The organism is Pontibacter sp. FD36, from assembly GCF_015686655.1.
In the GTDB taxonomy this organism is placed as follows: domain Bacteria; phylum Bacteroidota; class Bacteroidia; order Cytophagales; family Hymenobacteraceae; genus Pontibacter.
On sequence record NZ_JADPMP010000004.1, the window covers coordinates 1 to 57,671 of the forward strand.

Here is a 57,671-nt window from a genome sequence, read left to right on the forward strand (position 1 = left end):
ATCGCCCTGTCAAGCACCTGGACCAACCCGCGTGAGTGGACCAAGAACGCAAGCCAGCAGTCTGCCAAGATCACCCTGGAGGCCGGCAAGCGCTACTACATCGAGGCGATCATGCTGCAGGGCGGCGGCGGCGACAACCTGGCCGTGGGCTGGCAGTTGCCGGACGGCTCTATGGAGCGCCCGATCGCTGGTAACAGACTGTCACCAATCGAGACTCTGACAGCTTCTGCTTCATCATCACTTTCTGCAGAGACAACTGATACGAACATCAGCTTTGAGAAAGTAAGCGCTTATCCTAACCCATTCAACGACGTGGTTACACTCGACCTGGGCAAAGAGGAGATCAAGCTGCAGGAAGTAGTAATCCTGGATCAGGCTGGCACAGTAGTATACAAAGAAGCTAACCTGAAGGTAGAGAACAACAAGCTGGTGATGAACCTGGCTGCCAGCGGTCTCAGAGCAGGTCTGTACTTCCTGAAGTATACTGACAACGCCGGTAAGAGCGCTACAATCAAGCTTATCAAAGAGTAAGCCTGGCTTAAAATAAAAATGGATCTTTCCGAACTCTTATAGAGGGGTAGAAACATAGATCCCAAAGTTGGCCGGTGTGCCTACTGGAAAAAAGAAAACTCCCGCCTTAGTCGATGTATTGACTAAGGCGGGAGTTTTTCTTTATTCGCACCATGCTTAAAGCACAGGGTATTTCATGCAATACTAGTTTTTGCGAACAAACTTCCAGGTATACAAACCAAGTCTGGATGTTGTTTTTTCTGATTCCGGCGCCTCCTCTGGAAAGCCAGCCCATGGCTTTTCTTCTACCCAAGTCATTTCCGTATCTGAAATAGATGTTACCTTATACTGTCCTTTATCATTGCCCCGCTGTAATTCGATGATGGTGGTATCGGCTGGGTCTGGGAAACTGTAATTCATTACTTCTGGAGTGCCCCCTGGTACAGTAACAGTCAGGCGTTTTCCGTCAAAACTGAAGTTTGTCTGGTATTGAACTGAGTCAGTGAACATGACTTCATCATCAATTGAATAGTACACTCTTTTGATCATCGTGTTTGTCCAGTCGCCACGCATCTGCGCATCAATTTCCGAAACTGCTGGTTCGACCGTTCCATTGTCGTCGTCGTCACTACATGAAGTGAAGACAAGAGCAAATAATATTGGTAATAGAAATAACTTTTTCATAAAAAATTAAAATTTAGATAAGTAAAGGCATTTTAAACTTGATGATAATTCATTGGTAAAACGGAGCACATGTAATGTTTTTTCACCCATAGTACGAACCGCGCTTTGCAGGGTTTATTAAAAATTTCATAAATACAATATTATATTCATAAGTGATTGTTATTCATTACGATATGGAAAATTTAAAAGTTTTAACCGGAATTTTTATCCATTTTTAGAACGACAGTTTCTAACCCTGAACAGCATTAAAGACCCATACCTGCATGCTCTCCCACTACCAGGTTGATAATAAGGTCCGTTCCCATAATGCAGGTTATACTGCTCCTGCTATGGTTTAGACTGAACTAGCGGGCCACCACTAGCTTGCGATTAAGGGTTTTGTTACTGCCAGCCACCGTCAGGTTGTATATACCTGGCTTTAAAGACATACCGACTGGCAGTGTCAGGCGTAGCTCACCAAACTCATCGGTTCGGACCTGCTGGCTGAGCACTTGCTTGCCGGAGGCATCCGTTATCATAAAGGTCACATCTTCGCTTTCTTTCAGGTTGGCGATCTCAATGGTCACCTCGTCCCCCACTGCGGCAGGGTTAGGGTATACCTTAAAGGACGATGCAGCTGGTGAGCGGTCTTGTAACAGGATGGTGTTGGAGTAGGAAAAGGTACCATCCAGCCGAACCAGCCGAAGCCTGTAATACCCCTGCTCTTTAAGCGGCATGTCGTCAGTAAAGGTATAGTCTATAGCAGCAGTAGTAGTGCCGGAAGCCTTCACCTGACCGATGGCTGTAAAATTCTCACCGTCTTCAGATCGTTCTACCTCAAAGAAATCTGTCCCAAGCTCATAAAGTGTTCTCCATTCCAGGTTTACAATTTTCTGATTAAGGTTTTCTCCATCTGTATAGCGCCCTTCAAAGCTCAGGAACTCAGTCAGGTTGTTGTATACATCAGTGAAACGCTCCCTGATTTCCTCCGGCGAAAGTGCTCTGCCGAAAAGCTTCACCTCATCCAGCTCGCCTTCATAGTGATAACTGTTGAGCATACTGGCGTTAAAGTAGCCAATGTTAACAGGCGAGCGGCTACTAAATCCATGATCGTGTGCAAAGTTGCTGGTGGCTATTTGCTCACCATCCACATACAGTCTGATAGCTCCTGAATTACCCTCCCGCACCACTACAAGCTGATGCCAGGATCCGTCGTTAAGTTTCGGGCCACTGTTCCCCACATAAGCACCTTTAAACTCGATATCGGGCAAGTAAAAGCCGGCTCGTCGGTCTTTGTCGAGTCCCAGCCACCACTGCGACGGAGAGTCTGTGGCATGGCGCCCCATCAGCACCTGGTTCTGGGCTTCGCTGCTTCCGTCCTTGGTTTCGGTGCGAAGCCACAGTTCGATCGTAAAAGTTTCGTTTGCCTTCCAGTCAAAGTTCGGACTACCGATTACATCAAGCCCAGTGTCACGTCCATTAAACCGCTGCCCTCCGCCTACTACGCCTTTTACCGGGGCAGGACGGCTTCTTGCCTGTGCTATGGCATCGATAGGTGTATACACATCCCGGTAGTTAGATCCTGAAGATTCATTCAGCATCCAGTGGTGCAGCATCCCAATCACCTCTTCCGTGGCAGCCTTCACCTCAATTTGAAAGCGTTGCGGGGCGCTCTCTCCCTGGCTGTTATTCGCTTTTACCTCTACTGCAAAGTTTCCGGCTGTTTGTGGCACCCAGGTAATCAAGCCCGTGCCCGCATTGATCGTCATTCCAGCTGGGCCTGAGATCAGAATATAGCGAGGGTCAGGTTTGCCCGATGCATTTACATCATACCTGTATTGCTGGTTAACCGTGCCGTAGGTAATTGGGGTTGACACGATCTCGGGTCTGGTCACTTCGGGGCCACAGTAACTGCCCGAACCCTGATTGTAGCGGTCACGCATCTCCTGCTCCGACAAATTGCGGTTGTAAACCAGCAATTCATCCATTACACCATCAAAATAGTACTTGCTGTCAATATCGATGTATCCGATTGTGGTTGGGCTGGAAGACTCCATACTTCCCCTATAAGTCTTTTTTTCACTAACCCTGTCATCAACTCTGAACCCATCTACATACAGCTTGCTGATTTCATTGGGTCCATCCCGAACGACTGCCACATGATGCCACTTGCCATCAAATAAGTTTACAGCTTTGAGATAATCTCTTATGGTATGTGGCTCACCATAATTATCCTGCATATCAAATACGGCATATCCTTCAGGGCTGACACCCAACCACCAGGCTGTTAACCCATCGCCTGATTTACGGCCGATAATAACCTGATTGGATGATTTACTGTTTACCTGCACCCATACCTCTATGGTAAAACTGGTGTGGGGTCCCCATTGGAAGTTTTGGATAGGGGTGAACTGCAGGCCAGTGCCTGAACCGTTAAATCGTTGACCACCGGCAAAGCGGCTGCTGGCAGGTTCCGGGCAAACAGCACAGTTTGCGCTTGCATTCGTCACGTAATCAGAATAGCTGCCAGCCACTTTCTCGTCCAGTCCAAAGTGATGCACCAGGCCGGGAGGACAGGAAGTCTGGGCCAGCGCCATATCCTGAACTGCAAAGCTTAGCAGCAGGCTAAGTGCAGCGACGGAGGCCATGGTGCGCCTACAAGCTAACTGAAAGGAAGATAGGTATAGAAAGATGTACCTTGAGGTGGATGCTATCATATAAGCTCACTAAGTATTTTGTCACGGCGTTTGATTAATCTTCGCCAGTTTATATCGGGTTGTTTAGCGGTATCAATTAGAGCTGAACAGCTGTCGTTCTAAGCAAAATGCTAGTTTACAACATTGCATGTCCTGTACGAGGAGTATAGAGTTACTGTTGTATTAGAGTACAATAATATTACGCCGTAACCGCCCAGATGTTCGGCTTTGTGGTATACTAAAATTGTCCATAAAGTGGCTTACCCGAAAAGAAGGCTGAAGAGGGGATTATGAAGCTTTATCTGTAGCTAAGGCAGGCCTGGTAACACAACATACCTGCGGCGGGCTCGTGCAGCAAGATGGCTGTTAAATGAGTAGATACAATTTTTTTGTTGTATGAACAGCCATTTCGGATCAGATGCGTATAGAAAGCTGCACAATAAATCCGGTGCATTTATACCGTCATAAAAATATATACTGAAATCCTAAACCTTTTGGTCTGACTCCTAATATAATAAAGGAAACAGGTTCTGTTTTTATACCCTGCCGCAGGATACGGCCTGACTAACAGCTACCAGAAGACATGGGATCACACGCTTCTCTTTATCCATAACAGCGTCTATATATGTTATTTAACTCTACTGAATTTTTCATATTCTTCCCGGTAGTAGTTACGCTCTACTTTCTAACGCCCCCAAATCGCAGATGGCTGATCCTGCTGCTGGCCAGTTACTATTTCTATGCTTCCTGGAAGCCGGCCTACACCCTGATCCTGATCTTCTCAACTTTGGTGGACTACGGCTGCGGACGCGCCATGGGCCGGTATAGCGACGAGGAAAAACACAAACGCAAACCCTACCTCTGGATCTCGCTGCTCTCTAACCTGAGCATACTCGGCTTATTCAAGTATTACAATTTTTTTAATGAAAGCGCACGCGATGCGGCCTCGGCCCTGAACATGGACTATGCTATGCCGGCTTTTGAGCTGCTGCTGCCCATGGGTATCTCCTTCTATACCTTCCAGACCATGAGCTACTCCATTGATGTGTACCATGGGCGCATCAAACCGGAGCGGCACCTGGGCGTATTTGCACTGTTTGTGACGTTCTTCCCGCAGCTGGTGGCAGGCCCTATTGAGCGGGCGGGTAACCTGCTCGGACAACTCAAGGCCAATCATGCGTTCAGCTACGAGCGCATAGTGGGTGGCCTACGACGCATGGGCTGGGGCTTCTTCAAGAAAATCATGATCGCGGATAACCTGGCCCTGATGGTAAACCAGGTATACAACAACCCGACTGACTACGAGGGCATTACCCTGATCATCGCCACCATCTTTTTCGCCTTTCAGATCTACTGCGATTTCTCCGGCTACTCCGACATAGCCATTGGGGCGGCACAGGTCATGGGCTTCCGTTTGATGGAAAACTTCCGCAGACCCTATTACTCCAAGAGTATTTCAGAGTTTTGGAGCCGCTGGCACATCTCCCTCTCCTCCTGGTTCCGTGACTACCTGTACATTCCGTTGGGGGGCAACCGGGTGGTGAAGTGGCGCTGGTATTACAATCTGTTCATCACTTTTTTGGTGAGTGGCCTGTGGCATGGCGCCAACTGGACCTTTGTGATGTGGGGCGCTTTGCACGGCTTTTACCTGGTGTTTGCTATCGTGACGGCGAAGCAACGTGACGCCCTAGCCGATAGCATGGGCTTGCGAAGCCGCCCACTACTTTACAAATGGGTGCAGGTGTTAAGCGTATTCGCGCTGGTGCTCTTTTCCTGGGTATTCTTCCGGGCCAACTCTATTGGGGAGGCTTTCTACATACTACAAAGCAGTGTAGCAGGTATAGGCAACATCCGACAATTGATCGCAGGTATAGACCTGCAGCACATCCTGTTTATGGACCAGGGTTTCAAGATATTTGCGGTGTCTGTTATTTCGATCATGATCATGGAAACGGTGCACCTGATCCAGCGCCATGGCAGCGTATCGCAGCTGATTGGTCGCCGACCCACCGTGGTGCGCTGGGCGTTTTACTATGTGGCCATCATCGCAGTGCTGCTCTTCGGGCAGTTCGGACATCAGGAATTCATTTATTTTCAGTTCTAACCAGCACAAGAGATGAAAAATAAAGAGGTGAAAAGGCTTTTAAAGAAACTGACGCTGCTTGTGCTGCCTTTCGTGCTATGGCCTTTTGTAGAAGCAGTCGTGCTTCCCATGAACTTCTTTACGTTCAGGATTTGGGAGACCATCTCTGTGAACAGTGTACGCCTGATGTCAGGACCATTTTACCCGAACATGCACATGCGTATGGAGGAAGAGGGCGAACTGGCACCCCGCACCGCTTATGCTGAAAAGAAACAGGTGGAATGGTACACGGACCCTTATGGCTACCGCAACCGTGATACCAAAGCAGAGGTCTTGCTGATCGGAGACTCCAACATCACAGGCGCCAAGCTCTCACAGGAAGAAATCCTGGCTGAAGTACTGGAAAAGCAATTGGGCAAAGAAGTGTATTCCTTCGCTCCTGCTACTGTTAACCGCTTTCTGGGCACCAAACGCTTTGAAGAAAATCCCCCGGAGATTGTGGTAGTCTCGAGTATTGAGCGCCGCATACCGGAGTTACCTGCCGTGGGCGCCACAGGCATTGGCAACAAGCTGCGCGACCGCACGGGCGCCGTCATCAATTCATCTAAAGTATTGACTTGGATGGCGGTAACAGCGGACCGCATCTCAAAGCTGGCGCTCTACCATCGCACACTGGCTAACATCGAGCGGACATTCGGTAAAAAAGAGTACATCAATTATCAGAATGAGTTCTTTATGGAAGGCGAGTATGCCAACCGAACCTTCACAGATGACGAAATAAACCGCATAGCCGACGTACTGGAAGGTTACAAACATGCGCTGGCAGAAAGAGGCATCCCATTTGTGTTCATGCCCATTCCAAACAAGGAGAACATTTACCACCAAATGCTACCTTCAGCCCGAAAGCCGGACTTTCTGCCTCGCCTGCTGGCTGAGCTCAGGAGTAGAGACGTACAGGTGGTAGATACACAAAGCACCTTCGAACATTTGTACAAAAATAAAAATAAGAAGCTGTATCCTGCAGATGACGGGCACTGGAACAACACAGCGGTGGCCGCTGCCGCCGACTTGCTGGCGCGACATTTGCAGCAAACCGATGACAGCACGGAAAATAACACTCGACACCTGGTAAAACAATTAGATTGATGGTGTAACACAGCCAAATTAAAATAACAAACGTATAGCAATTATTACCTACCGTATATATATGAAACCAAAGGTATTTTACGATAAATCTACCAATCGTCTGAAGAAGATACTTGGCCGTATCATTCCCCATAACACCCGTTTCAGACCTAATGGCGTATGCCAGATCAATACAGAAAGTGAAATCACGTGCACCGATTCTGAAGTGAAGGTGCATCGTATATACCCTAACCTGACCACCCCGCTTGAGATATCCGAGGATCTCTATGAGGCTTGTTCTGATTACTGGAAGCCTAAGCGCAGTGTCACCACTGATTACGTAGTGGTGGAGGTACCCGACGGTCGCATTTACACAGACAATGAGAGCAGTGTGGCGATTGTTTCACAGCAGAACCGCATTATCGAGAATGTGTCGCTCAGCCTGGTAGAAGGCAAGGCAAAGGGTGCAGAGACGAACAACATCTTTACTCAAAGCTATTTTCAGGCACCTACCCGTTTCAAAGGTACTGTGTTCAGTATGCTGACCGGTGGTGCCGGCCTCAACAATATCGGGCACTGGTTTCTGGACGTGCTGCCACGCTTGCACCTGCTCCGCGAGAGCGGCCTCTACGACGAAGTGGACTGGTTTCTGGTGCCTAACACACGCTACAGCTACCAGACCGAAACGCTGGAACTGCTGGGCATACCTGCTGAGAAGATCATCACAGGTATAGAGTATCACCACCTTACCGCCGACCGCATCATCGCTTCCACGGCACCGCGAGGCAATCACACCCTGGTACCACGCTGGCTGGGTCAGTATATCCGGGACTCTTTCCTTCCATTGGTACAAGATGAAGTATTGCCTGCTTCGGAGCGGGTACCATACCTGTACATCAGCCGAAGTGACTCAGCCATACGCAATGTGTTGAACGAAAAAGAGCTGCTGGAAGCCCTAGAAGCGTACAAGTTCAAATCAATCGTCTCAAGCAAGTATAGCATCCTGGAAAAGATCAGAATGTTCTCACAGGCCAAAGTGGTGATATCAGCTACAGGCGCCGGTCTGATCAGCATGTTCTTCTGCAAGCCGGGCACCAAAATCATTGAGATTTTCCATGAAGGCTTTGTGATAGAGCCATTCTACGACATAGCCACTAAGATCGACCTGGACTATGACTACATCATATGCAAAGGAGACAGAAAGGTACACGATGCCGCAGAAGGACAGCGCCAGCACCTCCGTGTAGACACCGATCAGGTGGTGGAGATACTGAAGAAAATGCGAAAAAGCTCTGAAAAGAAAAGTAATGTGCAGACCGTGTAATTCTGCCTGCTATGAAAGATTTGCCTCTGCGACCTGGGTTGCAGGGGCATTTTTCTTTTTAGCCCGGATGACGTCTTCGTAAATGGAAATGAGCAGGCGGTAGTTGACTTCGGGAGTGTACTTCACCTCATAGCTCTGGCGGGCGGCAGTGCCCAGTTGGCGGATCAGACGTGGGTACTGCTGCAGATGATGTACGCGTTCGGCTAGCTCCTCCGCCTTTTCAGGGCTATAGTGCAGACCGTTCACACCATCTTCAACGAGTTGCGCAGCCCCACCCATTTTGGCGGCAATAACCGGTGTTCCCGTCGAAAAAGCTTCTATGATGGTCATCCCAAAGGTCTCCAGCCACTCCGAAGAAAAGATCAGCCCACGTGCACTTTTTAGTAGCTCCAGCACCTGCTCCCGGTTTTGGAAACCCAGGTACTCTATACCTTGGTTTGTAGCAGCATATCGTTCCACACGCTCCCGGAGCGGACCGTCGCCCACGATTTTGAGCGGAAAGTTTTGTAGTGTGTGGGCCTTCAGCAGCGTTTCTATACCTTTTTCAGGCGTCAGGCGACCGACATACAGGAAAAAGTCCTCCCGCTCGGGGTAGCCTCTGCCCAAGTCCTGGGTGAAGTTGGGTTTCACAGCCAGTTGCTTTGGCTTAAGTTTGAGAGAGGAGTTTCGGAACAGCTCAGCGGCGGCGGGCGTCAGGGCGATGAATTTATCCACCTTCTGCTGCCAGGTGCCGAGCAGTTTATGCATACCCGTGGTAAGCACCACCGATGCCGTTTGCACAGCCGAATCGCGGTATACCTTCTGGCGGATGGCACCCAGCGGGAAAGTCTTTCGCAGATTCTCCATCTGCACCTTCCCATTATAGTAAAGCAGGGCGCTCGGGCAAACCAAGCGGTAATTGTGCAGCGTCATTACGATCGGCACCTGCATGCGCTGCGCCACATAAAATACGGCTGGCGACAGCAGCGGAAAGAAATTGTGCACATGGATCACATCCGGCTGAAATGCCTTTATCCGCTCTTCTACCAGCTTCGCGCTACCCGAATTATACACAATGCCCAAAGCAGCTTTTAGCTTCTCAGGCAGACTGTTAACCTCTTTGTTTGAAAAGGTCAGCTTCTCCACCTGATGTCCGTGCTGCTCCAACAGAGCCGCTTCGGCATGAAAGACGGTGTCTTCCCCACCTGCCTGTTTGTAGTAATTATGTATGATCAGAATGCGCATTGTGCAAGTAAGTTGTCAGGCATACGAAATCCCGCCCGGGCCATACCTGACCGAGGCGGGATTTTGCCTTTTAGTTTATTCTATGTCGCCACAGCGCCAGATTAGGCCATTGCGGTTTTATTCGGTTCCTGCTCCTTTGTCTCAGCGAGAGCGGAGGCAAAGTATTTCCGCTGTTCCTCCCGCAGTTTGTCGATCGTCCTACCCTCCGGTAAAATTACGTCATCATAGGTCAGCACCTGGTCTTTCGGGATGTCTCGCTTCAGCACGCAGCCTTCGGCTACACCTATTGGCAGCAGGTTCTCGCGCTCGGTCACGTCAGCGTTTTCGCACAGACCATAGGTCATGTAATGGCCGATGCCGTCAATGGTCTCACCGGCTTTCAGATCCTTTTTGGCGGCTGTTACTACTTCTACGTAAGGATGGTCCAGTGGCGTGAGAGCGGCATCGTTAAAAAGTACGGCTCTGGCGATGGTGAGTGGCACTTCGAGGTGGCACAGGTGGTACGGGGTATAGAAACAGTACAGCGGCCCCTCTCCCATCTTGTAGTAGTTAAGGTAATGCTGTTGCCGTGGATTATCCTGCGTAGCCAGCACAAATACGCCGCCAGCCGGCTCGGCTATACCTACCACATAGTCCACAATACCCGGCCCGTTGGTGAGTTCCTCCAGCGGAAACAAATTCACCGACTCCCGGATGTTAGCCCCCTGCGGCGCATAAGGGCCCAGCATACCTCGTTTAGCTACACGCATACCTGTTCCGTTGGCCACAATGGCCTGTTCGAACGATATCTTGGTGCCATCGGCAAAAGAAGTCACCATGGCGGGGTTCTGGCCCCAGCGCTTGGCAAAGCCCTCTTGTGTAGTGGGGTTACGGTAAGGGTCATGCAGACCTTTGATATTACCGCAGAGCACCGGTTTCATACCGATGGACTTCACGTAGCGGTACAGGTTCATGATCACACCGGGCTGGTCGCCGTCAACATTAGTGAATACGACGCCCGCCTTGTCAGCGTATACCTTCAGGATCGGGCCAACCGTGCCGTCGACCTCCGCATCCATCATAATGGTATGCTTGCCGTTTTGGATCGCCTCCAGCGCCACCTGCGCCCCGAATTCCACGGCACCGGTTACCTCCAGAATAGCATCTATACCTTCTGCACGGCATAACAGCATCGGGTCATTGGTAATGCTATACCTGCCATTGCGGATGTTTTCCTGCAGGGCTTCCAATGACGTTACTTCTTCCACGTCGCCTATACCTGCCTCGTTGTAGGTCTCGCGGGCACGCTCAATGGTTCGGTTTGAGATCGCCACCAGTTCCATTCCCGGCACGTGGTGCTTGATTTGCACGGCCACACCTTTGGCCATAAATCCGGCTCCCACCATCCCTACACGGACAGGTCGGCCTTCGGCTTCTCGTTTGGCTAATGCGGTATCTATAATGATCATAATTCTTCTTTTGAAATGCGCTTTTGCAAAACGACTTTATTCAGTTTCAGACAAGCTATAGGTATAATTCCGAAATCTAATGTCCACTACCATTTTCCTGTCGTCAAATTCACTTACAAAGCAGACTGCTCCGGTATGGCTTCCAGCAGAGGATGGTTCTGGTCCTTTTCTGAGATGATCTGAGGCTCCATCGGCCACTGAATGTTGAAAGCCGGGTCGTTCCAGCGATGGCCACGCTCTGCGCCGGCCGCATAAAAGGCCGTCACCTGGTACATCACGTCGGAGTTGTCTTCCAGTGTCAGGTAGCCGTGTGCGAAGCGTTCCGGTACGTAGAGCATGCGGTAATTGTCCGCAGTTAGTTCCACCCCTATCCATTGCTTATACGTCTCAGAGTCGGGACGCAGATCTACTATCACGTCGTAGATAGCACCGCGGGTGCAACGCACGAGCTTGGTCTCAGCGTGCGGGGCCAGTTGCATATGCATGCCGCGCAGCGTGCCCTTCTTGTAGTTGTAGCTCACATTGGCCTGCACCAGGTTGGTGTTCAGCCCGTACTGCTCAAACTCCTGCTGGCAGTAAGCCCGGCCAAAGAAGCCACGCTCGTCTTCCAGCTTCTTGATGTCGATGATGTAAGCGCCTTTTAGTTTGGTTTCTGTAAAGATCATGTGTTTGATGTATTGGAAAACACCTGCAAGGGTTGCCTCGCAGGTGCTTGTCGTTCAGATTAAGATGGCAGGTATGCAGGCTGTTCTTCACCCAGGTATTCCGCGATCTGCCCTATCGTGAATTCCTTGATGTCTGTTATACCTTCATGATACGTCTTATACCAGCCGATGGTGCGCTCAATGGCCTGCGCCGAGTTGTACTTTGGCGTCCAGCCCAGTTCTACCAAAGCCTTACTGATGTCGAGCTTGAGCAAACCGGCTTCGTGCGGCTGGTTCTTGAGCTCCGGTTTGTCGTAGCTGCCCGAGCCCCATACCTGCAGGGCTTTCTGCACCAGGTCCTCCACCGGACTATTGTCACCGGCCTGCGGACCAAAGTTCCAGGCACCTCCAAAGGGTTTGGGGTCTTGCGCAATTTTAGCACCCAGCAACAGGTAACCACCCAGTGGCTCCAGCACATGCTGCCACGGACGTACCGCATTGGGGTTACGCACTGTTACTGGCTCCCCTACCCGCAGCGCACGCACAATGTCAGGTATAATACGGTCCTTGGCCCAGTCGCCGCCACCGATCACATTACCGGCGCGGGTGCTGGCGATTGCTTTCTGATGCTGGTCAAAAGCCTCCGGATGGAAGAACGAGCGGGTATAGGACGAGATCACCAGCTCCGCACAGGCTTTGCTGGCACTGTAGGGATCGTAGCCGCCCAGTTGGTCCGTTTCACGGTAAGGATAAACCCATTCCTTGTTCTCGTATACCTTATCTGTCGTGATCAGCACCACCGAGCAAGGCTTCTCCAATCTGCGTACCGCATCTAGCACATGGGCTGTACCCACGGCATTCACGGCGAAGGTCTCGGAAGGAAACTCGTAGGACAGGCGCACCAGCGGCTGCGCTGCCAGATGGAAGATAAAGTCAGGCTGGAAACGCATCACTGCTTCATCTACGGCTTCTTTGTCCCTTATATCTGAGATCACTGACTCGCATAAGCTGTCTCCATCGATGAGGTGGTACAGGTCTTCTTCGGTTTCAGGTGCAAGGGCATAACCCATCACCTCAGCCCCCAGCGAGTGCAGCATTTGCAACATCCAGGAACCCTTGAAGCCGGTATGGCCAGTCAGAAATACTTTTTTGTTTTGATAGGTCTGCTGCAGAAATTCTCTCTTCATCAGCTTATGTTTCGCTAAAAGGTCAGGTATAGGATATGTTATACGCAGTTGCCAAACAATGTGCTATACCCTTCGCCCTTTAGGCATTTACAGGTTGGTTTTGAATCACTTTGTACCAGGGAGCTTTGCCTTGCTGGATCAGCTCTTCCAGATAGTTCTTGTCTCGAAGCGTATCCATTGGCTGCCAGAAGCCTGTGTGTTTGAAAGCAGCCATCTCCCCTTCGCGGGCCAGTCGTTCCATTGGTTCGCGCTCCCAAGTGGTGTGGTCGCCATCGATGTAGTCAATCACGGATGGTTCCAGCACAAAGAAGCCACCATTGATCCAGGGCTGTTCGCCGCCTTCCGGTTTTTCCTGGAAATGACGCACATGGGTATCATCGCCGGAAAGCGTGAAAACGCCAAAACGGCCTGGCTGCTGCACGGCAGTAAGCGTGGCCTTGGTGCCCTGCTGTTTATGAAACTCAATCGCAGCGCTAATGTCAATATCGCTCACACCGTCGCCATAGGTCAGGCAGAACGTTTCGTCACCGATGTAGTCGCGCACACGTTTCAATCGTCCGCCTGTCAGCGTACCTTCGCCAGTGTCTACCAGTGTCACTTTCCACGACTCTGTGTTGTTCTGGTGCACCTTCATGCTGTTGGTGCTCATGTCGAAGGTCACGTCTGAGTTATGCAAAAAGTAGTTGGCGAAATACTCTTTGATCATGTGGCCTTTGTAACCACAGCAAATCACAAAATCATTGATTCCATGGGCTGAGTATATTTTCATGATATGCCAGAGGATGGGTTTCCCGCCGATCTCCACCATCGGTTTCGGCCTGATACCACTCTCCTCACTGATGCGGGTTCCATATCCGCCTGCCAGTATTACAGCTTTCATTAATTATAAGGGTTTGGGGTGAACTTCAGTTTTAAATCTGTCTTCTATACGACAATTACTATATTTTGATTATGATATTGCGGAATTTATAATCGCAGGCAGCTATGTTCTTAAGTATCAGAACTTCGCGTGTTATAACATACCTCCACCTGCAATTACTAGTCCTTATACCTGCATTTGGCTGATAAGTTGAGCTTAAGTCAGTAGCTTTTCAGACACGCTTGCAAAAAGCTCTAAGTGAACTGATGAAAAAAATGCGCTGAGGTGGTGCTTTACCTACGCAGCGCATTTTTGGTCTTGCTAACCCACCGTTACGGCAGTAGCTTTATTATGTTTATCCCTGGGCCAGAGCATGTCTTTTAGCGTCAGGTATACGAAAGTGCTGTTGGTAACCAAGTAGCGTTTCCAAAGCCGTTTTGGTTCCTGGTACAGCCTATACGTCCACTCCAGCGACAGGTCTCGCGCCCATTTCGGTAGGCGCTTTTCCAGTCCCGCGTATGTCATGTAAGCTTGTCCAACGCCTAGCATACAGGCCTTTACACGGCCCTTGTGCTCGGCCATCCAACGCTCCTGCTTCGGACAACCCAGTGCTACAAACACCAGGTCAGCGCCTGAGTCATTGATCATGTCCACAATCGACTGATCTTCCTCTTTTGTAAGTTGACGGAAGGGCGGTGAATAATGGCCTGCTATCTTGACATCCGGGTGCTTTGATTTTGCAGTAGCCACCACAGCTTCCAGTACATCGTCAGTGGAGCCGTAGAAGAAGACCGACTTGCCCCTGGCAGCGGCTTCCTTAATCAGGCGCGGCATCAGGTCCATGCCTGGCACGCGGTCCTGCTTGTGGCCGTACTTCAGCTTCATCAGTTTTGAAAGTGGCCCGCCGTCAGGTGAGGCAACGTCTGCCTCGTTTAGTATTTTATTGAAGTTCGGGTCCTGGTACGCTTCCACGAGCATGTGCACATTGGCAAAGCATACGTAAGACGATGTCCTGTTTTCAGTCATCCAGAAGACCTGCTCCACAAACTCGTCGAAACGACCCGTGGTGATATAGGAGTTCAGGAGGCGGCGCTTTTGCTGTAAGGGTGCAGCTGTTTTGCGCAGGGTGCTTGTCTCAGTCATTTCGTTAGTATGCATTTTTCTCGCCTTTCACCATATTCCACACAGTCAGGAAGATGATTTTCATGTCCATCATGAAGCTCCAGTTTTCCATATACTTCACATCGTACTCCACACGTTTCTCCATCAGGTGCACTTCCTTGGTTTCGCCTCTGTAACCACTCACCTGAGCATAGCCTGTAATGCCTGGTGTTACGAAGTGGCGCATTTTGTACTTGTTGATCACTTTAGAGTAGTGGTCCAACTGCGACACCAAGTTCGGACGTGGTCCTACTACCGACATGTCGCCAAGCAGCACGTTGAAAAACTGTGGCAGTTCGTCCAGGTTGGTCTTGCGCAGGAAAGCTCCTACTCGGGTTACACGTGGGTCATCCTTGGTGGCCTGCAGCTCTGTATTGTTGTTCACACGCATGGTTCTGAACTTGTAGCACACAAACAGGCGGTTCTTTTTACCTGGACGCAGCTGCTTAAAGAAGATCGGACCAGGAGAGCTGATCTTGATAGCCAATGCGATGATCGGCATCACGATCGGGAACAGGAACAGGATCACACCCAGGGAGAAGGCGATATCAAAAGCACGCTTGATCACACGGTTAGTTACCTGCTCCAGCGGCTCTTTGCGCACACTGATCATCGGGATGTTCTGGTAGAAGTACATATTCACTTCACGCTGCACAATGGCGCTGAAATCAGGCACGATGCGGAAGTAGATGAAGTTCTCGTCAGCAAACTCTGTCAGCTCGTCGATGTGTTCCTTATCATTTACAGGCAAGGTATAGTACACCTCGTCAATGTTGTTCTGAAGGCAAAACTCCTGAAGGTCAGACACATTACCCTTTACCATGCTGCTATGCTTGCTCAGTTCGTCGGCCTTGTCAGAGAAGAAGCCCATGAACTTACGACCCGGTGCCTCGTCGCTGCTGAAGGTCTGGTGCAGGTTGATCGCTGCCGGACCCATACCTACAATCACGTAGCGGCTGTAGGCCATATCTGATTTTGAGAAATAGCGCTGTGCCAGGAAAAGCACCACACGGCTCAGACCGATCAGCAACGCTGTGAACAGGTAAGTATACAAGAGCAACAGGCGGGACAGATGCTCCAGGTTGAATATCACGATACAGCTGGCCAATATGACGGCGTGTATCGCAAATGCATTCAGCATATTACCAGTCCTTCTACCTACCGGAATAAAACCATCGATCCGAAAAACAAAATTCTTGAACCCGGAAACGATCCACCACACGAGCGCAAACAGTACAAAGAAGATACTGTACTGGTGTGTGAGTTCTAGATCACCGTATCTGAAAAGGTTTGACAGCTTAAACGCGAAAGCTATCAATGTAATGTCTAGTATTAATAAGAGTATTCTATTAAAACTATTATAGTGTCTGTATTTGTGCATAACCTGAAATTGTACTTATTGAATCATAATTCCCTTTTTACCTTAATTGACTTTCTCACGCCTCTCGTCTTCAATCACTTTGTCAATCCCCTCGTTGCTCCAGGACCCATGACAACCTTAATGTCTGTATTCACTTTAGCTTATAATTTATATTCTGCTTAGGAGATACTTGCTTGCCCGCTTTGTAGGGGCTCACAATTAACAACCAGAATTTAGACTGAAATACGACTGCATTTATATTAAGGTTTATTAATTTATCGCTAAAACATCAACAAAATTAAAATTGATAATATTAGTATATTTATATTATTAAATAAACATAGGTTAAAATTATACCTTTAATCTTTATTATATAATTATTTAAATAAATCATCCGTTTTTAGACTGCTATTCCTAAAAAGGTTTCACTCAGGGGCTGGAATTTTTTATTAAAAAATAATCAACAATAATTCGCTTACTCTAAAAAGGATCATTTTTTAAACTACTCTACCAAAATCAAAAAATTTTTACTCAAGCACCGACTAGATTATATTATTTATCCATCCTCACTCGCTGTTTAATACCATATAAGAATAATACAACGCCACACATTACTATCTCGCCTGTATCTGTCCCAAATGCCTTGGAACAGGAAAACAACTAAAGCTTGCGTTAATTCAGGATAGGAGCATTTAATAGAATGCTATTTATCTGGATGTGCCTTAAATCTTGATTCATAAAAAATTTACAATTATTTGAACCAAGTCCCTTCAAAAAACATTTTGCACAATACGGACAGACCATGAAAATGTTCAGCCACAGATGATAAATATTTATTGAGCTCAGAATTCATTTTTCTGATACCTCATTAACTAGTTGACAGACATAGGAAAGGATTACCAACACCTCTGTTTTTCTCTCAAAACGCATCGTTTAGCTGAATTGAATTTTCCGGCCATAGCCATTTTCATAAAAAAGCATTTATCTATAGCAAACTTATACTGAACCCTTTATGCAACCGGTACAAAAGAGCCTCACGTTTGTTGTGCTCACCCTGCTTTATGTGCTGTGTTTTGGTACAAAAACCGTAGCACAAAGTTGCACTCCTATTATAACTATTTCGGGCTCTCCTTCATTATGTGCTGAAGGCGAAACGACTCTTACTGCCACACAGGCAGCCAGTTACAAGTGGTCGAATGGTGCTGCCACACAAAGCATTACCGTCACAGAAGCAGCCACTTATACCGTCACGACCACCACTGAAGACGGCTGTACGGCCACCTCAGCACCTTTACAGATCAGTGACCGGCCAGACGCTACGATCAAAGACCCACTCTACGACTTCACCTATTGCAGCTATACCGGCAGCGCCAACTCTTTTAAGCTGGAGGTGGAGAATGCCTCTACTACAGCCGCCACTAACACGGGCTATACCATCAGTTGGGGCGACGGCAAAAGCAGTGCCCTCGGAACTGATTTTGAGCGAACCAGCCATACCTACACTGCCCCAGGTCTTTATACGATTACCGTAACAGCCACTGACGCCAGCGGCTGCCAGGGTACCTTCACCGAGAAACTTTTCATTGGCAGCAACCCCGGCCTGGGTATCACCAGCGATGGCAATAACATCGACTGCGCCCCGGTATCCTATGGGTTTAAGATCACAGGTGTGGAGGGCAACTCACCACATACAGTTTATACCTTCCAGTTCGACGATGGCACGGCACCTTATGTGTTCAAACACAACGAGCTGCCTGCTGACCGCATCTTACGCCACGAGTTCCTGGAGTCTTCCAAGGACAAGCCAAACGGCTTCACACTGACAGGTACTGCCATCAATCAGTGTAACAAATCCATCGCCACCTTTACCGGTATCCGTATTTCCAAAGGCCCTATCGCCGATTTTGCCATCGGTAATGTGTGCTTGAACGAGCCAGTTCGCTTCCAGGACAAGACCAAGAACGGTTATGATGCCTCTGCCAGAACCGACCGATACCGTGTGCAGTGGGAGATCTTTCCGGCGACAGGCTGGAAGTTCACATCAGGCAATGGCACGACGCTATCTCCGAATGTGGTTTTCAACGAACTGGGTGAGTACATGGTCCGCCTAACTGCCTATCCACTTGACCCGAACTCGACCTGCTTGCCGACCGTGATGGAGCAGATGATCGTGGTGAACGATGTACCCAAAGCGGCTTTCGAACTGACGCCGGACGGCGGTGTTTGTGCTCCTTCTATTTTCAGAGCACAGAACAACTCAACCGGTGCAGACCTGAAATATACCTGGACTGTATCCGCCACAGAAGGCTGGAGCTTTGCGGAGGGCACCGACGCCAACTCTGAGAATCCGGTGTTCAGCTTCGATAAGTCAGGTACTTATACCGTGTCCCTGCTGGCCAGCAGCTTCTGTTCTGCCGTGAGCACGCAGGAAACGAATATCGTGGTCATTCACAAGCCCCTGGCCACTTTGCCAGAGGCGCAAACCTACTGCGGACCACAAACCATTGCCTTCTCTGCAGACAACGCTGCCCACCGACCAGTTTACGATGCCCAGTCCGGCACCATCAGCGCCTACCGTTGGGAGGTGAGCGGCCCTGGCAGCGCAACATTTGAAAGTGGCACCCACGCCGGCTCTGCCTTCCCAACCTTGCGTTTCACAGAGCCGGGCACTTACGAAGTAAAAGTGATTGCTACCAACGAATGCGGCGATTCAGAAGAAGCTACGCAGCAAATCACCATCGACGCTATACCTGTTCTCGAATTGAACGCACCAAAGGAAGTAGTTTGCCTCAACAGCGGCATCATGCAACTGGAGGCCTCACATGCAGGCGGTGTTTGGAGCGGCTCTGAATATGTATCGGCTGACGGACAATTTAACCCCGCTGCCGTGGGTTCCTATACCTTAACTTATACCTACCGTGCTGGTGTGTGTGAAGTCTCCGAGACTATCGCAGTAACGGTGAATGACCTGCCAGCAGCCCCAACCGTGCAGCCGGTAACAATACTTTGTCCGGGCACCCCGGCATTACTACAGGTACTGCAGGCCGAAGGCAGCGTGCAGTGGTACGACCAGCCAACAGGCGGCAATCTGCTGCACGAAGGCAACAGTTTCCAGACTTCAGCACTTGATCAGACGACAATATTTTACGCCCAAACTACAGTAGAAGGCGGCTGCTCGAGTGTGCGCACGCCACTTAAAGTAGAGGTATACCCGGCCACACCAGCTCCTATGGTAGCCCCTGTTACCCTGTGCGGTGCAGGCAGCAGCGCCACCTTGATAGCGGAAGGCAATGCCGGCGCTTATGAATGGTTTGCAGATGCAGCAGCGACTCAAGCTTTGGAAACGGGCAGAAGCTTCACAGCTCAGAATCTGCCAGAAGGCACCAGCACATTTTATGTACGTGGTGTTACAAATGGTTGCTACAGCCCTGTAGTGGCTGCAACTGTCACGATTCTGCCAGCGCTTGACCGCAACACACTAAAAGAAGTGGCGACGATCTGCGCAGGCCAGTCCCCTGCTTTACTCACTGGCACTGCCCCGACCGGTGGCAACGGTAGCTATACCTATCAATGGGAGGCCAGTGTAACAGACGCTGAAGGAGGATTTGAAGTGATTGCCGGTGCTTCTGCTGCTACTTACCAGCCGGGCACGCTTAACCGCACGATCTGGTTCAGAAGAACGGTGTTATCAGCCGGTTGCTCCCATACTTCCGCTCCTATTGCTGTTACCGTTACACCTGTTATCGATCAAAATACTGTTACCGCTATCGCTCCTATCTGCGAAGGCGCAGAAGCCCCAACCTTGAAAGGCAGCGAGCCAATCGGCGGCACGGGCAGCTATGCCTATACCTGGGAATTTAGTACGACAGGCGTAAATGGCAGCTTTAAAACGCCACCTAGTGGGTTCAGTGGAAAAGACTATGCCCCCGGCGTATTGAACGAAACCACCTGGTTCCGCCGAAAAGTAACCTCCGGCACTTGCCAGGTACACGTGAGTGAAGCCGTGAAAGTGACAGTGGTAAAGCCGATCACGATGAACTTTGTTTCGGTGCAGCAGGGCACCATCTGCAGCGGCAGCACGCCATCTGTTATTATCGGCAGCATGCCACAGGGCGGCACTGATCAAAAGACGTATCGCTGGGAGATGCGCAGCGAGAGCGGCAGTTTTGAGCCGGCTCTTGGCACTAACTCAGGCCTGAACTATACCCCGCAGATCAACGATAAAACCATGTGGTACCGTCGTGTGGTAACTGGTGGCCCTTGCGGCGAGAGCGTCAGCAACGAAATCCAGATACTGGTGCAGCCTGCCATTGAGCAGAACACCATCCAGATCGCCGGGCAGCCGGTTATCTGCGAAGGCACTGCCGCAGCCACGCTCACGGGCGCACTGCCTACCGGTGGCAACGGCAGCTACACTTACCGCTGGCTATACAGCACCGCAGGCCCGAGTGCTACGTTCAGCCCGGCTCCTGGCAGCAACGCCAGCCAGCATTACACCAGCCCGACTGCTCTTACTCAGACCACTTGGTATATCCGCGAAGTGGTATCCGGTGAGTGTATCAGCAACTCCGATGTGGTGGAGGTAACCGTGGTGGGTTTACCAGCAGCGCCACAGGTAGCTCCCGTTACAGTTTGCGAAGGTAGCTCCGCTACCCTGACCGTGAACAGCCACACCACCAACACTTTCCGTTGGTATGCCAATGCATCAGCACAGGAATACTTATTCGAGGGCTACAGCTTTGAAACAGAGGTACTGCAGCAAACCACAACCTTCTTTGTGGAGGCGGTGAATGTAAACGGCTGCGGCAGCAGTGAGCGCCTCCCTGTAACGGTGACAGTCAATAAACGCATCAACAGCAACAGCCTCACGGCTCCATCTGCACCAATCTGTGCCGGTCAGCGACCGAATGTACTAACTGGTACGACGCCTTCAGGTGGAAACGGCAGCTATACCTATCAATGGGAAAGTAGCGTAACAGGTGCTGATGTAGGCTTCAGCCCGGTAGCAGGTGCCACAGGTGCTACATACCAGCCAGAGGCGCTGGAGCAAACGACCTGGTTCAGGAGAGTTGTATTGTCTGGTCCATGCGAGGCACACACCAGCGTAGCCGTGAAAGTGGACGTACTGCCGGCGATCAGCAACAATACCATTACTGTTGAAAAGGGCACCATCTGCGCAGGCGATGTGCTGCAGCAACTAAAAGGTGCAGTACCAGCCGGAGGCAATGGCAGCTATACCTACCTATGGGAAAGCAGCCGCGATGGCCAGCACTTTACGGCCGCAGCAGGCACTAACAACCAACCTGATTACCAGGCTCCTGCTCCACTAACTGAGCGCATGTGGTACAGACGAGTAGTTTACTCGGCTCCTTGCCAGCAGGCAGTAAGTCCGGTACTGGAGATCGTGGTGCAGCCGGTGATCACCAATAACACCATTACTACTCAGTCACATTCGGTTTGCGCAGGCGATACGCCTAGCGAATTGAAAGGTACTCGCCCAACTGGTGGCAACGAGCAACCGGTATACCTGTGGGAAAGCCGCACGGAGAGCACTGACTTTGCCCCAGCCGCAGGCAACAATACGAGTATGAACTACCAGCCGGGTCAGCTAACGGAAACCACCTGGTTCCGCCGCAAAGTGGTGGCTGGCGAGTGCTACAATACCTCGGCAGAGGTGCGCATTCTGGTAAATGCCGTGATCTCCAACAACACGATCTCTGCGGATCAGGTGATCTGTACAGGAACTGCTCCGGCTAAACTGACTGGCTCACAGCCTGGTGGCGGTACTGGCAGCTATACCTTCTATTGGGAAGCAGCAGGCAATGACGGCGTGTTCCGCAAGGTAAACAACAGCGCATCAGCCGACCTGAACGTGGGCATCCTCACCACCACGACCTCTTTCCGCCGTGTGGTGGAGTCTGGTCCGTGCCAGCATGTGTCGAATGTGGTGACGGTTACAGTCTCGCCAGTCATCAGCAACAATACAATCGGCCTGAACCAAAGCATCTTCCGTGGCCAGACACCGGCTCCGCTTTCGGGAACCAACCCAAGCGGTGGTGCAGGAGCAGGCACCTATACCTACCTGTGGGAGAGCAGCCTCAGCCAGCAAGGTGGTTACCAGCCAGCGGCAGGTATAAACAACGGTCGCCATTATACGCCAAGTGCACTGCACGAATCGACCTGGTTCCGTCGCCGTGTCTTCTCGGGTGGTTGCGAAACCACTTCCGATCCGGTGCTGATTGAGGTGCACAAAGGCGTCACGAACAACAACATCTACAGCGATCAGGTAATTTGTGCGGGCAACAAACCGGCTACACTCCAGGGCTCTGTGCCTGTAGGTGGCGATGGTAACTTCCTATACCTGTGGCTGGCCAGCACGAAGGGGTCTAAATCAGGCTTTATGACGGCTACCGGCCAGAGTACCGGCAAAGACTATAGCCCGGCAGCACTCACGCAGTCTACCTGGCTCCGCCGAGTAGTACTCTCCGGTCCAACGCCAGACACCAGCGCGGCTGTATTCATCAGCGTGCGTCCGCCGATGGCGAACAACCGCATCAGCACCAGCCAGACCATTTGCTATGGTACTGCTCCCTCTCTGCTAGTGGGCACATTGCCAACAGGTGGTAGCGGCAACTATAACTATAGCTGGGAGAGCAGCACCAGCGGTCCGGACAATGGCTATACAATAGCTGCAGGTGTAAACAATGGCAAAGATTTCCAGTCAGCTGCACTTACCCAGTCCACCTGGTTCAGAAGAGTGGTTACCTCTGAGTCATGCGAAAGATTGGTGAGCGAAGCGATAAAAGTAACTGTGACACCGTTGCCGGACATGCCGGTTGCCAGTGGCCAGACCATCTGCCACAGCTCCAAAACTACTCTAAACGCCACAGGCAAAGGCGGCAGATTGGAATGGTTTAGCCAGGCGAAAGGTGGCAATCCGATTCATGTCGGCAACAGCTTCACCACACCAATCCTGACAAGCACAACTACCTACTATGTGCAGGAAGTGGCTTCGTCGTGCGCCAGCGAGCGTCGTTCAGTAACTGTAACCGTGCCTGCCCCGAGTGCCAATGCAGGTATGGACCAGACCTTGATGCTAGGCAGAACAGTGCAGCTCCAGGCTACTGGCGGTGCGACCTACAGCTGGTCTCCTGCTGAAGGCCTGAACAACCCGAACATTGCCAACCCATACGCCAAACCGGAGAAAACCACAACCTATACCGTGACCGTGACCAACGAAGCCGGCTGCGTGTCAACAGACGAGGTGACCATTACGGTGCAGCAGCTGGTGTATGTGCCAAACACCTTTACCCCGAACCACGACGGCGTGAACGATGTATGGGAGATCCTCAACATCGAGCAGTATCCGAACTGTAAGGTGCAGGTGTTCAACCAGTGGGGCAACACGGTGTTTAGTTCACAGGGCTATAAACTGCCATGGGACGGGCGCCAGAACGGCAAGGAACTGCCTATCGCTACTTATTATTATCTCATTCAGCTTGACAACCAGGAAAAACCGCTTTCAGGAAGTGTGACAATTGTTAAATAACCGTCTATGAACAAACTTTTAGCTTTAGGATTTGTGCTTTTGCTGGCGACACAGGCCATGGCGCAGCAAAAGCCACAGTACAGTCAGTACACCCTCAACAATTACCTGCTCAACCCAGCCATAGCAGGTATAGAGGATTACGCTGACGTGAAAATCGGCACCAGGCAGCAGTGGTCTGGACTGGAGGGAGCCCCGGTGTCCTACTACGCCACCTTCCATGCCCCGATCATGAAAGAGGTATCACCCGTTACAGCGGCGCAGCGCAATAGTTCGCCTGCCAAAGAGGCCACCACCAAAAAGCCGACATCCTACCGTCGCATCAGACCACACCATGGCTTGGGTGCCATGGCCATGACGACAGCTACGGGTCCACTCAAGCGCAGCAGCTTTAATGTGAGCTATGCCTACCACCAGCCGCTTTCCCGCACCATGCGTATAGCTGCCGGTGTGGCACCGGGCCTGATCCAGTACAGCCTGGACCCCACCGCTGTACGTGTCATCAACCCGAATGACAGAGCCATCAACGATGGGCGGATCAACGAGATGAAGTTTGACCTGAACATGGGCCTGTGGCTTTACTCTTACAACTACTATGTAGGTATAGCCGGTGCGCAGCTTGTACCCAGCAAGCGCGAGCACCTGACTTCTGGCACTGCCACCGACAACAGCGGCCGACTACAGAAGCACTACTTCCTGACGGGTGGTTACCGACTGGATGTGTCGCCCGACCTGGCGCTTATACCTTCGGTAATGGTGAAAATGGCCCAGCCAAGCCCGGTATCAGTAGACGCCACGCTCAAGGCTTTGTACAGTGACCGTATCTGGGCGGCGGCCTCTTATCGGCACAACGAGTCAGTGACTGTAATGGCAGGTATAAACATCAGCTACCTGATGGACCTGAGCTATGCTTACGATGCGAGTGTATCGCCGCTCGGCAGCACCAACTCAGGCAGCCATGAAGTGGTATTAGGCTTAAAACTGCGCAATTCCGCTAAAATAATTTGCCCGCAATGGGCTTGGTAGTCTTTTAAGTTTAAGTTTATAGAATTTTTAACGAGCAGCCCTAAGCTGCTCGTTTGCTTTTAAAAGCACAAAAAAAACATGAAACTTTTATAAATTATTTCAGTATAGCTAGATAACCACTTCCATCAACTATGGTCTTCAAACAAATCCTCTCGATTCTCTTGGGTCTTGTTTTCATTGTCATTGCTGCGCTGCAATACAATGACCCGGATGCTGCCATTTGGATAGCGATTTATCTATTGGCAGCAATTTTCAGTTTCCTGGTTTCTTTCAACAGAATCAGTCAGGTTGTGCTTTTTAGCGCCTTTGTCGCCTATGCGGTAGGTGCCGTGTTCTTCTGGCCTGAGAAATGGGAAGGGCTGGCCATCGGTGGAGGAGATATCAAAAACATTGAAGAAGCCCGTGAGTTCTTAGGCTTAGCAATGACGAGTGCCTCTATGCTGACCTTTGCTTTGCTGAACAGAAGCAAGGCTCGGCTTCACCCCAGAAAACCCGTCTTCAAACAAAGAAAATGGGCAAATTGATAACTCAACTTGCCCATTCATCATAAAACAGCTCTGTCTATTTTAGCAGGCAAAGCATCCTACTTATCACAGGTTATACCTGCTCTGCCTTAAATCCTGCCTTTTCCACAGTACTTTTGATATCTTGTGCATCCAGGCTATTGGTGTTCACCTCCAGGATCTTGTCCGGATTGTCAGTATCCACTTTCCAGTCCTGTACCCCTTCCAGTTTATTGAGGTGTGGCGTTACGGCTCTCACACAGCTTCCGCAGTTAATGGTTGTTTTAAACTTATAGGTCTTCATATTTAACATAATTTACAAACTAATTAAAAAACACTTTTATAATTTCTTGCTACGCAGGCGCAAACTGTTACTTACCACCGAAACCGAGCTGAGGGCCATGGCAGCCCCGGCCAGCATTGGGTTGAGTAGGAAGCCTGTGAACGGGAACAACAAACCGGCAGCCACAGGTATACAGATCACGTTGTAGATAAAAGCCCAGAACAGGTTTTGCCGGATCGTACGCACCGTCGCCCGAGACAGGTTGACGGCCGCCGCCACCTGCACCAGGTCAGAGCGCATCAGCGTAATGCCGGCCACATCCATGGCTACATCGGTACCGTGTCCCATTGCGATGCTAACATCGGCTGTGGCCAGTGCCTGCGCGTCGTTTATGCCGTCCCCTACCATGGCGACTACTTTGCCTTGCTCCTGCAGCTTCTTCACAAAATCTGCTTTGTCGCCCGGCAGTAGTTCGGCCTCAAAGTGCGTGATGCCCACCTGTCGCGATACGGCCGCTGCAGTTTGTGCATTGTCGCCGGTGAGCATGTATACCTCCAGGCCGGACTCTTTCATACGGGCTATACCTTCGGCAGCAGCGGGTTTTATCGGATCACTTACCGCAAACACACCCAAGGCTTTCTGCCCATCGGCGAAGTATACGGCAGTTTTCGCGTTTTCCTGCAGCTGTCGGGCGGCATCAGCGAGCTGACTTTCTATACTTATACCTTCCTGGCGCAGTAGCTTCTCGTTTCCGGCGAAGAACTTTTCCCCTTCAAAAGCCGCTTCTACCCCCATACCAGTCACGCTGTTGAAGTACTCCGGCTCCAGCGGCTGCATTCCCTGCTCTTTGTAATAGGTATAGATGGCCTGCGCAATGGGGTGTTCTGACTTGGCTTCAATCGAAAAGAAAAGCTGCTCCAGTCGCTCCTGCCCTTCTACGCCCTTTGCCCATACCACATCAGTTACAGCGGGCTTGCCCATGGTGATCGTTCCGGTTTTGTCAAGCAGGATGGCGTTGGCCTTATAGGCATGCTCCAGACTCTGCGCGTCTTTGATCAGGATGCCGTTCTCAGCGCCCTTGCCTACGCCCACCATAATGGCAGTAGGCGTTGCCAGGCCCAGCGCACAGGGGCAGGCGATCACCAGCACCGAGATCATCGACACCAGCGCCTGCGACAGGTAAGCTTCTCCGCCCAGCACTACCCAGGCTACAAATGTCAGTATCGCGATCAGCAACACGACCGGCACGAAAATACCCGCTATCTTATCTACCAGCTTCTGCACCGGCGCCTTGCTGCCCTGTGCCTCCTGCACCATTTTGATGATATGGGCCAGCATGGTCTCACCACCGGTTTTGCGGGCAATGAGCTGCAGACTGCCTTTCTGGTTGATCGTACCGGCAAAAAGCATGTCTCCCACTTGTTTCTGCACTGGCAAAGGCTCACCGCTCAGCATGCTCTCGTCCACATACGAGCCGCCTGACACCACCTCACCATCCACCGGCACCCGGTCGCCGGGCAACAGCAGCACATGGTCACCAATTCGTACCTCTTCTATGCGAATCTCAGCTTCCACGCCATCACGAACCACACGCACCGTTTTTGGCTGCAGGCCCATCAGTTTTTTAATAGCCTCGGAGCTTCGGCTTTTGGCGCCTTCCTCCAGGTACTTACCCATTAGGATAAAGGCAATAATCACCGCTACGGCTTCATAATACACGTGCGGCTCCAGTCCGCGGCTCAGGAAGAAATCAGGGTATACGGTATTGAACAAGCTGAAAATAAAGGCTATACCTGTGCTCAGTGCTACGAGCGTATCCATGTTGGCCCGCAGGTGCTTGGCCTGCCCCCAGGCATTCACGAAAAAGTGACGACCGGCCCACAGCAGAATCGGGGTAGTGAAAGCCAGCATGGCCCAATTGCCCCAACTGAAGGCATTGTGGAAGAACATGCCCAGCACAAATACCGGGAATGCCAACACGCCCGCTACAATGGTTTTGGTTCTAAGCACTCCCAGCGCCTTCTCCTGGCGCTCCTCCAGTTCCTCCTCGGTCTGCTGGTCGATCAGCAGTTCAAAGCCGATCTCCTCCAGGGTATCGCGCAACTGATCCGGCTTAACCTGATCCGGCGCATAGGCAACCTGCACCGTCTTGCCGGCAAAGTTTACGTTGGCCTCCTGTACACCTTCCACTGTACGCAGCATGCTCTCTATGCTGGAGGCACATGAGGCGCAGGTCATCCCCTCTACGGGGAAGGTATCTTTTTTATAGGCTTTTTTTGTGATCGTTTCCATGTTGTCTCGATGGTTTAGCGTCCAATCAATACAAAGGTACGCCCCTTTCATGCCTTGTGTGTTACACTATCTTTTAAAAGGTTTATAGATTTTTGACGGATTGAGCGGCTACTCTCTGCCTGAACCACTTCACATTTACTTGAAAACCAGTTGAAAGGAACTAATTAGGGGCTGTATTTTTGTTTTTAGAGTTGTAATTGTTTAAGTTCGGGAATAAACACTGATAACAATCGGTGCAAAATCCGCGACCCAAATACTTGTGCTCCGTAATTTAGTAAGCACCTGTACCTGACCCATGTTGAAAACAAACCAGCCCACGCATCTGCATGCAGCATCGCGCACGACCTATCTTGTGCTGTTTGTATTCGCGGGCTTATTGATCACCCTGCTCATCCTGATCTCCAACACCTTTTTTCAGGCCCGCCAGGTTCAGCTCAGCCATGATGCTTATATAGTGCTGGCCTTGCAGGAGCTTGAACTCATCGACGACCTTCAGACCAATGATGATGCCGTACACCAGGTGGTACTATTGCACCTGACTTCGACTAGCCCTGCTGAGAAGACCAAATACGAACAGGACATTCAGGCGACCCAGGCACACAGTGCCGACATCATCACGCAGTTGAAGGCCATGATGCAGGATGAGCAGCGCCAACAGATTCTCCGCAATTTCGAAAATGAGACGGCTGCGCACGATACCCTGGTCAAACACTTGCTGCAACTTAGCCGCAGTAGCAACATAGCAGAGGCCCTGGCCTATAACCGCATGGTGATCACCCCTGAATACCGGCATCACCAAAACTACCTCAAGGATTTAAGTGAAAGTATACGCCAAGCTACCCGCGAAAGCAGCCAGCAGGCATCTCATTCTATCTCGTCGTTTGTACAAAGTCACCGGCTTATACTTGCCATTATCATACTGATAAGCATTGCCGCCGCTCTTCTGCTTCGCAACGTCATTCAGCGGCTGCGCTCTGACAACAAATTGCTCAACGCCGAAATGCAGAAACGACAGGAACTGAAGGAAGCTCTGTCCGAGAGCCAGCTGAAGTATAAGATGCTTTTCGACATGAACCCTATCCCCATGTGGGTGTATGACCGGCTCACGATGCAGTTCCTGGACGTAAACAAGGCCACCCTCCGTGAGTATGGTTACAGCAGAGAGGAGTTCCTGGCGCTGAACATATTCGACATAAGGCCCCAGCATGACGTGCCGCTTCTTAAGTTCAGGCTGGACCAGGTAGACGAGCTGGAGTCGCAGCAAAGCAGGGTGCGCCATAAACGCAGCGACGGCAGTGAGTTTGAGGTCGAGGCGATTTCTCATGCGCTGCCGCGCATTGGGGAAAGTATGCCGCGTCTGGTTGTCGCTATAAACGTGGATGAGCGCCTGGAGATGATTGAAAAACTGCAGGTGAATGATAAACAGCTGCGAGAGATCAGCTCCAGCATACCGGGCGCTGTTTTTCAACTGGAGATGAAGAGCCTGTCCCACTACGCCTTTACATTTGTCAGTGACGGCATCCAGGACCTTTTCCATATAAGTCCTGAAGAGGTGTATGGCAACATTACGGCGCTATACCGACACATCGAACCTGATGATGTGCCCCAGGTTCTGAGTGCCATCACTGATTCTTATCGCAGCCTGTCTCCCCTGGTGGTGATCTTCCGGATCAGGCAGCCGCAGGGCGGCCAATGGAAATGGGTGCAGACCCATGGCCTGCCTACCTGGCGAGAGGCTGACCACGTGATCTGGAACGGCACCATGATCGATATTACAGAACAGGTCATAGCACAGGAAAAACTCATGGCCAGTGAGGCAAACCTGAGGGCACTGCTTGACAGCTCACCACAGGCGATCTACCTGCTCGATAAATCAATGCGTGTGATGATGTGCAATGCGGTGGCGAAGAAAGATGTGCACAACATGCTGATGAAGGAGCTGAGAACAGGGATGAACTTCCTGGATTTGGTTGGTGAAGAAAAAGGCAAGCAGTTTCGGGAGCAGCATGCCCGTGCCATGAAAGGTGAGATCATCCAGTATGAAGACGGCCATGGCGATTTCTGGCATGAAATAGCGTTTCGTCCAGTGCTTGGCCCGGATAACCGTGTGCTGGCCGTTGCCCTGAGTGTGCTCAATATCTCAGATCGCAAGCTGGCGCTGGAGACTATCAAGCGCAACGAGGAGCAACTGGCCCGGGCCCAGCAACTGGCCATGCTGGGCAACTGGGAACTTGATGTGGAGCGTGACCAGCTGACCTGGTCTGACAGTGTGTATGCTATTTATGGCGTCAATAGGATGTCCTTTATTCCATCGCGATTCAACTTCATCCATTTTGTGCCAGAGGAGGAACGTGAGCTCATATGGAAGGCGATAGAGGAAGCTTCTGAAAATAACAGTATCCTATCGGTGGAGCACACCATTGTGCGGCCTGATGGTCAGAAGCGTACGGTCTATGAAATTGGAGAACCGGAATATGATGCGCAGGGTAAGCTGGTCCGTTTCCATGGCTCGGTACAGGACATCACTGACCGCAAACGGGCTGAGCAGGAAGCCCTGAAGGCGAAAAACCTGCTGCAATCAACCCTGGAAAACATACCGGAAATGATATTCTCTGCTGACACTGCGCTTAAGATGCTTTATGTGAGTCCGCAGTGCCTCGAACTGACGGGTTATACAGAAGAAGAGTTTACAGCACAGTCTGAACTCTGGTGCAACAGAATACACTCGGAAGACAGAGTTTACATAGAGCAGCATATTCTGCCTGAACTCAAAAAGGGCGAACGCCAGCATTACGAAGTGCGCATCATAACAAAAGATAACCAGTGCAAATGGCTGATGCTGCGGGTTTCGCCCAGAAAGGATGAAAACGGACACGTCTACCGTCTCGACGGCTCTGCCTCTGACATGACATCTTACAAGGAGGCTCAGCAAAAGCGGGACGAGTTGACTGACCAACTTCTGAAACAAAATCAGAACCTGCAGCAGTTCGCTTACATTGTATCACATAACCTGAGAGCTCCGATTGCTAACATTCTGGGCCTCACTACCATATACAACAAACACAAGCCCGATTCACCCATGAACCCCCGGGTGATTGACAACCTGTTTAAGTCTGCCAAACTACTCGACACCACCATCCGGGACCTCAACGACCTTCTCACGATCCGGAGTGAACTCAACAATGTACGGGAAGAGATTAAGTTCGAAGATGTCTATGAAGAGATCTATGATAGCCTCCCCAATGAGCTGCTTGGAGGGCACATTAGGCTGGAGCGGGACTTCGATGAGGCGCCCAACGTGATTGGCGTTCGGAGCTATGTGCACAGCATCATGCATAATCTCATCACAAATGCTTTGAAATACCGATCGCCTGACAGAAATTTGTATCTGCGGCTTAAAACTTTCACTATTCCTAACTATATTTGTCTCAGCGTATCAGATAATGGTCTTGGGATCGATCTGAGTAAGGAAAAAGAAAAAGTCTTCGGTTTATACAAGCGATTTCATGCTCACGGAGAAGGACGGGGTTTGGGATTGCATCTTGTCAAAACCCAGGCTGAGCTGCTTGGCGGCAAAGTAGAAGTAGATAGTCAGGTGAATGTCGGCACTACTTTTAACATTTACTTTAGACACACCCTGTAGTAATGAATATATTGAAAAGAGTAGTTTTGATTGATGATGATGAAGTGAACAACTTCGTTTGTGAAAGCATCATCCGAAATGAGAACTTTGCTGAGGACGTTTTCAGCTTTCAAGGAGCTGAAGAAGCACTTGATTTTCTGAAGTCTTCTGTGGAACCTTCGGGAGAAAAATTCCCTGATCTGATTTTCCTGGATATCAACATGCCCGGAATGGACGGCTGGAATTTTATTGAAGAATATCGCAAACTTCCGGAATACGCCACCCAGAAGTGTAGCCTGTTTATGCTTTCCTCAGCTGTGGACCGCAAAGACATACAGTGTGCCCGCAGCCATAACGAAGTAAAGGAGTTTTTCTCAAAGCCCCTCTCTCCTGAGATCCTTGAGTTCATCAAAGAAGAATTTTTGATGCGGGTAGAGTAGTTTTCCTGCTTCAAAAAGCAAGAGCGCATGCCAAGTCAGTCCCGACGCAGCATGCGCTCTTGCTTTTAAGTGACTTCGGACTGCAGTACTGCCTGCTTACTCAGTCTACCCGCTGCAGAATTCTCTCCATCTCTGCAATCTCTTTCTCCTGTGACCGGATAATCTCCTCTGCCAGCTTCTTCAGCTCTGGATCGCTGATTCTGGCTTCTTCACTGACAAGTATAGCAGAAGAGTGGTGCGGGATCATGGAATGGATAAACGCTTCATCACCAACATAGGACTGGTTGCGCAGCATAATAAATGATCCAACAATGGCCACGATGCTCATAACGGCGATAATGGCGTTCAGTTTCTGGTCTCTGTACATGGAGCGCATTACTCCGAGCATGATCAAAGCCATAGGAGCCACCATCAGAATGGTCATGTACAGCCGGTTGAGGTTGAGGTGAATGTGACTTATCTCGGCTACATTGCTGAACATGACGGCATACATCACCAAAAAGGAAAGCCCAAGCATCAGCATAAACTTCCCGTAATTTCCCTTCTCCATAAGCAGTTGAATCAGTTTACATTATCCAGCGGCTTCCGCAAGGGAGCTGCGGCTTTCTTATACTCTGATGGCGACATCCCGGTTACCTGCTTAAACTGAGCCGACAGGTGCGCGACGCTACTATAGCCCAACTGGAAACTGATTTGGCTCAGGCTCAGCTCGTTGTATGCCAGCAGCTCCTTGGCCCGCTCTACCTTTTGCAGCACTACGTAGCGTGCTATCGTAAGCCCTTCTTCAGCCGAAAAAAGCGTGCTCAGGTAGTGATAGTCGCGGCCTATCGACTGGGCCAGGTAGTCTGATATGTTGATATTTAGATTTTCCACCTCTCCAGATCGGATCAGTTCGATGATGGCAATCTTGATCTTCTCGACAAGCTCTGTCTTCTTATCCTCTATTAGTTCAAAGCCATTTTCCTGCAGGGCTTCCCGCAACTTTTGCAATTGCTCTGTTGTGGGCTCCTGCTCCAGTTTTACTTCGCCCAGTTGTATGGCTATCGGGTTTAAGTCAAGCTTATCGAGCTCCTGAGTTACCACTTTGAGGCAGCGGGGGCAAACCATATTGCGGATGTGCAACGTGTGTGGCTGTATCATTTCCTTTTTAAATTAAAAGCAAGTCATTGTCGCATCCAAAATATCTACAGAGCGATCATAACTGCCTATACCTACGCAAATCTAAGAAAACATTTTGCCCTGTCGCATTTACAGGCTGTCGCAAACCATAACTGCCCTGCCTATACACGCTTTGAATTATTACGATACACTTCCTGTTATACCCATAATCGACCATCCTATACCTGCTGAGTAGCAGTATAGTGGTTTACAAATAAATAAGCGCAAGCCGGAATAATAGACTTACCTTTGCAGCTTGCAATAATCAATCATACATGACATTTAGCGAATTAAATTTAATAGATCCTATCCTGAAGGCACTTCAGGCGGAGGGCTATACGCAGCCTACGCCAATACAGGAACAGGCTATTCCACACCTTTTGGCTGGCACCGACGTGCTTGGCTGTGCCCAGACGGGTACGGGCAAGACAGCTGCTTTCGCCATACCTGTGCTACAGATGCTGCACAACCAAAAAAACAGAGCATCTAACACCATCAAAACGCTTATCCTGACTCCTACACGGGAGCTTGCTATACAGATCAACGAAAGCTTTGCCGCTTACGGAAAAAACACAGGCGTGCGCCATACCGTTATTTTCGGTGGCGTGTCGCAGCATGCGCAGGTTCAGACCCTGAAGCGTGGCGTAGACGTGCTCATCGCAACACCGGGCCGTCTGCTCGACCTGATTGGGCAGGGCTTTATCTCGCTTAAGCACGTAGAGTTCTTCGTGCTGGACGAGGCGGACCGCATGCTGGACATGGGCTTTATCCATGACATCAAGCGCATCATCCCGATGCTGCCTAAGCAGCGCCAGTCACTGTTCTTCTCAGCTACCATGCCGCCTGTTATCCAGGCGCTGGCCGATACCATTCTGGTTAATCCAGTGAAAGTGGAGGTGACGCCTGTGTCGTCTACCGCTGAGAAAGTGGGTCAGGCCGTATACTTTGTAGAGAAAAACGACAAGCGCGATTTGCTGCGTCACCTTCTTTCAGAGTCTGAGATCGACCGTGTGCTGGTGTTCACTAGAACAAAGCATGGTGCCGATCGCGTAGCCAAGGATTTGAACAAAGCGAATATACAGGCAGAAGCCATCCATGGCAATAAGTCGCAGAATGCGCGTCAGCGTGCTTTGAGTAACTTTAAGGCAGGTTCTACCCGTGTGCTGGTGGCTACGGACATTGCTGCCCGCGGCATTGACGTAGAGGAACTATCGCATGTGATTAACTATGAATTGCCAAACGAACCTGAGACTTACGTGCACCGCATTGGCCGTACGGGCCGTGCCGGCAATGCAGGTATAGCACTGTCGTTTTGCGATGAGGAAGAACGCTATTACCTGCATGACATCCAGAAGCTGATCAACAAGCAGATCAAAGTAAATGCGGATCATCCTTTTGCTTTGCCTGAGCACTTATCTGTTAACCTGGAGCATGCTAAAAAGCCGAAAGGCCCAGCCGGAAGAGAGCCGCGCAACAAAACAGCTTCTAATAACGGTAACCGTGCTGCAAGTGGTAACAGGCCATCCGGTAGCGGTAATGGCCGATCAGGAGGAAGCTCAAACGGCCGATCAGGCAGAAGTGAAGGAAACAGCCGTGCTGCAGCAAGCGCAGGCACGAGTAGCCGCTCAGCTAAGGGTAACAGCAGAAATTGGCGAGGTAAAAAAGGAGGCGGTCAAAGCAGACCATCTGGAAATCTAGAATACTAGCCGTTTATAACATAAAAAGCCCCGCCTCTTCGTGAAGAGGCGGGGCTTTTTGCTAAATTCAGGTATAGCCTGTGCCTTAAATACGGCTTTGGTCGCTGTCGTTCGGCTCGGTGTCGTCTTCCCCAAAAGGCTGCTGACGACTGCGGATGCCATTCACATCATCGTCCATGGCGGTATCACTGCCTTCGTACTCGAAGCCGGGGCCCTGTGCGAACTCCTCCGTGCTCTTTGGATTGTTGGCGCCATAGCCAGTCGCTTCGTTCCCCTGTATGTGCAGGTTTTCCAGGCTGTCCTTTTGGTCGTCTCTTTCAAGTGCCCCCCCATACCCAACGTTGCGCTTAGCTGACGGATCCGGCCTGTTGCCCATCGTCTGTCCTTTGCGGTGCTCGTCGTTTATATTCTTCGGGCTGTTGGGCGTGTTCTGTATATCTTCATCTTTGGTTGCCATAATTCAATTCGTTAGTTTACCTGTGTATACGCTCTGCTGGGAGATCAGTTAGGTACGGCAAATTTTTATTTAACATAAATAATCAACTGAACACTATTATATATCTACCACATCTTTCGATTATCTTTGAACGAAATAACGCAAACAGATGGCACGTATGGCACCTTAATTGCGTTACAGAGAGAACCGGCAGCAAAGTAGCTTATGAAACTATCGAAAATATATGACCCGCGGGAAATGAACTCTTACCAGTTTGTGGCTATGACGGGTCTGGTGATGACCATACTGGCGAATATCATCTTACTGTTTATCGACAAAACAGTGGAGAATTTCAATGCGCTATACCTTTGCTGGTTTGTATTCTTTGGATTAGGCACCATTGCTAACTTCAACAGCAAGCCCGATGATCACGATCATCATCACCATCACTAAGATCAGGCATCAGGTATAGCTTACTGCTTCAGGAATTCCAGCAGCGCTTTGTGAAACTGATCAGTTGCCTCGATATGCGGGATATGTCCCACCCCGCTTAATTCCAGTAATCGGGCATTCGGTATAGCTCCTGCTGTTTGTTGCCCCAATTGCGGATATTGTCCATACTGCTTCCGCACCTCTTCACTTTTGATATAGGCTTTGCCTACCACTGTGCGGTCCTCCAGCCCGATGGCCAGTAACACAGGCATTTTTAACTCGCTGAATTCATACACCACTGGCTGCTCATAGATCATGGCATAAGTATGCGCCGCCACCCTTGCCACCAACGGGTAGTCCGGACTCCGCAACTGTGCTGCAGGTATACGCACCCATTCTTCATAGGCCGGTTTCCAGGAGGTATAGTAAGTCTTGTGGTAGTCCCGAATATCTGCCTCCGTGCGCTTCAGTTCTTCCTGGTATAGCTCATCCAAACTCTTGTAAGGTACAATGCGCCGGTAGTCTTCCAGCCCGATCGGGTTTTCGAGCACTAGTTTGGCGGTTGTTTCCGGATACATGAGTGCGAACCTTGTGGCCAGCATGCCCCCCATGGAGTGCCCTACCATCACAGCCTCACTGATTTTGAGGTGGTCCAGCAATTGCCGTGTATACTGCGCCAATTGGTGAAAACTGTAATGCACTTCTGCCTTGTCTGACTTGCCGAAGCCCAACTGATCGGGCACCACAACCCGGAAGCCCTCCCCTGCCAGGAAGTTCACTGTCTGTTGCCAGTAAGCTCCCAGAAAGTTCTTGCCATGCAGGAGAACCACTGTCTGCGGATTTTTAAAGCTGGTGGGCGGCGACACGTCCATATAAGCCATTCTGTACTTCTGCCCCTCCTGCTCCACCTCCAGGTAATTCACCGGGTAACGGTAAGCATAGTCGCTCAAAGTGGCATCGTAGGTACGCTGCGATTGTGCTGCTGCCGGAACCTGGAAGAGTAGTAGGAATAGAAAAGGGTATAGATAGTTTTTCATCTGATTCAGGTATAAGTCATGTTCTTTTTACTTACTGCGGGCAGGAAGAGTTATGACGCAAAAAGCCCGGCGCTGCAGGCACCGGGCTTCTCTACTGAACTATGCTACAAATCTAATTTACTGTACTAACACCTTTTTGGTATGGTAGCGGCTACCCTGGGCCACTTGCAGGAAGTACAAGCCTCGGCCAAATGGAGTCAGGTCTATCTCCCGTTCATATACGCCTTCCAACTTCTCTACTGTATCCACAAACACTTCCTGGCCTTTGTCGTCCATCACCCGTACCACGGTCGTACCTTTGTTTTTGAGCGCGAACTTAAGTTTGAAGCGTCCATTATTCGGATTGGGATGGAAGTTAATCTCTTCTACCTTCAATTCTTCACGTGACTTCATCTCCACAGGAGCACCGGATGCCTTCAGTTGTTCTTTGTCAGCCTTGGTCACATCTTCTACCCTGGCTTTGTGCACGAGAAAAATAGCCCGGCCCGGTCTTGCAAAGTGCAGTCCAACTTCCTCGCCCGTCACCTCTACTTCTTTCCCGTCGCGATCGATGCGGTATACCTTCCTGTCTTCTCCATCCGTGATGATCTTGATATAAGATTTCCCCTCTTTCATGAGCAGCGAGTCTGTTCGCAGCCCTTTAGGCATAGCCTCCACGATGATCCGCTCTATTTCCCTAGGATTTATCTCCTTCAGACGCTCCCCGTCTAGCATCCTGAATGTAAAGGCAGAGTCCCGGTGCATTTTAATGAAAGCGTCAGGGTGCCCCTTTATTGTCAGGTTCTTTCCCTCTCCTCGCAACACTTCCATCCGCTTTACCATCTCTTTACTCAAACTATCGGCGGAAATCGATAGCACACGCACCTCTTTCAGAGCTCGCCGCATGGCACTGTCTCCTTCCATACTTTGTACCCTGGCCCTGAACATGGCATTCCCCTCTCTGCCCAAGGTATAGGCTCTGACTTTTCCATCCAGCAGGCGCATGTGCGCAGTATCCAGTCGGGTTGCTTTGAGGGCTTTGGCGATGGCTTCCTCCGTTTCGGCTGTAAGGGTGGTGTCAATCACTACTGTTTTGCCATCCACAGTGCGGACCATCTTGATGTGCATCTTGTGCTTTTGCTGGCCTGACTCCTGCGCCAGGGCATGGTAAAAGGGCAATAGCCCCATCAGTAAGGCAATGGCCAGTCTGAGCAAGGTCTGGAGGTTAAGGAAGAGGTTCATAGTGTTGGGGTATAGTGGGTTAGCGAATCGTTTCTACAAATGTACGCCAGCACTGTGGCCCTAAGCGTTAAAGCCGAGTTAAAGTCTGTTAAGGAAAAGTTAAAGTGATGGACAAGCCGGACGAAATACGTAAATTTGTTATGTGAGCAAACTGACTATCATAGGTGTTATCGTGCTGATGAGCATATCGTTACTCGGTATGGTCGGGCTTCAGCTGTATTGGATTTCGGATGCCATACAGGTGAAGCAGGAGCAATTTGACCGCAGCGTACACGAGGCGCTGGCCCGGGTGGTCGAAAAGCTGGAGACCCAGGAGGCCGTGTCGGCAGTGGCAAGCGGCATGGCCACACTCCAGCAGCCTGCACAGGAAACGGTGCCGCTTCATGGAGTACCGTCTCTTTCAGAAGTATCATTTACCAGCGCCAGGCAATCGGAAGCCTCTGATCAGCCTCAGGGCAGTAGCAAGGTTGCCTCACAAAGCAAAGCAGAAGGTAGAGCGCTGTCAGAAAAGCAGCAGCCGGACAAGCCTACGCTTTACAGAAGCATAAAAGGGCAGGCCTTTCCCTATGCCGGCAACCGCAGTTTCCGGGTGGAGTTTAGCTCCTTAGACTCTATGGTGCAACACTTAATGCCTCCAGGAGTTCGTATGCCCGCTATGCCTGCCATTCCGATCGAGCATATCCAGTATATGGCGGCTTGGCAAGCCCAGGCAGACTCCATGCAGGCCCGCGCCCAGCGACTGAGCCAGAACAGCACCTTGCGTATACGACGACTACCGGACAGCACGGTCAGGTATACCCGCCAGCTGAATGGCCGAAGCGTTCACTTTTCGGTGGACACACTGCAGTATATTGCCCTGCATTTGGACAGCCTGCGTCGCAATAACTTCATCACCCAAACGCTTTCTCCTTCTGAAATAGCCTCTATCAACGTGCGGAAGGATAGCATCTTCATTTATAGAAATGGCAATACCGCCCGTGGCAGCAACTTTACGGAGACCATCGTATCGGATCCAGCGGTTCTTTCGGGCAGTAAGATCACCTTCCGGAGTATTCACAGGCCAGAAGAGCGAAGAACCGCACAGGAGACAGCACCTAATAATACAGCGCTTCAGGCTAGGGCAAAATCGAGTACTATACCTGCCACAACTGCTAAGCCTGCACAGCGCACGTCCGCCCAGCCGACTGCAGTAGCTACGCCGGATCTGGCCAAAATAGAGGCGAAAAAAGAAAAGCTAAATGATGTAGTAGAGAAAATGGTGGTGGAGTATGTGGCCAAGGACATTCCCCTATCGCAGCGCATGAACCTGAATGAACTGAAGCCGATGCTGCAGAGCGAACTCCGGGACAAAGGCATTGCGCTGGATTTTGGCTACTGGGTACTTTCCGATCAGCAGGATACGGTGACGTCCAGCCACTTGCCAGTCAGGGGCATCAACTCCTTCGCCACTTACACGGCCAGCCTCTTTCCGAACGACATATTTGATAAATCTGACCAGCTTGCTGTATACTTTCCCGACAGCCAGGCCTATGCGCTCAAGTCCCTCTGGATGATGCTGGCTTTCTCTGCGCTCTTCACCCTGATTATGGTAGCCACTTTTGGCACCACGATTCACATTATTTTCAGGCAGAAAAAGCTATCGGAAATGAAGAACGACTTCATCAACAACATGACGCACGAGTTCAAGACGCCGATTGCCACCATCTCGCTTGCGGCTGATGCCATCTCCAATCCCAAGGTATACGCACGGCCGGAGAAGGTACAGTACTATACCGGTATCATCCGGCAGGAAAACAAGCGCATGAACGCACAGGTAGAGAACGTACTGCAGATAGCCCGACTTGAGAAGAACGACTACCAGATGAACCTGGCTAGGACTGACCTGCATGCACTGGTGCTCAAAGCAGTTGAAAGCATACACCTGCAGGTAGCGGAACGACAAGGCACGATCACCACCGAACTGCATGCCACTACTCCTGACCTCGAACTGGACGAGGTACATTTTTACAATGTGATCTGCAACCTGCTCGACAACGCCAACAAGTACTCCCCGGATCGCCCTGTCATCCGCATCGAAACCTATAACACAGCCGGCGGCACGCTACTGGCCGTGGAAGACAAAGGCATGGGCATGACCCGCGACACGCAACTGCGTGTGTTTGACAAGTTTTACCGCGTGCCGACCGGGAACCTGCACAATGTGAAAGGATTCGGACTGGGACTCAGCTACGTGAAAGCCATCGTTAAAGCCCACAAGGGCACCATACGACTTCAAAGCGAGCTGGGTAAAGGCAGTCGCTTTGAGGTGTTTATACCGGCCAGCGCCTGATACATTACACCGTGCAACCCGTGAGCCCTTTGTAGCATCTTTAACTTAAAGCCTATACCTAAATACGTCACCTTATGAGCGACAAAGGACTAAACATACTGCTTGCCGAGGACGACCCGAACTTCGGGATCGTGCTGAAAGACTACTTGGAGTTGCATGACTACGAAGTGACGCTGAGTCCAGACGGCTGCCAGGCCATCACTGCTTTTCGGAAGGCAAACTTTGACCTGTGCATACTCGATGTGATGATGCCAGGCAAGGACGGGTTCACATTGGCCCGCGAAATCAAGAAGTTGCAACCAGACATGCCACTGATCTTCCTGACGGCCAAGGCTATGCGGGAAGACATGCTCGAAGGTTTTAAAATCGGTGCGGATGACTACATCACCAAGCCATTCGACTCTGAAGTACTGCTTTATAAAATAAAAGCGATTATGCACCGTAAGGGCGGTAGCCCTACAACAGAAAAGCAGGAGGTAACAGAGTATAGCATTGGGCAGTATCGCTTCCAGTACAAGTTGCGCCTGCTGCACTATAATGGCGAGATACAAAAGCTCTCCCCCAAAGAGGCTGAATTACTACGCCTGCTCTGCCAGCACCTGAATGACGTGATGCCGCGTGAGGAAGCTCTGCTGCGCATCTGGCACGAAGACAGTTACTTCACGGGTCGCAGCATGGACGTGTACATTGCGAAACTCCGCAAGTACCTTCGCCACGACCCTGCCGTTGAGATCATCAATATACACGGCCAAGGGTACAGACTGTGTGCCCACAATGGGGTAATGCTGTAACACGAAACAGGCCGCTACCAGAAGTAGCGGCCTGTGTGTTTCACCAAAACACTTTAACAAACAATATCTTTTTAGAAAGTAAATCCTACAGAGGCTTTGATCACCCGGTTGAAGGTGTCGAAGTTGCGGTTGGCATCCACAGTGGTCAGACCGTAGTCGTAGCCCGCACTTAAATTAAAGCCGCTGGCGAAACGGTAGCCTATACCTCCAGTAGCCGCCACATCCAGTTCACGGAAGCCGCTGTTCATGTCCCACTCCTGGTTCAAGGCATTGAAGCCCAAGGCTCCGGCCCGTACCTGTACCTTGTTAGACAGCAGGTATGAGAACTGCGGTCCTGCAAAAATATGGAAGCCGTCGCCTATGAAGATTTTCGCCAGAATCGGCAAATCAATGTATTCTGCCTTGTTAGTCACGGTGACACCGGCATTCAGGAAGTCAAACTGCTCCATCGGAATCTTGCCAACCAGGCGCATCCCTTTTTGAGAGTAAAACAGGCCTGGCTCAATTTCAAAGCCCGGTGCTATAGGTATAGACACCACACCGCCAAAATGAAATCCTTCGCGCATCTCGCGGCTCAGGGAGCCATTGGTCATATCCATCAGATCCTGGGCACTGTTAATGGTTTGCCCCTGCCATTCGGCCATGTTTACACCCGCTTTTATACCGATGCGCACGGGTTGTTTTTGCTGCGCATTTGCCTGCGTTACCGCCATTCCCAGAACGACGGCCAGTAGTAGAAATATCTTTTTCATCACACCTATCCTTAAATATTGAAAAACAAGAAATAAGCTGCGCAGCTTAATTACCCTGATGTAAGAATCGTGCCAAATCGGGACCAGATGTTTTAAAAAAAGTTCACAACAAGGTGTAAATATTTTAAAATCAACCAATTATGTTTTAAAATATTTTTTACATGCATCTTATTTGCCCATAGGTATAGTTGCGCCTTACCTTTGCAGCCCCATGGCTCAGAACAGAGGCAGGTATAAAGGTAAAGGCAGATGAATGACAAAAGACAGGTGCGGCTCAACAGGCTGGCCGTGCACAGGGTAGGCAACAAAGCAAAGGAAGAGGGCGTGATCGCTTCGAAGGAACTGGTTGACTTGCGGGACGAGCAGCTGAGCGATTTGCTGACCAATTACTTTCTGGCCCCTTTCAAGCAGGAGGAGTTTTTCCGCTTTCACCATACCTCCGACTTGGCCCTCAACGAGATGTTTGCCTACTCTGCCCTGATGTTCACGGAGCCACAGAAGTTTCTGGAGTACTCGGTGCATGTGCTCAATCACCTCTACGAACAGTCGGACCATCCCAAAGTGAAGAGCGGCGAGCTGTACGTGGTGCATTTGTCGGGCTGCGTGATGGAGGACGACATCGTAGACGCGATCGGTATTTTTAAGTCCGAGAACAAAGACACCTTCCTGACCTTTCAGGAGGAAGACGATGACCTGAGCATGAACTACCATTTCGGAGTGAATATCAAGAGCGTGGACAAAGGCTGCCTGATCTTTAACACCGAGGCCGAGGACGGCTTCCGGGTGAAGATCGTAGACGCTAACAGCACCGACGCCGTGTTCTGGAAAGAGGACTTCCTGCACGTAACGGAGCTCAAAGACACCAACTTCAACACGAAAACGGCACTCAACCTATGTAAAGATTTTTCAGAAGAGGTATTTGCCCAGACCGACAGCAAAAAAGCACAGGTAGACTTCATCAGCCGCTCCGTGGACTATTTCTCTAAGAGCGAGACCTTTGACCTGGAAGAGTTCACAAGCAGCGTGATCGATGAGCCCGAGACGGCCGAGCGGTTCAAGAACTATACCCAGGCCTTTGCCGAGGAGCGCGACATCGAGGGGTTCACGGACTTTGCCATCAACAAAAACACGGTAAAGAACATGAAGCGCAAGTTCCGCAACTTCATCAAGCTTGACACCCAGATCGAGATCAAGTTCAGCGGGTATAATCCGGAGCAGAGTGAGCAGTACGTAGAGCGCGGCTTCGATCAGGAACGCGGCATGCACTTCTACAAGGTATACTTCCACTCCGAGTCGTAGCGTTATCTGCAAGGCTAGCAGGTATAGAAACTATACCTGAACCGGGCTTGTTGCAGAGAGACCGACACCAAAATACCGGAACAGTATTTGATAGATAAGAAAGCACCTATGATAAGCTTTAAAAGAGATATGAAAAAATCAGTTCTTGCCACCTTATTTTTTGCCTTTGCCGCGACCGCCGTGTTTGCACAGGCCCCCGCTCAAAAGGCTGGCACAACCCAAAGTGCGCCTAAAACATTGGAACAGCGTGCCGATGAGATAACGGCCGGTATGGTAAAGAACCTGCGCCTTAGCCCAAAACAGGCTGCTGAACTAAAGGAGGTGAACCGCAGCAACATGAAGTTTGCGGAAGAGGCCCGCAAAAAGCATCGCGACAACCCGCCCAAACTAGCGCAGCAAATGGACATGATCAGCCAGACGAGGCTTTCGCAAATCAAAGACATCCTTACAGAGCAGCAGTTTGCCCAGTACCAGTCGCGCCGCGAAGAGAAAATGGGTGTGCCGCGTGAGGCCAGAAGTAACCCTAGCCAAGGTCCAGGGCAGCAGTACGACAACAACTACTAGTTCATATTGAGCATTAGCAAAAAGCATGGCAGCCGCCATGCTTTTTTTATTTCAGCCTGCCTGCCTGTTTTCAGGCGGACTAACTTGTTCCTCCAGTTCCATCTCGGCAGGTATAGCCGTGGTCACTTGTAGGGCGGGCGTCACCGCAGGTGTAACTACTTGTCGTGCCGCCAGTGCCTCCTGCTCCCGCTGGTAAGCCGTCACGACGGTTCCCGGTGGTTTGAACAAGAGGTCCCAGGCTTCTCTAAACGACCGGGCATGCAGCAGATCTCTCCAGATATCCACCCATTCATGGAACACCAGGTAGACCGGGTTGTAAGAGTTGACAGGTTTGGTCAGGCCATATGTTGGACGCTCCTCTTCTTCCTGGAAAGTCCCGAAAAGGCGGTCCCATAAAATAAAGGTAGAGCCGTAGTTCTTGTCGATGTACTTGGGGTTGGAGCCGTGGTGCACCCGGTGATGTGAGGGCGTCACGAAGATATACTCAATGGGTGCAGGCAGCTTCCGGACCAGCTCGGTATGCACCCAGAACTGATAAAGCACGGCTAACTGGTGGCATACAAAGAAAGTCAGGGGATCAAAGCCCAGGAAAGGCACGGGCAGGAAAAACAGGAATTTGATGTGTTGGGTCCAGCTGGTGCGAAAAGAGACTGAGAAGTTCATTTTCTCAGAAGAGTGGTGCGTAACATGGGTTGCCCACCAAAAGCGTTGTTCGTGCGAGATACGATGCGCCCAGTAACGGCAAAGGTCCACCAGCACAAATGCCAAAACGAACCCCCACCAGGACCGCGGTATGGCCCAGGGGACCGCATTGTAAATGACCAGCGATATGTAAAAAAGTGTGACCTTAAGCATAGCCCCCAGTATGACACTGCCCAACCCGATGGAAACAGCAGCCATAAAATCACGCTTGTCATAGTAATTCCGCTTCTTTCTTACACCCACATACCATTCGATCAGTACAGAGGCTACGATAATGGGCGCTGCCAAATGCATGATCGTAAAATTATCCAGCTCTGCCATTTGGTCCATAGTAAAGATTTCCTTCTCCATAAGCTATCCATTTTTGCAGGGGTATAGCTTAATGTAACGACCACCACCGGAAAGGGTTAGTCTCTCCATCAGGGCTTGCTATACAAACGCGCGTATAATACTGGTCTCCCTTTTGTTAGATAAAGGGGGATCAACAAAAAAAATTGATTTTGTGAATTAGGCTGCGTAATCTTGCTCCAATCAAGCACACACCATGAATATCCGAAAGAAAGTAAAAGTCACCCTACCTGCCGGCATGAACCGCTATGCCGCCATCGACCTGTTTGTCAGAACTGCTGAGAAGGAGAACTGGAGCGAACAGGAGATTCAGTTTGTGATAGACGAAGTAGTAGAGGCCGAGGATGATGCCAAGGGCTTGGAGGCGCTGCGCTACTACCTGGCTTAAAAGAAAAGCCGTGCCGGCGCAAAATCATTGCACCGGCACGGCCTGTATAAATTTACACTATGCTGCTTAGGCTTCGTTTTGCTCCAGAGGCTCGAGCTGGAGCTCAGCCTGGTGTTGCTGCAGCACCCCGATGATAAAGTCGATATGCTCCTTTAAGTCCACACCGAAGAGCTCAGCACCTATGCGTACTTCTTCACGGTCAACAGAAGCGGCAAATCCACTTGTCTTCAGTTTCTTCATCACCGACTTCGCTCCCAGCCCTTCGAGTCGCTGTGGTCGCACCTGCGCACAGGCTACAATAAAACCTGTTATCTCATCGCAGGCGATCAAGGCTTTATCAAGCGTAGTCTCATAGGGCACACCCCAATGGGTATAGTGCGCCGATATGGCATGGGCAATGCGCTCCTCCCCTTTCTCACGCAACTGGTTTACGATCACATTAGGGTGCTGCTCCGGGTAGGCCTGGTAGTCGGCATCGTGCAGGAGGCCGGCGATAGCCCATTCTTCAGTGTTCTCTCCTAATTTATTTGCATAGGCCTCCATGACCAGCTCTACAGTGCGGGCATGGCGCAACAGGCTTTCGCTGGTAGTCATCTGCTCCAGTATGGCGCGTGCTTCGTCTCTTGACATATTGTTTTAAGCTTGATGAAGCTCCAATATAAGCAAAATCACCATACAAGCCTGCTGCCAGTAACGGAACAAGGTTTAGCGGTTCATCGCGAAGCCAAAGTCGCTCGGCTGGAAGTGATGCTCCACTTCCGGAAATTCGGCTTTCGCAATCTGCACGTTATCCCACTTGCCATAGATCTTGTCTCTGCGGCCTACCAATATGTCGATGCGGTTTGTGAAGCGTCGGTTCATGGTGTCCCGCACGATGTACTGCCCATCCAGTTCATCTGAGATTCCGCGTACCCACACCGTATCACCATACTGTATATCACCGCCCCAACGCGACAGCATATCGCGTGAAAGAGCAATCCAGCGGTGTTTTTTAGGGTTTTTGGGGTTAATGCGGGAGCCGTCGGCTGTGATAAGGGGATTTCCGTCAGTCTGGCCTCTTTCGGGGTAGTAAACAGTGGCCGTTACGGTAAAGGTTTCTGGGTACTCGGGGTATTCTTGTATTTTTTCTATAAGTCGTGGAGTTAATAAATCCGGAGCTTGGTGCTCACTTGCAGGGCTTGGATCCTCAGGTTCCAGATAAGCCATTTCGTCGAAAAAAGTTACAAAAATGGAGACTACTACTGCGAGTATTTTGACCCTAAACATATGCAATCCATTTCGTGAAACATCATTTCTATTACAATAACCCGCTTAAACGGCAGGCTTAGAAATTAAGTTTTGTAAGCTGGATGAATTTAGGACAGTAGTATAGTGAAAGTTTATATTATGAAAAGCAGTACATATTGCCAGTATATTCTAAATTCAATGATTTAGGACAAAGAGAAGTATAAGATAAAATTTTAAAATTTTCACTAAATATTTATAGTAAAAATTAAAATCATTGCATAAAATCGCTCTAGAAAATGAAGCTTATGAGCATCAGAACACGACTGAAATTGTAATTTACAAAGCTTCAAAGATTGCCCTAGTAACAACCTCGGAGGCCTACCCTTGATGCTGCTTTTTGAAGTACTTGTCATAGATGACATAGCCTACAAAAAGTACCAGGCTGACACCCCCTACCCAAATCAATCCGTTCATCAAACGGTCATCATCTTCGCCGAGCCAGGCCAATAACACGGTAAGCGGAATAATACCAGCCATGGTGGCCCCAATGAATTTGAAATACCCCATCTTGGTAAGGCCGGCGACGAAACTAACCGCATCATTGGATAGGAAAGGGGAAATACGGGCGATGATCACAGCCCAAATACCATACTCTGACACGAACCCGCATACCTTCTCTTCGGCCTTATGCCCAATGATCTTGCGTACCCCAGCTTCTCCTAGCCCCCGGCCAATTAAATACCCGATAGTGGAGGCGACCAGCACAGCGGCCAGCGCAATAAGCGACCCCCACACTGGCCCATAAGCAATGATGGCCACCAACATCAGCGCCACTACATTGATGACCAGTAAGAACATCTGAGCGACCATGGCCAGAATAATGAAGAATGGTCCCCAAAAGCCAAATTGCTCCACCCAGGAGGAAATACGCTCCTCATCGCCGCTTGTCAGTACTTCCCAGCCTTCCTGAATATTCGCCTGAAAGCTTGATGAAATAAAATAAGCACCTACTAGCATGGCAATAATTGCCGCCGTTACCAACAGGGGCCATTTGCTTTGTTTTGTATCTTCTTGCTTGGTTGTCGTATTGTTCGCCATAAGGGAGTCTTTCGTTGTTTAGACGCAGATTATCTGATTGAGGTTGGATGCTCGAGCATACCACTCGATTTGTTTATCAGGGCTGTCTGTTTATACACCCTGCCCGGCTCGGGAGTGGCAAGCGAGTAACGCCAGGTATACTGCGGATTGGCCAGTGTACTGCTCTGATGCCGCTGCTGCGCCGAGCGCTCACCTTGGCTAAGGGGAGGCTCTGCAGGTATAGCCGCCTGTTTGTCGACATGCTCTCCGTAAAGCACAGCCGCAGCCAGTCCTGCCACCAGTCCACCCAGGTGACCTTCCCAGGATATGCGCTCCTCTGATGGGAACAAACCGTAAAACAAGCCACTGTACAGAAATAGTATAGCTAAAGAGATTGCCAGGCCCGCCCTGTCGCGACGAACGATGCCATTGAACAGCAGAAAACCCGCCAGACCGTACACAACTCCACTTGCCCCTACATGGTAAGCATCACGACCGATAAACCAGGTGAACAGTCCGCTCAGTACGTAGACCAGAACGAACACACGCAGTGCAACCGATCGGTGCAAAAACAAGATGAAGCCGGAAAGCAGCACCAGCGGAAAGGAATTGGAAAGTAAGTGTATGAGACCCGAGTGTATGAGTGGGCCCATAAACACACCGATCAGCCCCAGAAAGTCGCGCGGATGAATGCCTAACCAGGTCAGGTTCACCTCGTTCAGGTACGAAAGCAACGCCACCAGCCAGATGAGCCCGACAAACAAGGTGCCCGGCAGAAAACTGTAAGCAAAACGCTCATGTTCGGCTTTCAGGCTTTGGTGGCTCTGCAAAGGGGTTACTTGCATCATAGGGTTTTGTTTGGAGCAGGTATGGTTGCGATTTTCACTGTGCTCAGGCTATACGTACAAAGGTAAAGGCAAGTCATGGAGAAATCCCGCACAGTGACAAGATACGGGCTGTAGGTTATAAATCGTATGCTATATCCATACTTTTCACGTTCTATATCGTAACAGTTCCATTTCAGCCCTGTTGTTAAGCATACAAGGGTATAGTTAAAAAATCGATTACAAATTTAAGAAGTATAAAAGGTGATTTCACCACCAGTACCATGCACGCTAATCCACTTCACCCTTTAGCCAGACACTTGTCAGCACTAGGCCTTTGCCTGATGTGTTGCATGCTGTTGTTGCTGAGTTCCTGCGAGAGTTCAGACACGAGCGGGGCTGCTTATGCGCGTGAGGAAGAGCAAAAGCACGAATTTTCCCCGGAAGAGGTCCCTTATACACGCCCCCGCACCTTGGTGGAGGCGATTGAAAACCCATCACCTTGGGTGGATTCTGTATTCAGGACCCTGAGCCCGGAAGAGCGTATCGCACAGCTTATTATTATAGAGGCTTTTTCTAACCAAGGTCCAAAGTACGAGGCCGACGTCATGAACCTGGTCAAAAGGTACAGGGTCGGCGGGATCATCTATTTTCAAGGTGGTCCCGTGCGGCAGGCTGTCCTGAACAACCGTTTGCAGGCTGCTTCCAAAGTGCCGCTTCTTATCTCAATGGATGCCGAAACGGGTGTGGGCATGCGCCTCGACAGTACGGTACAGTATCCTTTCCAGATGATGATGGGCGCTATAGAAGACAATGGCCTGATTTACCGAATGGGTGCTGAAGTAGCCGAGGAGTTCAAGCGGCTGGGTATGCACGTCAACTTCGCCCCGGTAGCCGATATCAATAATAACTCCCAGAACCCCATTATCAGCTATCGGGCTTTTGGCGAGAACAAACTGGATGTCACAGCCAAAAGTCTGGCTTACATGCGCGGTATGCAGGAGAATGGCATCATTGCGGTGGCCAAGCACTTCCCCGGACACGGCGACACAGATGTGGACTCCCACTACGACCTGCCTGTGATTCCGCATGACCGTGCCCGGCTCGACTCACTGGAGCTATACCCTTTCCGGGAGCTGATCAAGCATGGCATTGGCGGTATTATGGTCGCACACATGCACATGCAGCAGCTCGACACGACCCACAACCTGCCCTCTACCCTATCCAAGCCCATCGTGACCAGTTTGCTTAAGAACCAGCTGGAGTTTAAAGGTTTGGTCTTCACAGATGCCATGGTGATGAAGGGCGTTACTAAATACTTCGATCCGGGGGAGGCAGAGGCACGCGCCCTGATGGCGGGTAACGATGTGTTGGAGCGCCTTAACAGTGTGCCTAAAGCCATTCAGGCTATCAAGCAGGCCATTGCCCGAGGTGACCTTTCGCAGGAAGAGATTGACCGCCGTTGCAAAAAAATGCTGGCGGCCAAAGCCTGGGTAGGTTTGGACAGGTATAAGCCTATTGAACTGGAAAACCTGTATGAGGACCTAAACCCAGGTATAGCCGATAGTACCAACCATGCGCTGGCCGAAGCGGCTATGACCCTGCTCAACAACCGCAAGAACTTCCTGCCCATCCGCCAGAAAAAACGGCAGCGCATCGCCACACTCTCCTTCGGTGTGGTGCGCCCCAGTATTTTCCAGCGGGAGATAAACAGGCATGCCCGCATTGACGCTGACTTTGTGATATCCCGAAAAGCCAACGCCAAAGAGGTAAAACAAATAAAGCAAAAGCTTAAAGGATACGATCTGGTGCTAGTGGGGCTCTACGGTCCGAGCGTGACGCCTAGCAACCGCTTGGGCTACTCGAAGGAAGCAACCGCCTATGTAACGGACCTCGCTCGCTCCGACCGGGCTATTATGACGCTCTTTGACAACCCCTATACCCTGAACCAGTTCCCGGACATACACAAGAGCCGGGTACTCATACTGGCTTACCAGGCCCACATGCACGCGCAGGTGGCAGCAGCCAAACTGCTGTTCGGCAAGATACCTGCACGCGGCAAGCTGCCCGTTACCGTCAACAGGCACTACCGCTATGGACACGGCATTAGCAAAGACAAACCACTACTCGCCGTAAGTCCATAGTATCTTGTATGGGTGCTTTGCGTATTATGCCAAGTATAGGCATCGCCTGACAATACCAACCCTAAAACTGTGAAAAAGAAATGCTTAACAATAGAACAACTTACCTTATAGGCCTGCTGGCTGTCTCACTACTCTGGAGCTGCGAAGGAAACCGCACCGCCCATGACACAGAAGAAATAACGGTAGATGTACCTGCTGACACTGCCCGGGTAGAGCGCACTGGCCGCACCGTGGGCGATCGACTGGAGTCACTCCGCGGCTGGATGAACGAGAAAGTGGAGCGTGGCGACACGGCCATACAGCGCGAGATGCCCGGGATCAAGGAGGACTTCAGGAAACGGTCCGCTGAAATCGAGCAGAACCTGGACAGTCTTTCAGCTGACTCCAAAGCGGAGTACGCACGACTGAAAGAGCGCTACGAGCGCTGGGAAAACAGACAGGAACGACGACTGAACACTCCGCTGGACCGCTCTGAACTGGGCCAGTGGGAAGAACAGCTGCTCCGTGAGTTTAACAACATTGAAAACATAGCGCCCCAGGACATGCGGGAGGCTTACCTGACCTTTATGGGCGTGGTACGGGCCAAGCGCCGCAACTGGACGCAGCACGACTGGGACTACGTGGACAATGTGTACGGACAGCTGAACCAACGTCGCCGGCAGGTAGAAAACCAGATTTCGAATAGCGACAAGCTTAAAATCAGAGCACTGCAGGCAGAGTACCTAACCTTGGAGGGTGCCGCCGATGCCCAAAGCACCATGCGCAATATGCGCAACTAAAGGCCTGGCAAAACTATTTAGAGGCTTTGTGGTTTAGGCCTTATACCTTTGCTCAGGTATAGCCAATAGCCTTAGGCATGATTGCCTGTACCTAAATTAAAAGCAAGAACCATGGAAAAAGCGACATTTGGAGGAGGATGCTTCTGGTGTACTGAAGCAGTGTTTCAGGACCTGGAAGGCGTGCAGAAAGTGGAGTCCGGCTATGCAGGCGGACATATGGAAAACCCAACCTACAAGCAAGTAACCTCAGGCACCACCGGGCACGCGGAAGTATTGCAGATCACATACGACCCTGCTATCATAAGTTATGACGAACTGCTGGAGGTGTTCTGGAAAACCCATGACCCTACTACCCTCAACAGACAGGGCAATGATATCGGAACACAGTACCGCTCTATTGTGCTCTACCACAATGACGAGCAGCGCGAGAAAGCCGAAAGGTATAAGCAGGAGTTAGACGCAGCGGGTGCTTTCGATGATCCGATTGTGACCACGATTGAGCCTCTGCAGGAATTTTATCCGGCCGAAGACTATCATCAGAACTACTTTAATACTCACGGGCATGAGCCTTACTGCAGTTTTGTGATCCGGCCGAAAGTAGACAAGGTTAGAAAAGTGTTTGCTGACAAACTCAAGCCTGAAGCTAGAAAGTAGTCAGATACAAAAGAAAAGCCTCAGCCGCCTTGTTGGTAGCTGAGGCTTTTTTATACCTGCTATTTAGAACTCCACTAGCTGTTTAGCAGCACCCATTGTTGGGCGATGATGGTCTTGGCATCGGCGAAGCTCTCTTTCAGAAGCTCTTCCCGGGTATAGCTCACCAGTTCAATATCCTCGTGCTCATCCTCCTTGCCACCGCCATCAGCGTGCTGGTGCGATACTTCGGCATAGTATAAAAGCACTTTTTCAGTAGTGCCTCCCGGCGAAGAGTAGAAGGTATGCAGGTGCGTCAGGTTGTCCACGCTATAGCCGATTTCTTCCTCTATTTCGCGGGCAATGCTGGTTTCAGGGCTTTCGCCTTTGTCTACCATACCTGCCACCACTTCTATTAGGTCAGACTCTGATCCAACCCGAAATTGCCTGGTCAGGATGTAGCGCTGCTTTTCCGTATCGTAGACCATGGCAGCAACCGCTGTGCCGCGGTCAAATTGTTCCCGGGTGAAGGTATGGCCGTTTTGAGTTACTGTCAGTTTATAGATCTTGAAATAGCCATCATAGGCTGTCTCTCTTTTTTTAATTTTCATAAGGGCGAATATAGGCAATGCCAGGGTATAGCTTGCCATAAGGTATAGGTTAATGTGTATCGTTACAATTCGTTGTTCCGGAATGCCGCTTTTTGGGTCCGTTCTGTAAGGCCAGACATGGAAAGCGGAGTCTCACTTTCATAGCCTTTCTTGGCTCGTTGTTCACCGGTAGGGCCTGGCAACATACGGTTGAGCACTGCAAAAATATCGGTGGTAGTCTCAGGTGAGATCCCGTGAATGAAAGCGCCGATCTTGGCAGGTATAGACGTCACTACTTCTGCATCACCGTGACGGCAGGCATCCAGAATCGACTTGGCCGATCGCTCCGCACTGATGGAGGTCAGCGGACTCGAGTCGGCTATTTTAAACAGGGTATATTCCTCCTCATGCTGCCCCTTCACGTTGGCATGGCGTGGGCTACCCGTCTGCATCAGACCCGGCGAAGCACAAGTGACCGTGATGTTATACTGCTTCAGTTCGGCACGCAGACCTTCCGATAAGCCGACCAGCGCAAACTTGCTGGCACTGTAGGGGACCAGGTGCGGCACTCCCAATTTACCCCCGATCGAAGCAATGTTGAGAATACGACCGGCACCGCGTTCCTTCATGGAAGGCAGCACGGCCAGGGTAGTGTAAAGTGGACCCCAGAAGTGCGTCTGCATGGCCTCCTCAAAGTCTCCGACAGTCATCTCCTCCAGCGGTCCCGCCGTGATGATGCCGGCATTGTTGATGAGCACGTCAATCGGGCCGAACTCCCGCTGCACCCGCTCTACCATCTGTTCCACCTGGGCTTGCTGGGTTATATCGCAAGGCAGCACCATCACATCGGCTCCGTTGCCTGCCAGCTCCATGCGGGCATCCTCCAGTTGCATTTCATCGCGTGAGCACAGCACCAGTCGCGCTCCTTCTTTGGCCAGTTGCCGCGCCATCACAAAGCCCAGCCCACGGGCGCCACCGGTTATCAGCACTACTTTGTTCCGGAAATTATAGGCATTCAGTTTGCGGCTAATGGCACGGGCTGCAAGCAATGCTCCCGCTCCGGCTGCCAGCCACCACAGGTTTCTCTTCTGTTCTGTTTCCATAGATCTTAGGTATAGCAAATAAAGCCGGAAGCAGCATACAGACAGCTGATCTGGCTTTTTTGTCTACGGGAAGGCAGGGTATGTAGGTTCGGGAACCGGAAACGCTAGGTATAGCGCTGCTTATTTTTTCTTTTTGAAGGGATTTATACCTTGACGTTTGCTTGTGAACACTTCGTTTTTAGGCATCGGGGTATAGAGCAGCTTGACTGATACCACGCCGTAGTGATCTTTTGTGTTCTCTATCCGGGTAACATTGTCGAGATAGTCCGTCGTGGTGATCTGGTACATCACCTCGGGCGCAATACTGATCTGATCGGAGAAGCGGAAGCGTATACCTCCACCAAAAGGAATTACGCCTGCTATGGCTGGGTATGACCTCAGGCGGTCATAAGTAATGTCGGAGTTCGGGACACGGTTGGTCGGGTAAGAACTTGGGGTATAATACACAAATCCAATCCCGCCTTTCACAAACGGCACAGCAAAGCGCTTACGGGTAGAGCGGTAGTTGTTAGACCCGGCGTAGCTGTCCATCAGGTTGTATACCAGCATCCCGGATACTTCGATCACCCTGGATTCAAAAGTGATATTGTCCTGATAGGTTTTCTCGGAGGCGCCTAGTTTGATGTACTCCACCTCACCACTGATGGACCAGAAGGGGTTGTACTTGAAAAGGGCGCCGATGCTGAAAGCAGGGCCAATGTCATTACAATCATAGCTTCCGCATATATCGCTTTTCACAGCGGCTACACCTGCGCCAGCCTGAATGACCAGTCCGCGCTCGGGAATCTTACTCACCCCCATGCGGCGTATGACACTGTCCTGCGCCTGGGCGGTAGTGCAAACTGTAAGGGTGATCAAACATAGTAATAGAAGGAAGTATCTGCTCCTGCTCATGCTTCAGACAGGTTTCTCTTTAAGTGTTGTGTGGCATGCAGCCCAGGTATTGGGTGTGGTGAGCCTGCTCCCCCTATCTACGCATGGCCAAAAGAAAGGATCATTAATTTTTATGAATACATTATAATATAGCCATTATACTATAATACGTGCTATACCTTCCCGATTGGATACAATTAGTTTAGCAAACCTTAAGATCCAAGGAATTAATTAGTTGTGCGGAGAGCCGGACGCTTCTTGTTCAGTAACTGAACAAAATCGATTACAAGCGCTGCCGCATCCGGATAAAAAGTGGGATTGATGTTTTCGAAGTCATCCGTGGGCTTGTGGTAGTGCGGATGGTCTTCTACGCCAAAGTAAATGAAAGGAATCTGGCGCTTGTGGAATTGATAATGATCAGACTGCCTGGTCCAGTCGTTCTGGCCTTGCTCAGGTCGGTCATGGCCTGTTAGCAACTTGGCTTGCGGTCTTGCCTTCACCTGCTGCAGCAGTGGTAGAAGCGCCGGATAATGGTAGGCGCCACTGGCATACAGTTCCCCTTGTTGGTTCAGGCTGAGCATGTCCATGTTTACATTTAGCTGGATCAGGTCGAGTGCAAGCGGTGAATTCTCCAGAAAAGCATTTGCCCCCTGCAGACCCAACTCTTCGCCATCAAGAGCGGCAAAGATCAGCGTATAGTAAGGTTTGTTCGTTTTGAAATAAGCGACAGCAGCCAGCAAAGCCCCTACCCCGGATGCATTGTCGTCAGCTCCATTGTAGATCTCGTCCTTGCGTACACCCACGTGGTCGTAGTGCGCGGTCAGGACAATGGCTTTGTCCGTTTTGCCAGGTATAAAGCCGATCAGGTTCACGGCTTCTTCTACTACGATGCCCCTACCCTCCAGGCGGAAGGTATGGCGGTAGCTATTGTTATAGGGTTGTAGTCCGAGCTCGTTGAAACGCTTTTCTATATAATCCTGCGCCATCCGGCTGCCTTCGGTGCCGCTCAGTCGGCCTGCCATCGAGTCGGCAGACAGTATCTGCACGTCACGCAACAGGACTTGCGGATCGAGCACCTGTTTCTGGGCGACTGCAGTCAGCTGCAGGGCACACATCAGTACAAAAGCGAGGGATAGGCGGCGTTTCATAAGTTTTATTTTAGGCGAAATTAGCATAAATACGCTAACCCGCCCTCAAAATATATTAGCCGTTCGCGACAGGCCAGTTGATCCAGCTTTTCTGGCGTGCAGTGGCTTTCTTCTGCTGGTCGGCCACACGGCGCTCTACCTCTTGCGTGTAGCTACCGTCTTTTTCAAAGACCTCGCCTTTCAGCACCCATCCTGTTTTTACATAGTCCTGCACTCTTGTTACAAGTGCCTGCAAGTCGTTTGCTACGATTACGTCGAATTCCATGTTCGTTCCTGTTTTAAATGGTCTTACAAATGGTTATCAGATGGTATTTAAACAAGGAGCGTGCCACATACGTTCACTGACTATAAATGTTACAACAATTTTAAAACAAACTGCATAACCTTACACAAAGGGCTCCAGGAGCGCCCCCAAAGGCCTAAAAACAAAACGGGCCGGTATAAAAACCGGCCCGTTTTACTATCGCAACTAATTGTATTTTAGTTTCTTACATTGATAAAAGAAGGCACTTCTACTGGTCCCACCGATGTCTGAATGGTCGGCTTGATCTGTAGCACCAAATCTGGTCGGCTGGTGCCGTCTGTCTTGGTGAGCATGGTAACTAGGCGCAGCAAATTGTTATACCCTGGCCTGCCGTTTTCCTCGGCTATCCGGATAGGCGTACGCACGTTGATGGTGTTGAGTCCGTGACGGAGCTCCACCGGCTCGTCTACTATGCCGCTCAGGGTTTGCTTGCCGTCAAGCAGTAGCTGCCATTTCAGCTTGGTCACGGTCATGCTGCGCTCCTGGTTTGCTTCGTCCAGTTCTACATTCAGTCCCAGGCTGGAGTAGGCGGACAGGTTATTGTCAGAGAAGGCCGTAAAAAGCAGCGCCGCTTCTCCGAGAGAAAAGTCCTCCGGCCGCTTTTTATTCAGCACATTCACGCCATTGAGCTTCACTTCATTTATACCTGACAAGCTATACTTTGCTTCCTTGAAAGCATCCACGTCGCTCTTGGTGCCGCACGAGAATGCGAAAAAGGCTATACCTAGCAGCAGAGCGAAACTTAAGAGATTTGTTTTTTTGATCATTTGCTTTGTTATGCTCAGCGCTTTATCACTTTGCCTGAGCCTGAAATAGTTGAATTAATAGTCGGATTTCCCTGGTAGTACACATTACCGCTTCCACTGATCGTAACGGCCAGTTCATTGGCGGCATGCACTTCCACACTGCCCGAGCCACTCAACACCACACCGGCATTCTCGCTGCTCAGACCAAAAGATTTTATGCTTCCCGAACCAGAAAGATTAATCTCCTCTACCTCAGCCGCACCTACCAGATCAATCTTACCTGAACCAGTGAGTCTGCTGCTTACTTTTGTGGCTGATACATTGATCCAGAGATAACCTGATCCGTCCAGCACTGCCCGGAAGTTATCTGTTTCGAATTCATCCTGCAACTCTATACGGCCTGACCCGATCATTTCGGCACTGTTCAGCTCCGGCACGGTCATGTGTACTTCAACGGTCTTGTGGCTGCGCAGACACCTGTCAAAGCTGAGGTCCCACACTCCGTTGGCTACATTGGTGTTGATCGCGTCCAGTACGTTAGGCTGCGCTCTGACCTCGATGCGCTGCGTAGCTCCCCGTCTAACAAATACACGGGTATCACCGTTCACTCGCAGCCCGTTGACCGCGTCCAGGTTAAACTCCCGGCTCTCCACATCCCCTCTTCCCCTGATACAATCCACCTCATCACCACAGGAAACAAGCAAGAGAGTGGGCAGGATGAGCAAGAGCATCCGGCATGCAAAATTAGTAAATTTCATAGTTTTATTTAGCTTAATTAACGCTGCAAGTTACATAATCCTGCTCCAGCTGCATAAAACTGACGAATCCGTCTGCTCAATATTTTGGGGCCATTACTAATTTTTTAGCTGAAATGACCGACTCTTTGCCCCCGCTGGTTTACCAGTACCCCATTATCGGTTACGAACAAGCCCTGCAGGTATTCGCTCTCGAAGTAGAAAGGGTAATCGCGGTTGTTGGTGCGGGCCAGCTTACCAATGATGCGGGCACCTCGCTCGGTCATGTGCACCAGTTGCAATCTCGTGGTCAGGAAAAACTGCTCGTCAGGCGCATTGTTA

49 protein-coding genes (1 of these 49 running past the window's edge) are annotated in these 57,671 nt (G+C 50.5%); 19 read left to right on the forward strand and 30 right to left on the reverse strand.

What is annotated here, in order from left to right:
* Nucleotides 1–531 (forward strand): T9SS type A sorting domain-containing protein (locus I0P70_RS06290; RefSeq protein ID WP_196115660.1); only part of this gene is annotated, 531 nt, incomplete at its 5' end.
* Nucleotides 532–714: 183 nt separating this feature from the next.
* Here the strand turns inward: I0P70_RS06290 and I0P70_RS06295 are convergent.
* Entirely contained in the window at nucleotides 715–1,194 is a 480-nt protein-coding gene (locus I0P70_RS06295) for a hypothetical protein (protein ID WP_196115663.1), read from the reverse strand.
* A 344-nt stretch (nucleotides 1,195–1,538) separates the two neighbouring features.
* Entirely contained in the window at nucleotides 1,539–3,821 is a 2,283-nt protein-coding gene (locus I0P70_RS06300; protein WP_230392034.1) for a LamG-like jellyroll fold domain-containing protein, read from the reverse strand.
* Nucleotides 3,822–4,494: 673 nt separating this feature from the next.
* Between I0P70_RS06300 and I0P70_RS06305 the strand changes: the two genes are divergently transcribed.
* The 3 genes from I0P70_RS06305 (at nucleotide 4,495) to I0P70_RS06315 (ending at nucleotide 8,401) form a co-directional block, all read left to right on the forward strand.
* Nucleotides 4,495–5,973, forward strand: a complete 1,479-nt coding sequence (locus tag I0P70_RS06305; RefSeq protein ID WP_196115665.1) for an MBOAT family protein — start codon at nucleotides 4,495–4,497, stop codon at nucleotides 5,971–5,973.
* 12 nt (nucleotides 5,974–5,985) lie between these two features.
* A complete protein-coding gene (locus I0P70_RS06310) occupies nucleotides 5,986–7,098 on the forward strand; it encodes a hypothetical protein (protein WP_196115667.1) in 1,113 nt (370 codons plus the stop codon).
* 61 nt (nucleotides 7,099–7,159) lie between these two features.
* Nucleotides 7,160–8,401, forward strand: coding sequence for a DUF563 domain-containing protein (locus I0P70_RS06315; RefSeq protein ID WP_196115669.1), 1,242 nt, complete (start codon nucleotides 7,160–7,162; stop codon nucleotides 8,399–8,401).
* 9 nt (nucleotides 8,402–8,410) lie between these two features.
* Here I0P70_RS06315 and I0P70_RS06320 read toward each other — a convergent pair whose 3' ends face one another.
* The 7 genes from I0P70_RS06320 to I0P70_RS06350 all read right to left on the reverse strand — a co-directional run bounded on the left by I0P70_RS06320 (nucleotide 8,411) and on the right by I0P70_RS06350 (nucleotide 16,305).
* A complete protein-coding gene (locus tag I0P70_RS06320; RefSeq protein ID WP_196115671.1) occupies nucleotides 8,411–9,625 on the reverse strand; it encodes a glycosyltransferase family 4 protein in 1,215 nt (404 codons plus the stop codon).
* Between the two features lie 101 nt (nucleotides 9,626–9,726).
* A complete protein-coding gene (locus I0P70_RS06325; protein WP_196115673.1) occupies nucleotides 9,727–11,073 on the reverse strand; it encodes an NAD(P)H-dependent oxidoreductase in 1,347 nt (448 codons plus the stop codon).
* A 113-nt stretch (nucleotides 11,074–11,186) separates the two neighbouring features.
* Entirely contained in the window at nucleotides 11,187–11,738 is a 552-nt protein-coding gene (rfbC, locus tag I0P70_RS06330; RefSeq protein WP_196115675.1) for a dTDP-4-dehydrorhamnose 3,5-epimerase, read from the reverse strand.
* A 59-nt stretch (nucleotides 11,739–11,797) separates the two neighbouring features.
* On the reverse strand, nucleotides 11,798–12,904 hold the full coding sequence (gene rfbG, locus I0P70_RS06335) for a CDP-glucose 4,6-dehydratase (protein WP_196115677.1): 1,107 nt from the start codon (nucleotides 12,902–12,904) through the stop codon (nucleotides 11,798–11,800).
* Between the two features lie 79 nt (nucleotides 12,905–12,983).
* Entirely contained in the window at nucleotides 12,984–13,784 is an 801-nt protein-coding gene (rfbF, locus tag I0P70_RS06340; protein ID WP_196115679.1) for a glucose-1-phosphate cytidylyltransferase, read from the reverse strand.
* Between the two features lie 300 nt (nucleotides 13,785–14,084).
* On the reverse strand, nucleotides 14,085–14,921 hold the full coding sequence (locus I0P70_RS06345) for a WecB/TagA/CpsF family glycosyltransferase (RefSeq protein ID WP_196115681.1): 837 nt from the start codon (nucleotides 14,919–14,921) through the stop codon (nucleotides 14,085–14,087).
* A complete protein-coding gene (locus I0P70_RS06350) occupies nucleotides 14,911–16,305 on the reverse strand; it encodes an undecaprenyl-phosphate glucose phosphotransferase (RefSeq protein WP_230392035.1) in 1,395 nt (464 codons plus the stop codon). The genes I0P70_RS06345 and I0P70_RS06350 overlap by 11 nt, the downstream gene beginning before the upstream one ends.
* Before the next feature lie 991 nt (nucleotides 16,306–17,296).
* Here I0P70_RS06350 and I0P70_RS06355 point away from each other — a divergent pair.
* From I0P70_RS06355 to I0P70_RS06365, 3 genes are all read left to right on the forward strand, one after another.
* The gene (locus I0P70_RS06355) at nucleotides 17,297–23,833 is read left to right on the forward strand and encodes a gliding motility-associated C-terminal domain-containing protein (RefSeq protein ID WP_196115693.1); all 6,537 of its coding nucleotides are present in this window, start codon (nucleotides 17,297–17,299) and stop codon (nucleotides 23,831–23,833) included.
* Between the two features lie 6 nt (nucleotides 23,834–23,839).
* The gene (locus I0P70_RS06360) at nucleotides 23,840–24,856 is read left to right on the forward strand and encodes a type IX secretion system membrane protein PorP/SprF (protein WP_196115695.1); all 1,017 of its coding nucleotides are present in this window, start codon (nucleotides 23,840–23,842) and stop codon (nucleotides 24,854–24,856) included.
* A gap of 131 nt (nucleotides 24,857–24,987) precedes the next feature.
* Entirely contained in the window at nucleotides 24,988–25,380 is a 393-nt protein-coding gene (locus I0P70_RS06365; protein WP_196115698.1) for a transmembrane 220 family protein, read from the forward strand.
* 73 nt (nucleotides 25,381–25,453) lie between these two features.
* On the opposite strand, the gene I0P70_RS06370 is transcribed toward I0P70_RS06365, so the two are convergent.
* The gene (locus I0P70_RS06370) at nucleotides 25,454–25,663 is read right to left on the reverse strand and encodes a heavy-metal-associated domain-containing protein (protein WP_196115700.1); all 210 of its coding nucleotides are present in this window, start codon (nucleotides 25,661–25,663) and stop codon (nucleotides 25,454–25,456) included.
* Between the two features lie 36 nt (nucleotides 25,664–25,699).
* The gene (locus I0P70_RS06375; RefSeq protein ID WP_196115703.1) at nucleotides 25,700–27,934 is read right to left on the reverse strand and encodes a cation-translocating P-type ATPase; all 2,235 of its coding nucleotides are present in this window, start codon (nucleotides 27,932–27,934) and stop codon (nucleotides 25,700–25,702) included.
* Between the two features lie 295 nt (nucleotides 27,935–28,229).
* Here I0P70_RS06375 and I0P70_RS06380 point away from each other — a divergent pair, with 295 nt between their 5' ends.
* Together I0P70_RS06380 and I0P70_RS06385 are read left to right on the forward strand one after the other, a co-directional pair.
* The gene (locus I0P70_RS06380; protein ID WP_196115705.1) at nucleotides 28,230–31,577 is read left to right on the forward strand and encodes a PAS domain S-box protein; all 3,348 of its coding nucleotides are present in this window, start codon (nucleotides 28,230–28,232) and stop codon (nucleotides 31,575–31,577) included.
* Between the two features lie 2 nt (nucleotides 31,578–31,579).
* Nucleotides 31,580–31,996: a two-component system response regulator gene (locus I0P70_RS06385; protein WP_196115707.1), complete on the forward strand. Its 417-nt coding sequence runs from the start codon at nucleotides 31,580–31,582 to the stop codon at nucleotides 31,994–31,996.
* Between the two features lie 100 nt (nucleotides 31,997–32,096).
* Here the strand turns inward: I0P70_RS06385 and I0P70_RS06390 are convergent, their stop codons facing one another.
* Complete coding sequence (locus tag I0P70_RS06390; protein WP_196115709.1) at nucleotides 32,097–32,546, reverse strand: DUF305 domain-containing protein; 450 nt, start codon at nucleotides 32,544–32,546, stop codon at nucleotides 32,097–32,099.
* A gap of 11 nt (nucleotides 32,547–32,557) precedes the next feature.
* Complete coding sequence (locus I0P70_RS06395; RefSeq protein ID WP_196115711.1) at nucleotides 32,558–33,136, reverse strand: AraC family transcriptional regulator; 579 nt, start codon at nucleotides 33,134–33,136, stop codon at nucleotides 32,558–32,560.
* Between the two features lie 293 nt (nucleotides 33,137–33,429).
* Between I0P70_RS06395 and I0P70_RS06400 the strand changes: the two genes are divergently transcribed.
* Complete coding sequence (locus tag I0P70_RS06400) at nucleotides 33,430–34,860, forward strand: DEAD/DEAH box helicase (RefSeq protein WP_196115713.1); 1,431 nt, start codon at nucleotides 33,430–33,432, stop codon at nucleotides 34,858–34,860.
* 76 nt (nucleotides 34,861–34,936) lie between these two features.
* Here I0P70_RS06400 and I0P70_RS06405 read toward each other — a convergent pair whose 3' ends face one another.
* Nucleotides 34,937–35,308, reverse strand: a complete 372-nt coding sequence (locus tag I0P70_RS06405) for a hypothetical protein (protein ID WP_196115714.1) — start codon at nucleotides 35,306–35,308, stop codon at nucleotides 34,937–34,939.
* Between the two features lie 204 nt (nucleotides 35,309–35,512).
* On the opposite strand from I0P70_RS06405, the gene I0P70_RS06410 reads away from it, so the two are divergent.
* Nucleotides 35,513–35,740, forward strand: coding sequence for a hypothetical protein (locus I0P70_RS06410; RefSeq protein WP_196115716.1), 228 nt, complete (start codon nucleotides 35,513–35,515; stop codon nucleotides 35,738–35,740).
* Nucleotides 35,741–35,760: 20 nt separating this feature from the next.
* Here the strand turns inward: I0P70_RS06410 and I0P70_RS06415 are convergent, their stop codons facing one another.
* Both I0P70_RS06415 and I0P70_RS06420 read right to left on the reverse strand, forming a co-directional pair.
* A complete protein-coding gene (locus I0P70_RS06415; RefSeq protein ID WP_196115718.1) occupies nucleotides 35,761–36,756 on the reverse strand; it encodes an alpha/beta fold hydrolase in 996 nt (331 codons plus the stop codon).
* Nucleotides 36,757–36,873: 117 nt separating this feature from the next.
* Nucleotides 36,874–37,977 carry a T9SS type A sorting domain-containing protein gene (locus tag I0P70_RS06420; protein ID WP_196115720.1) on the reverse strand — a complete coding sequence of 368 codons (1,104 nt, stop codon included), beginning with the start codon at nucleotides 37,975–37,977 and terminating at the stop codon, nucleotides 36,874–36,876.
* Nucleotides 37,978–38,119: 142 nt separating this feature from the next.
* Between I0P70_RS06420 and I0P70_RS06425 the strand changes: the two genes are divergently transcribed.
* A complete protein-coding gene (locus I0P70_RS06425) occupies nucleotides 38,120–40,306 on the forward strand; it encodes a HAMP domain-containing sensor histidine kinase (protein ID WP_196115722.1) in 2,187 nt (728 codons plus the stop codon).
* Nucleotides 40,307–40,380: 74 nt separating this feature from the next.
* On the forward strand, nucleotides 40,381–41,097 hold the full coding sequence (locus I0P70_RS06430) for a response regulator transcription factor (protein WP_196115724.1): 717 nt from the start codon (nucleotides 40,381–40,383) through the stop codon (nucleotides 41,095–41,097).
* Nucleotides 41,098–41,168: 71 nt separating this feature from the next.
* On the opposite strand, the gene I0P70_RS06435 is transcribed toward I0P70_RS06430, so the two are convergent.
* A complete protein-coding gene (locus tag I0P70_RS06435) occupies nucleotides 41,169–41,849 on the reverse strand; it encodes a porin family protein (protein WP_196115730.1) in 681 nt (226 codons plus the stop codon).
* Nucleotides 41,850–42,098: 249 nt separating this feature from the next.
* On the opposite strand from I0P70_RS06435, the gene I0P70_RS06440 reads away from it, so the two are divergent.
* On the forward strand, nucleotides 42,099–43,148 hold the full coding sequence (locus tag I0P70_RS06440) for a nucleoid-associated protein (protein WP_196115732.1): 1,050 nt from the start codon (nucleotides 42,099–42,101) through the stop codon (nucleotides 43,146–43,148).
* 129 nt (nucleotides 43,149–43,277) lie between these two features.
* Nucleotides 43,278–43,712 carry a hypothetical protein gene (locus I0P70_RS06445; RefSeq protein ID WP_230392036.1) on the forward strand — a complete coding sequence of 145 codons (435 nt, stop codon included), beginning with the start codon at nucleotides 43,278–43,280 and terminating at the stop codon, nucleotides 43,710–43,712.
* A gap of 51 nt (nucleotides 43,713–43,763) precedes the next feature.
* Here I0P70_RS06445 and I0P70_RS06450 read toward each other — a convergent pair whose 3' ends face one another.
* A complete protein-coding gene (locus tag I0P70_RS06450; RefSeq protein ID WP_196115737.1) occupies nucleotides 43,764–44,765 on the reverse strand; it encodes a sterol desaturase family protein in 1,002 nt (333 codons plus the stop codon).
* Between the two features lie 193 nt (nucleotides 44,766–44,958).
* Between I0P70_RS06450 and I0P70_RS06455 the strand changes: the two genes are divergently transcribed.
* The gene (locus tag I0P70_RS06455; protein ID WP_196115739.1) at nucleotides 44,959–45,150 is read left to right on the forward strand and encodes a hypothetical protein; all 192 of its coding nucleotides are present in this window, start codon (nucleotides 44,959–44,961) and stop codon (nucleotides 45,148–45,150) included.
* 66 nt (nucleotides 45,151–45,216) lie between these two features.
* Here the strand turns inward: I0P70_RS06455 and I0P70_RS06460 are convergent, their stop codons facing one another.
* The 4 genes from I0P70_RS06460 to I0P70_RS06475 all read right to left on the reverse strand — a co-directional run bounded on the left by I0P70_RS06460 (nucleotide 45,217) and on the right by I0P70_RS06475 (nucleotide 48,302).
* A complete protein-coding gene (locus I0P70_RS06460) occupies nucleotides 45,217–45,780 on the reverse strand; it encodes an HD domain-containing protein (RefSeq protein ID WP_196115741.1) in 564 nt (187 codons plus the stop codon).
* 75 nt (nucleotides 45,781–45,855) lie between these two features.
* Complete coding sequence (locus tag I0P70_RS06465) at nucleotides 45,856–46,356, reverse strand: hypothetical protein (protein ID WP_196115743.1); 501 nt, start codon at nucleotides 46,354–46,356, stop codon at nucleotides 45,856–45,858.
* 399 nt (nucleotides 46,357–46,755) lie between these two features.
* Nucleotides 46,756–47,475 (reverse strand): TVP38/TMEM64 family protein, encoded by a 720-nt coding sequence (locus I0P70_RS06470; RefSeq protein ID WP_196115745.1) that lies wholly within the window; start codon nucleotides 47,473–47,475, stop codon nucleotides 46,756–46,758.
* Between the two features lie 29 nt (nucleotides 47,476–47,504).
* Nucleotides 47,505–48,302, reverse strand: a complete 798-nt coding sequence (locus I0P70_RS06475; protein ID WP_196115756.1) for a rhomboid family intramembrane serine protease — start codon at nucleotides 48,300–48,302, stop codon at nucleotides 47,505–47,507.
* A 296-nt stretch (nucleotides 48,303–48,598) separates the two neighbouring features.
* Between I0P70_RS06475 and I0P70_RS06480 the strand changes: the two genes are divergently transcribed.
* The 3 genes from I0P70_RS06480 to msrA all read left to right on the forward strand — a co-directional run bounded on the left by I0P70_RS06480 (nucleotide 48,599) and on the right by msrA (nucleotide 51,855).
* A complete protein-coding gene (locus I0P70_RS06480; RefSeq protein WP_230392037.1) occupies nucleotides 48,599–50,422 on the forward strand; it encodes a glycoside hydrolase family 3 protein in 1,824 nt (607 codons plus the stop codon).
* 80 nt (nucleotides 50,423–50,502) lie between these two features.
* Nucleotides 50,503–51,201, forward strand: a complete 699-nt coding sequence (locus I0P70_RS06485; protein WP_196115760.1) for a hypothetical protein — start codon at nucleotides 50,503–50,505, stop codon at nucleotides 51,199–51,201.
* Between the two features lie 111 nt (nucleotides 51,202–51,312).
* Nucleotides 51,313–51,855 carry a peptide-methionine (S)-S-oxide reductase MsrA gene (gene msrA / locus I0P70_RS06490; RefSeq protein ID WP_196115763.1) on the forward strand — a complete coding sequence of 181 codons (543 nt, stop codon included), beginning with the start codon at nucleotides 51,313–51,315 and terminating at the stop codon, nucleotides 51,853–51,855.
* 74 nt (nucleotides 51,856–51,929) lie between these two features.
* Here the strand turns inward: msrA and I0P70_RS06495 are convergent, their stop codons facing one another.
* The 8 genes from I0P70_RS06495 to I0P70_RS06530 all read right to left on the reverse strand — a co-directional run.
* Nucleotides 51,930–52,442, reverse strand: coding sequence for an NUDIX domain-containing protein (locus I0P70_RS06495; protein WP_196115766.1), 513 nt, complete (start codon nucleotides 52,440–52,442; stop codon nucleotides 51,930–51,932).
* Nucleotides 52,443–52,504: 62 nt separating this feature from the next.
* On the reverse strand, nucleotides 52,505–53,524 hold the full coding sequence (locus I0P70_RS06500; RefSeq protein WP_196115768.1) for an SDR family oxidoreductase: 1,020 nt from the start codon (nucleotides 53,522–53,524) through the stop codon (nucleotides 52,505–52,507).
* 120 nt (nucleotides 53,525–53,644) lie between these two features.
* A complete protein-coding gene (locus I0P70_RS06505) occupies nucleotides 53,645–54,418 on the reverse strand; it encodes an outer membrane beta-barrel protein (RefSeq protein ID WP_230392038.1) in 774 nt (257 codons plus the stop codon).
* A gap of 206 nt (nucleotides 54,419–54,624) precedes the next feature.
* Complete coding sequence (locus I0P70_RS06510) at nucleotides 54,625–55,545, reverse strand: M28 family peptidase (RefSeq protein WP_196115770.1); 921 nt, start codon at nucleotides 55,543–55,545, stop codon at nucleotides 54,625–54,627.
* A 55-nt stretch (nucleotides 55,546–55,600) separates the two neighbouring features.
* Entirely contained in the window at nucleotides 55,601–55,810 is a 210-nt protein-coding gene (locus tag I0P70_RS06515) for a hypothetical protein (RefSeq protein WP_007658429.1), read from the reverse strand.
* Between the two features lie 215 nt (nucleotides 55,811–56,025).
* Nucleotides 56,026–56,616: a hypothetical protein gene (locus I0P70_RS06520; RefSeq protein WP_196115772.1), complete on the reverse strand. Its 591-nt coding sequence runs from the start codon at nucleotides 56,614–56,616 to the stop codon at nucleotides 56,026–56,028.
* 14 nt (nucleotides 56,617–56,630) lie between these two features.
* Nucleotides 56,631–57,353: a head GIN domain-containing protein gene (locus I0P70_RS06525; protein ID WP_196115775.1), complete on the reverse strand. Its 723-nt coding sequence runs from the start codon at nucleotides 57,351–57,353 to the stop codon at nucleotides 56,631–56,633.
* A 104-nt stretch (nucleotides 57,354–57,457) separates the two neighbouring features.
* On the reverse strand, nucleotides 57,458–57,671 hold the 3' end of the coding sequence (locus tag I0P70_RS06530; protein ID WP_230392039.1) for a membrane-binding protein. 704 nt of this gene lie beyond the right edge of the window; only the last 214 of its 918 coding nucleotides appear in the window; its start codon lies off the right edge, out of view; its stop codon occupies nucleotides 57,458–57,460.

Coding starts and splice junctions, on each gene's coding strand:
- I0P70_RS06295 (WP_196115663.1), bottom strand. CDS start 1,194: ATGAAAAAGTTATTTCTATTACCAATATTATTTGCTCTTGTCTTCACT.
- I0P70_RS06300 (WP_230392034.1), bottom strand. CDS start 3,821: ATGGCCTCCGTCGCTGCACTTAGCCTGCTGCTAAGCTTTGCAGTTCAG.
- I0P70_RS06305 (WP_196115665.1), top strand. CDS start 4,495: ATGTTATTTAACTCTACTGAATTTTTCATATTCTTCCCGGTAGTAGTT.
- I0P70_RS06310 (WP_196115667.1), top strand. CDS start 5,986: ATGAAAAATAAAGAGGTGAAAAGGCTTTTAAAGAAACTGACGCTGCTT.
- I0P70_RS06315 (WP_196115669.1), top strand. CDS start 7,160: ATGAAACCAAAGGTATTTTACGATAAATCTACCAATCGTCTGAAGAAG.
- I0P70_RS06320 (WP_196115671.1), bottom strand. CDS start 9,625: ATGCGCATTCTGATCATACATAATTACTACAAACAGGCAGGTGGGGAA.
- I0P70_RS06325 (WP_196115673.1), bottom strand. CDS start 11,073: ATGATCATTATAGATACCGCATTAGCCAAACGAGAAGCCGAAGGCCGA.
- rfbC (WP_196115675.1), bottom strand. CDS start 11,738: ATGATCTTTACAGAAACCAAACTAAAAGGCGCTTACATCATCGACATC.
- rfbG (WP_196115677.1), bottom strand. CDS start 12,904: ATGAAGAGAGAATTTCTGCAGCAGACCTATCAAAACAAAAAAGTATTT.
- rfbF (WP_196115679.1), bottom strand. CDS start 13,784: ATGAAAGCTGTAATACTGGCAGGCGGATATGGAACCCGCATCAGTGAG.
- I0P70_RS06345 (WP_196115681.1), bottom strand. CDS start 14,921: ATGCATACTAACGAAATGACTGAGACAAGCACCCTGCGCAAAACAGCT.
- I0P70_RS06350 (WP_230392035.1), bottom strand. CDS start 16,305: ATGCACAAATACAGACACTATAATAGTTTTAATAGAATACTCTTATTA.
- I0P70_RS06355 (WP_196115693.1), top strand. CDS start 17,297: ATGCAACCGGTACAAAAGAGCCTCACGTTTGTTGTGCTCACCCTGCTT.
- I0P70_RS06360 (WP_196115695.1), top strand. CDS start 23,840: ATGAACAAACTTTTAGCTTTAGGATTTGTGCTTTTGCTGGCGACACAG.
- I0P70_RS06365 (WP_196115698.1), top strand. CDS start 24,988: ATGGTCTTCAAACAAATCCTCTCGATTCTCTTGGGTCTTGTTTTCATT.
- I0P70_RS06370 (WP_196115700.1), bottom strand. CDS start 25,663: ATGAAGACCTATAAGTTTAAAACAACCATTAACTGCGGAAGCTGTGTG.
- I0P70_RS06375 (WP_196115703.1), bottom strand. CDS start 27,934: ATGGAAACGATCACAAAAAAAGCCTATAAAAAAGATACCTTCCCCGTA.
- I0P70_RS06380 (WP_196115705.1), top strand. CDS start 28,230: ATGTTGAAAACAAACCAGCCCACGCATCTGCATGCAGCATCGCGCACG.
- I0P70_RS06385 (WP_196115707.1), top strand. CDS start 31,580: ATGAATATATTGAAAAGAGTAGTTTTGATTGATGATGATGAAGTGAAC.
- I0P70_RS06390 (WP_196115709.1), bottom strand. CDS start 32,546: ATGGAGAAGGGAAATTACGGGAAGTTTATGCTGATGCTTGGGCTTTCC.
- I0P70_RS06395 (WP_196115711.1), bottom strand. CDS start 33,136: ATGATACAGCCACACACGTTGCACATCCGCAATATGGTTTGCCCCCGC.
- I0P70_RS06400 (WP_196115713.1), top strand. CDS start 33,430: ATGACATTTAGCGAATTAAATTTAATAGATCCTATCCTGAAGGCACTT.
- I0P70_RS06405 (WP_196115714.1), bottom strand. CDS start 35,308: ATGGCAACCAAAGATGAAGATATACAGAACACGCCCAACAGCCCGAAG.
- I0P70_RS06410 (WP_196115716.1), top strand. CDS start 35,513: ATGAAACTATCGAAAATATATGACCCGCGGGAAATGAACTCTTACCAG.
- I0P70_RS06415 (WP_196115718.1), bottom strand. CDS start 36,756: ATGAAAAACTATCTATACCCTTTTCTATTCCTACTACTCTTCCAGGTT.
- I0P70_RS06420 (WP_196115720.1), bottom strand. CDS start 37,977: ATGAACCTCTTCCTTAACCTCCAGACCTTGCTCAGACTGGCCATTGCC.
- I0P70_RS06430 (WP_196115724.1), top strand. CDS start 40,381: ATGAGCGACAAAGGACTAAACATACTGCTTGCCGAGGACGACCCGAAC.
- I0P70_RS06435 (WP_196115730.1), bottom strand. CDS start 41,849: ATGAAAAAGATATTTCTACTACTGGCCGTCGTTCTGGGAATGGCGGTA.
- I0P70_RS06440 (WP_196115732.1), top strand. CDS start 42,099: ATGAATGACAAAAGACAGGTGCGGCTCAACAGGCTGGCCGTGCACAGG.
- I0P70_RS06445 (WP_230392036.1), top strand. CDS start 43,278: ATGAAAAAATCAGTTCTTGCCACCTTATTTTTTGCCTTTGCCGCGACC.
- I0P70_RS06450 (WP_196115737.1), bottom strand. CDS start 44,765: ATGGAGAAGGAAATCTTTACTATGGACCAAATGGCAGAGCTGGATAAT.
- I0P70_RS06455 (WP_196115739.1), top strand. CDS start 44,959: ATGAATATCCGAAAGAAAGTAAAAGTCACCCTACCTGCCGGCATGAAC.
- I0P70_RS06460 (WP_196115741.1), bottom strand. CDS start 45,780: ATGTCAAGAGACGAAGCACGCGCCATACTGGAGCAGATGACTACCAGC.
- I0P70_RS06465 (WP_196115743.1), bottom strand. CDS start 46,356: ATGGCTTATCTGGAACCTGAGGATCCAAGCCCTGCAAGTGAGCACCAA.
- I0P70_RS06470 (WP_196115745.1), bottom strand. CDS start 47,475: ATGGCGAACAATACGACAACCAAGCAAGAAGATACAAAACAAAGCAAA.
- I0P70_RS06475 (WP_196115756.1), bottom strand. CDS start 48,302: ATGATGCAAGTAACCCCTTTGCAGAGCCACCAAAGCCTGAAAGCCGAA.
- I0P70_RS06485 (WP_196115760.1), top strand. CDS start 50,503: ATGCTTAACAATAGAACAACTTACCTTATAGGCCTGCTGGCTGTCTCA.
- msrA (WP_196115763.1), top strand. CDS start 51,313: ATGGAAAAAGCGACATTTGGAGGAGGATGCTTCTGGTGTACTGAAGCA.
- I0P70_RS06495 (WP_196115766.1), bottom strand. CDS start 52,442: ATGAAAATTAAAAAAAGAGAGACAGCCTATGATGGCTATTTCAAGATC.
- I0P70_RS06500 (WP_196115768.1), bottom strand. CDS start 53,524: ATGGAAACAGAACAGAAGAGAAACCTGTGGTGGCTGGCAGCCGGAGCG.
- I0P70_RS06505 (WP_230392038.1), bottom strand. CDS start 54,418: ATGAGCAGGAGCAGATACTTCCTTCTATTACTATGTTTGATCACCCTT.
- I0P70_RS06510 (WP_196115770.1), bottom strand. CDS start 55,545: ATGAAACGCCGCCTATCCCTCGCTTTTGTACTGATGTGTGCCCTGCAG.
- I0P70_RS06515 (WP_007658429.1), bottom strand. CDS start 55,810: ATGGAATTCGACGTAATCGTAGCAAACGACTTGCAGGCACTTGTAACA.
- I0P70_RS06520 (WP_196115772.1), bottom strand. CDS start 56,616: ATGATCAAAAAAACAAATCTCTTAAGTTTCGCTCTGCTGCTAGGTATA.
- I0P70_RS06525 (WP_196115775.1), bottom strand. CDS start 57,353: ATGAAATTTACTAATTTTGCATGCCGGATGCTCTTGCTCATCCTGCCC.